Source organism: uncultured Roseibium sp. (assembly GCF_963675095.2).
Classification (GTDB): Bacteria; Pseudomonadota; Alphaproteobacteria; order Rhizobiales; family Stappiaceae; genus Roseibium.
This window is the reverse complement of the sequence record NZ_CAXXSJ010000056.1, coordinates 56,747-112,451: the sequence shown is the minus strand read 5'-3', so window position 1 is coordinate 112,451 and position 55,705 is coordinate 56,747. Positions and strand designations below refer to the sequence as shown.

Genomic DNA, 55,705 nt, shown 5'->3' with positions numbered 1-55,705 from the left:
GGATCGGCTGAGCAAGGACAAGGGCGGTAACGCCTGTCGCGATCATAAGCAGAACGATGGTCGTTCCCGTGATGATACCAACAAGGTAGCTGAGGCTGGGGCGGAAACCGAAGGCTGTGCCGAGGCCGGCCAGGCTCATGGTAGCCGGCCCGGGACTTCCCATGAGCGGAAACGCTGCAAGCCAAAGAAGAAGAAGTTCATTCGCCATAGGCCAAACCGGTGCGGGGAGCCGCACGCTCCTGAACGAGAAGATGCGCGAAGGCCGAGAGTGCACCGAGGACGATCGCCAGATACCAGACCTGATCGTAACTGGCGTAGTGATCGAAGAATACGCCTCCGAGCCACACCCCGGCGAACCCGCCGAGCTGGTGGCTCAGGAACACGAAGCCAAACAGGGTTCCCATCGCGCGCGGACCGAACATCGTCAAGACCAACGCGCTTGTCAGCGGCACGGTCGACAGCCAGAGCGCGCCCATGATGAGCGCGAAGATCATGACCGAAGCCGGTGTCACCGGTAGGGAAATGAAGATCAGGATCGCGAGCGCCCGCAGCGCGTATATTGCGGCAAGCACATAGGGTTTCGGAAATCTGGTTCCCAGATACGACGCGAAGAGAGTGCCGAAGATGTTGGCAAAACCGGCCAGCGCAAGCGCCTGAAGGCCCAGCGCGCGCAGCTCCGCCGCGGACGCTGTCGAGACACAGAAATTCTGGACGTAATTCGGAAGATGCGCCGTGATGAAAGCGAGATGAAAGCCGCAGACGAAGAACCCGGCGCTGAGCAGCGTATAGCTCGAGTGCCCGAATGCCTTTCTGACTGTCCGCGTGATTGAAATGCTCTCCGCACTTGCTGTCGTTTGGCTCAAATTCCTCACATTCGCGCGAAGAAAAGGAATGCACAGCGCCATGGGGGCGAGCGCAAAGGTGACGATCAACAGTGTCATCCGCCAGTCGAGCCATTCGATCAACCAGGATACCAGAAGCGGCAGGATGACTTGCCCGGTCGACCCCATGGCTGATGTGATGCCGAGATAGCGGCTCCGTTTGTCTTCCGGAGCCGCCCGTCCGACCACCGCCAGGACAACTCCGAACGCGGTCCCTGAAATCCCCATGCCGACAAGGACGCCAGCGCCGACATGCTGGGCCAACGGCGTGGTGCCGACAATGCAGATCAGCATGCCGGCGACATAGCAGCCAAATCCGAGCCACAAGGCGCGCCGGTCGCCGAACTTGTCGGCGATGATCCCGAAGCCCGGCTGCGCGAGGCCCCAGACCAGGTTTTGAATTGCGATCGAAAGCGAGAAGACTTCGATACTGCCGCCGAACAGGTCGCTTGAAAGGGGCTGGACAATGCCGCCGAAGACCGAGCGCACGCCGAAAGCCAAGGCGAGCACGACGCTACCGGCAAGCACGATAATAAAGCCGCCACGATGGTCACTGCTGATTGTCGTTACTTTCGTGGTCATCTCGCGCCACCTTCTTGAATCTCGTCATTGATCCGCTCAACGGGTTGACGTCGAAGCTAGCAGCGTCTTACACTTTCTAATAACAAATATAATTGAAATACGAGTTTCGTTTTCGTGAAGTTTAGGCGATCTAAAAAATTGACGCCAAGAACGTTGGAAAGCGGATTTTATGCGGTTGCTCAGCTTCACCACAACGCAATGCCGCTGAAGCCTCACCCGATACAAAAGACCATGTCATGATGATCGCCCACTACGCTCACCGCCTGCCCGCCCACTACGACATGAGTCTTATACGCTCCCGGGCGAATGAACGCGGTGGACGTTGGTCGGCCGTGCCGGAACTGTATTTCAAGGCCTTCCTGGTCCGGGAGATAGGCTGCCTCGGGGCCGTCGCTAACGAGTATTCCTCCCTCTATCTCTGGCGTCAGGAGGACGCCTTTCGCAAGTTTCTGTGCGATGGTGGCTTCGACGTCGTGACCCGGTCGTTCGGTCGTCCGTCAATACGGACCTACGTCGCAATAGAGGCCCGGCGCGGCACCGGTACGGCTCCGAAGTTTCTCTCGACGAAAGAGTGCGACATTCCGGTGGATGCCGATCTGACGGCAGCGCTGGCGAGCGAGGCGGCCTGGTGCCGCGACGTATCTTCGGCCCAAGGCACCGTGGCGGCTACGGTGGGGGGTGGACACTCGGTCCTGGCGGACGGTGAGGGTTCTGGTCACGGATGGTGAGTGCGCGGACCACTCAGCGACGCGCTACGAGATTTGTCACCTTGCCGACCCGTTGCTCTACACGCTGCCGAGCCTGACGCAGTCGTTAGGCGCCAATCGGCTATAGCTGGTTATTCCATATCGGCAACTGAGAAAACAGAAGTAATATGATATGATCAACGGCTTAATGATTGATGTGGATGGCGTCTTGATTTGTGGGCGCCCTTCGGACGGGAAGCCTTGGGCATCAACCATCGAACATGACCTCGGTGTCTCGGTGGAGATTCTGCAAAGAGAGTTCTTTGCGCCCTACTGGGGCGACATTGTCATTGGTCAGGCAGACTTGATCGATCATCTAGAGCCCATCTTGGCAAAGATAGCGCCGCATCTCTCCTGTGATGAATTTGTTGCTTACTGGTTCTCGAACGATGCGCGGCTGAATTTGCGCCTTCTTAGAGAAGTCGACCAGCAGCGCAAGTCCGGGAGAATGGTGTTTCTGGCAACCAATCAAGAACACATTCGGGCGAAGTACCTACTTGACGTGCTCGGCCTGAGAAATCACTGCGATGATATCTTTTATTCGGCAGCGCTGGGATGCCGAAAACCGGATAGAAGCTTCTTCGAGAAGGCCGGCGCGCTCTCGGGCTTTCCGCCAGATCAGTTGCTTTTGTTGGACGATACCCACGCCAATCTAACGACCGCCCTAGCTTCGGGTTGGCACGCTGCACATTGGTCCGAAGGAAGGTCCCTGTCGGCTATAGTCGCAAAGACCGGTCTTTGATGTCGGCTCCCGGGGACAGAGGCCATTGTGAAATCAGACCGATCCGACCGTCCGAGGGCGGAGCAAGTACTCGGCGAATGCCCGGACGCGTGGCACCATATCGGCCCGGCTCGGGAATGTGAGATTCAAGCGGGTCGTGGCCTGGATGGCGTGGTCGAGTACGGTCACGACCCGTCCTTCGGTGATGGCCTTGTCCAACATACCCTTCGGAAGCAAGGCTATGCCGGAACCTTTCAGAACAAGGTCGCGGGACAGGAGATGGTTGTCCACGGTAATGACGCCATCGGGCAGTTTCATACCACCGAGGACGCTCTGTTCCAGAAACGACCGCAACCCCGGCATCGGAGAAATGAAATTCCGGATGTCCGCGACAGCATCGGGCTCGCCCTTGCCTTGAATCCATTCGGCACCGGCGCAAAATTGCCAGGCGATATCCTGCAGGCGTCTCTCCACACGCTCAGAGCCGCCACGCTCCCCGATTCGGATTGCGATATCCACGTTGTCGCCGATCAGGTCCAATGCGGCATTTGTCAGCATGATCTCAAAGCGAACAGCCGGATGGAGGTCCTGGAATTGCGTCACCGCCGCGGCAAGGAACTCCGTCGGAAAATCAGCAGGGGCTGTCAATCGGATCAACCCGCTCAGCGTTCCGGGCTTGTGGCGAACCGCTTCCAAGGCAGATGTCAGAACGGTCAGCCCATCTCCGGCCTGATCGAACAGTTGCCGGCCCTCATCCGTCAATGAAAGGGATCGGGTCGAACGCTTGAGAAGGCGTGTCCCAAGAGACGCCTCCAGGTTTCTGACGTGTAGACTGACTGTCGAACGGGGCATTGCGAGGCGTTTGGCCGCGGACGAGAAGCTTCCGGCGCGAACGACCTCGATGAACGTCAGCAATGGATCAAGTTTGATCATTGTGCAGAATAATGTCCATAGTTGGCATAATATGACTACTAATCTGGATAATGGCTATCGTCTAGTCTTGGGGAAAAGGAAACAAGGAGATTGTCCATGACCCCCGATGTTGAAGCCAAGTCACTTGTCAGCGGCGCGTTGTCCCCCATAAGCAGGGCGAGCTTTTCAGGCATCGATGCCGATGTCCTGTTGGGCGGCGACAAGGCCCCTTTCACCGTCATGGACATGACGGTTGCACCGGGGACGGGCGCGCCGGCGCATATCTCCTTCCATGAAGAGAAAGTCTTTCACGTGGCCGAAGGTGCTTTTCTGTTTCTGGTCGGCGAAGACAGAATAACGGTCGAGCCTGGCCAGCATGTCTATGTCGCGCAAGGTGTCACGCATGGCTTCTCAGCTCTTGGCGCAAGCCCGGCCAGGATGACGCTCGTCTCCACACCCGCCCACCACGAACGCTTCTTCAAGGCGCTGTCGGACTTGAGCGTGCCGCATGATCCGCAAGAGGTCGCGGCGGTGTGTGCGGCGTTCGATCAGGCGATCGTGGGGCCGGTTATCACGCCTCAGGACGCTTCGCCATGACAGGCTGGGCCTCGGTCCCGGCAAAAGACGCCTCGCAGGCCTGCATCAGGGGATGGGCAATGCTTGTGACCGGGCAACCTGGGTCATGAGACGGGCATTTTCAACACGTCCGAGATTCCCGCCTGACGCAGGACGCCGCGTCGGGTCAGCTTGTTGATCTTCGCTAGGGCTACGTCGCTGGCTATGGGCCCCGCTTTCAGGATGTCCGCGCATCGTTGCAGGTCCAGATCGAGGCTGGCGGAGAAATGTCCGGCCCCAGCGCAACTTCGGGACGGCAACTCAGAAGAAGGGGAGCGGGCCGGGAAACCGGCCCACCGGCACCCAATGGCTGGTCAGTGCCTGCCCCGGCCGGAGGTGATGCAGCAGAAACGCCGGGGGTTCCAAGAACGATGCGGGCTCGGCCTCCCGCTCAAGGCGCAGCGCGATGGAGGTGGCGGTGCTGGGCGCGGTCATCAGCAGGCTGCCGCCAAACCGGGCCTGCATCGGCCGGTGGATATGTCCGCAGAGAACGCGTTCGATATTGTCGAAGCCGGTGAGCAGCCGGGCGAGGCGGTCGCCGCCCTCGCACCGATAGGCGTCGATGAAGCCCATGCCGCTCTCGACCGGCGGCTGATGCATCAGCAGCAGGGTCGGATGGCCGGGCGCTTCGCGCAGACGTGCGCCCAGCCAGTCCAGCGTCTCGTCGGTGATCTCTCCGTGATGCGCGCCCGGAACCGTGACGTCGAGGGCGATTACCCGCACTGGCCAGCGGTGACCCGTATCCTGATGCAGCGGGCCCGTCCGGGGTAGGGACAGCAGCCGTTCCCCCAGACATCGGCGGAAGTTCTCCCGGTCGTCATGGTTGCCGGGGATCGCCAGGACGGGCTTAGGCAGTCGGGCCAGCGCCTTTCTCACCGTCGCGTACTCTGCCTCGGTGCCCTCGTCGACCAGATCGCCGCCGATGATCACCAGGTCGGGTGCCGGGGTCAGGTCCAGAAGCGTGTCTAGGGCGAGATCGAAGAGTGCGTTCGAATCCACCAGCCCCTGATAAAGCTGGCCGGCGACTCTGAGGTGCAGGTCGGAGAGATGGACAATCAGCAAGAGGGTGGGCTCCTTCCAAGGGGGGCGGTACTGTGACAGAAGACGCCATCGCGGGCGCGTGATCAAGGGGCCGGGGCGCGGGCCTCGATCGCGCGGAGAACCGATATCATGTCGTCTTCCGCAAACCCAAGGTCTTCGGTCTCTCTGTAGAGGGACAGGCAGGCATCCATCAGGGGGGACGCGATACCGGCATCACGGGCGGCCTCTACCACGAGACGGTTGTTCTTGAGCACGTCTGATATCCCCGCTTGGCGGCTGAAGTCGTGCTGCGCGAGCTTTCCAATTTTGACCCGGGAGACGTCGCTTGCCATAGGGCCCGCATTCAGAATATCAGTGAAGCGACTCATGTCGAGGTCATGTCGCTCAGCGAAATGGGAAGCCTCGGCTAACCCCGTGACCATCGTGATCAGGAAGGTGTTGATCGCGAGTTTCATCTGGAGGGCGGCGGGCACCGGGCCGCAGTCAAAGATTTCTTTGCAGACCGGTGCGAGGATCGCCCGTAGACGTGCGCGATCCCGGGGGGCACCGGCTAGCATGCCGATCAGTTGCCCGGCTTCTGCCGGCTGGCGCGAGCCCGAGACCGGTGCTTCGACGTAGCGCCCCCCTGCGGAGCGGATGTCACCGGCCAGATGCTTCGAATAGTCAGCCGATACTGTGCCCATGGAGACGATGGTGTGGCCGGCGACGCGGGAGGTGAATTCCGGACCTAGGCGATCGAGCACGGCATCCGTCGCCGTGTCGTTCTCCAGCATAAGGATGACCGTTTCGCATCTCGCGAACAGCTCCTCAGCGTCAGAGGCAATCGTCGCGCCTGCCTTTTCCAGAGGCGCGCATCGATTCCTTGTGCGGTTCCAAACGACGAGCGGCGTTTCGGCCCGCACGAGGTTCAGGGCCATAGGCGTGCCCATCGTGCCAAGACCGATGAAACCAATTGGTGAATCTGGAGGCATGTTCGCAATTCCGATTGTCGCTATCGCGAGTCTACACGCCCCTTATTATTTAGAAAAATGAATATTATTTGAGTATCAGTTCAAGAAAACGGGTATATTATTTACCTCTTTCCAGCGGTTGACAAAGGCCTGATCGGGTCGCAGTGTTTACGCATTCACCCGGGGGGTCCCGTCAAGGGGCTGAGATTCTGATAGCCGGTCCGCCAGGTCCGCGCAGCGCAGTGACCCGATGAACCTGATCCAGTTCATACTGGCGTAGGGATGGTGTTCGGGCTGCGCGGCTTTGGCCGAGACTTCTACGGCGTGTTTCACGCGGCTATTCTCCATTCATTGCGGCGAACTGGGTCTCCAACGCTTCGAGCACCGGAGGCTCCGACCGATGAAAGACCTTTCCCCAATCGTTACCACGGGACCGTTGCCCGCCTCGTGCCGCGTCTGGCAGGCAGGCCTTCTCCACCCCGAGATCCGCGTTCCCATGCGCGAGATCGACCTGCACCCCACGGCGGGCGAACCACCCGTGACCGTCTATGACAGCTCGGGTCCTTATACGGATCCCGAAGCCGAAATCGCCATCGAGCGCGGTCTGCCGCGGCCGCGCGAGGGCTGGATCGCCGCTCGGGGCGATACGGAATCCTATGCAGGCCGCCATGTGAAGCCTGAGGATAACGGCTTTGCCCAGGGGGAGCGCCTGACGCCGGAGTTTCCGGTGCGACACCAACCGCGGCGCGCGAAGAGTGGCCGCGCCGTCACCCAGATGGCCTATGCCCGCGCGGGGATCGTGACACCGGAGATGGAGTTCGTCGCTATCCGCGAAAATCTTGGTCGGCAGGCGGCAAAGCAGGCGCAGATCCGTGACGGCGAAGCCTTCGGCGCGGAGATCCCCGATTTCATCACCCCGGAATTCGTCCGCGACGAGGTGGCGAAGGGCAGGGCGATCATCCCGGCCAACATCAACCATCCCGAGGTCGAGCCGATGGCGATTGGGCGCAATTTCCTCGTCAAAATCAATGCCAATATCGGTAATTCGGCGGTGACGTCCTCAATGGCCGAGGAGGTGGAAAAGATGGTTTGGGCCATCCGCTGGGGCGCCGATACGGTGATGGACCTCTCGACCGGCCGCAACATCCACAATATTCGCGACTGGATCATCCGCAACGCACCCGTGCCCATCGGCACGGTGCCGCTCTACCAGGCGCTGGAGAAGGTTGGCGGCATCGCCGAGGAGCTCTCCTGGGAGGTCTATCGCGACACGTTGATCGAGCAGGCCGAGCAGGGCGTCGACTATTTCACCATTCATGCGGGCTTGAGGCTGCACATGATCCCGATGACGGTGGATCGGGTGACCGGAATCGTCAGCCGCGGCGGTTCGATCATGGCCAAGTGGTGCCTACACCACCACAAGGAGAGCTTCCTCTACGAGCATTTTGATGAGATCTGCGACATCGCCCGCGCCTATGACGTGTCCTTTTCGCTGGGCGACGGCCTGCGCCCAGGTTCCATCGCAGATGCCAATGACCAGGCGCAGTTTGCTGAATTGGAAACGCTCGGGGAACTGACGCAGATCGCCTGGGCGAAGGACTGTCAGGTGATGATCGAGGGGCCGGGTCACGTGCCGATGCACAAGATCAAGGCCAACATGGACAAACAGCTCGAAGTCTGCGGCGAGGCGCCGTTCTATACGCTCGGACCGCTGACAACCGACATCGCGCCCGGCTACGACCACATCACGTCCGGCATAGGCGCGGCGATGATCGGCTGGTTCGGTACGGCGATGCTCTGCTACGTGACGCCCAAGGAGCATCTCGGCCTGCCGGACCGCGACGATGTGAAGACCGGGGTCATCACTTACAAGATCGCAGCACATGCCGCCGATCTTGCCAAAGGGCATCCGACGGCGCGGCTCCGTGACGACGCGCTCAGCCGCGCGCGGTTCGAATTCCGCTGGGAGGACCAGTTCAACCTTTCACTCGATCCCGAAACCGCGCGCTCGATGCATGACGAGACGCTGCCCAAGGAGGCGCACAAGGTGGCGCATTTTTGCTCCATGTGCGGGCCGAAATTCTGCTCGATGCGTATTTCCCATGACATCCGGGCCGAGGCCCAGAAGGAGGGCATGGCGGCGATGGCCGAAAAATTCCGCGAAGGTGGTGATCTCTATCTGCCGCTGGAGGACGCAATATGAACGAGACACCCGGAACCCTTCTGGCCGCGCTCAGGAGAGACTTGCCGCTGGTTCAGTGCATTACCAACTACGTCGCTATGAATATTGCAGCCAATGTGCTGCTGGCTGCTGGCGCAAGCCCCGCGATGGTGTCCGACCCCGAGGAAGCGGACGAGTTCGCGCGGATCGCGGGGGCACTGACTATCAATATAGGCACGCTTTCGCCGCGCTTCGTCGACGGCATGCGTGCCGCCATCGCCGGGGCCGGAGCGGCGGGGCGGGCCTGGGTGTTCGACCCGGTGGCCTGTCAGGCGACCGGCTTTCGCCGCCGGGTCTCGGCGGAACTTGTCGCCCTGCGCCCGACGATCATTCGCGGCAACGCATCGGAGATCCTGTCGCTGGCCGGCGAGGTCAGCCGGGGCCAGGGCGTTGACGGACGCGACCCGGTTGACGCCGCTGAGGACGGCACGCGCCGTTTGGCAAGGCAAAGCGGCAGCGTCGTCGCGGTCACGGGTGCCGTGGACTTCGTCACCGACGGCACCCGTTCGGTGCGGATCACTGGCGGATCGCCATGGATGCCGTTGAACACAGCCCTTGGCTGCTCGTTGACCTGCCTGTGCGGAGCTTATGCAGCGGTGGCCGATGATGCGTTCTATGCTGTCGTCGCGGCACTCGCCCATTTCGCCGTGGCGGGCAGCCTGGCGCACAAGGGTGCAGAGGGACCGGGAAGCTTTGCACCGAGGTTCCTCGACGCGCTTCATGCGGTGACGCCGGATATGCTCGATGGCGAAGCGGAGATTCACCGTGTGGAGGAGGCCGCCGCATGAAGGACTTCGACCTTTCTGTCTATCTCGTGCTGGATCCCGGCCTTTGCGCCGGGATCGGGATGATCGAAACCGCCCGCCGTGCGGTGGCGGGCGGGGCCACGATGGTGCAATTGCGCGACAAGCAGGCCGACACCCAACGCCTGATCGAGATTGGCCGTGCCCTGCAGGATGCACTCGCCGGCACGAACGCGAAACTGATCGTCAATGACGATGTGGCGGCCACTGTCGCCATCGGTGCGGATGGTCTCCATATCGGGCAGGGCGACATGTCTGTGGCCGAGGCGCGCGCCCGGATCGGCCGAAAGGCGATCCTTGGTCTTTCCGTCGAGACTCCCGAATTGGCCGCCGGGGCGGACCCCGCATTGGCGGACTATATCGGTGCAGGCCCTGTTTTTGCCACGCCAAGCAAGCTTGATCACAAGTTGCCAGTGGGATTCGACGGTCTCGCAGCGCTTATTGCCGCCAGCCCCATCCCGGCCGTCGCCATCGGTGGGCTCAAGGCTCGGCACGTTGCGCCCGCATTGTCAGCGGGAGCGCGGGGTGTTGCCGTGGTTTCGGCCATTTGCGGTCAGCCGGACCCGGAAACGGCAGCGCGAGCACTCGCAACTGAAATCAGTGCCTGTCGGAGCAAACCCGTTACCAGGTGTGTCGAGGCGTAGATGGCTTGTGAAAAGCTTGATGCCCTCGCAGAAGTCTGCAAGGCGCGCATTGTCTGAAATGTCGGCTATGTGGAGATAGTGTTGAAAAAGTCGGTTGTTTGCCTCATTCGCAGTATATCTTGAACCCCATGAGCTTGTTAGAGTTTCGATCCTCGGATGCGCTGACTCTCCGCTATACCTGCAACGGAAGCGGACCACTCGTCATCGCCTTACATGGCTTTCCCGATACGTTTCGGACATGGGATCAAATGGCATCGAGGCTGGTTGCAGAGGGCTATACGTTTGTCGCTTTGGCGATGCGGGGCTACGTACCGTCTGACGTCTCTGAAACAGGGGCCTATTCGATAGATCGTCTCGCTCTGGACGTACTGGAGCTGTTAGATCATCTTCAATGTGAAAAGGCGGTGATCATCGGCCATGACTGGGGTGCGTCAACGGCTTACGCCATTGCTGCAATGTACCCAGAGCGGGTGAGCCGGATCGTGACCTTTGCGATTGCGCCACTAGCCGTTGCACCAAGCGGTTGGCGAGAGCGATGGGCACGCCCTCATAACATTTACCTCGGCCTCGGTGCCCTGTCAGGTTGGTGGTTTCGTCGTGGGGATTTCCGAGAAATCAAGCGGCTCTACCGGCTATGGAGTCCAAATTGGGACGTACCTACATCCCACCTGACCAGAGTGCGCGACGCCTTGAGACCTCCGGAGCGCTCAAGAGCTGCGATTGAGTATTACCGACTTAGGAAGACTGCACAGAGCTCGAACAATTCAACTGCGCCCACGCGCATACCTGCATTGATCGTGTATGGCGAGGATGAACCTAACGTTCGCAAAGCCGCGTTTCGAAGCGCGCTCAATGCTGTTGGAGAGGATTCTAAACTGATTGAAATCGCCGATGCGGGACATTGGCCACATCTCGAAGCACCTGAGCAGTGTTTCGCAGAAGTGAGTGATTTTGTTTCGCCCCAACGGCAACCGTAACGTACGAATCGCTTGCCTGAGTATTCAGGATAGCGGACGTTCACGCATTGCGCAGCACTAGACTGTACCGGGCTCATAGCGGACTGAATCGCCCCGGGTTTGCCGGAGGCTCCAACTTCTGAGAAAGTGGAGCCGATATGAGCAAGACGACAAACAAGTTTTCAGCTGAAGTCCGCGAACGTGCCATCCGGATGGTGCTGGAGCATGAAGCCGAACATCCGTCCCGGTGGGCCGCAGTTTCTTCTATCGCAGCCAAGATCGGCTGCGCTCCAGCGACGCTGCATGAATGGCTGAAGAAAGCTGAGGTCGACAGCGGCAAGCGAGCCGGCCTGTATGGCCCATATCCTGCGCAAGTTAGTCGATGAGCACGCCTCCCAGGGATCAGCGATTGCCGCTGAGACCATCCAGCGGATCGCCAAGCTCTACGAAATCGAAAAGCGGGCACGCGGAAAACCGCCGCCGGAGCGCACCGCCGTCAGGCAAGCACACGCCAAACCTATCTTCGATGAGCTGGAAGACTGGCTCGGCTGTTTCTCTTCTACCTCAGCGGCATTGTCTGGAACACGCTCTCGATCTCTTATCGCCAGCGCGTCGTGCCAGACGAGATCAGAGGCAGGGTCAACTCTGTCTATCGCCTATTCGCTTGGGGCATGATGCCCCTCGGTCTGGTCGCATCCGGAGTGATTGTGAATTTGGCGAGCGGTTTCTCCGAGCGAGAGACGGCTTTGACTGTGCCGTTCATCGTCGCCGCAACTGGCGTCGCCATTCTTGCAACCTTCTCTTGGCGTCCCCTCGGCAAAGGCTTCCAGCGATCGCTTAAATTTGCGGCGCAAGCCAACATTCATCAAATGCGCAGCATCGGTGAGTCTGTGCTCCAGGCTGACATTTTTCGCGTAAACATGATGGTCAGGCAGGATCTCAAGACAATTGCACCCGCGCCCCGGCGCGATAATCAACACATCTGGTATGGACTTTGCTGTCGAAGGCGCGGCCTAGAATATGGATTTCAGTAGCGGCAACTTGATCGGTGCGTGAAATCCGCTGAATGAATGACACCAGAAGTCATCCTGCAGAGCCGCCGGAAAGACATGCCTCACAGGCAGCTCCTCCTGCCTGAACCAACCCGCCTCGGTAATCCGCGTCAGAAATGTCGGCTGTGCGGGACAACGCGCAATTTTGCTGCGTCCTCACAAATGGCCGCTTTAGCGCGCTTCAACTTTCCTGCTAATCTACCAGTATGTGGACCTATTTTCGCAGCGACGATGTTGAGTTTGGTGTTCCGGACGGTGTTCCGGGCACGCGGCTCAAGCCGCATTTGCACGATGTAGTGCAAGTGATGCTGCTCACCGAGGGGTCGCGCCAAGTCACTCTTGGAACCGCGACCGTCTGTATCGAAGCATCATGCGCGTTGATCATTCCAGCCGGTGTAGTTCATGTGGCACGTGAAGGGGCATGGGCGGGCTTCAATGCATATGTTGAACCAGATGGGCTTTCGAACTCAGCCGCCCGCCTCTTGCGAATTGAGAGCCTTCCTTCTTGGATAGGTGAAAAGGTTGAAGCGTGCTTGGGTCAACACTGCTATGCCCTTCTCGATCTCATTTCTGACGCGATACCTATTTGGGAAGACTCGCGCATCGAGCCATTCTCCTTTGCCGCTGCAGATACATCGGATTGGCCCGAGAGCCGGGAAGGGCAGATCAGGCGTTACCAAAGAGAAGCAGGTATTTCGCCTTATGCCCACATGAAGGCAGCGCAACTCAGTCAGGCACGGCGAAGGATTGCTGAGGGAGAGAGTATCGCTTCCGTGGCAGTTGACCTTGGCTTCACGGACCAGGCACATCTGGGACGTCAGTTCAAAGCAAGCTATGGCACGTCACCGGGGCGCTACGCTAAAGGCTGATCTTTTCGGATCACAAACATACAATACAGCCCATTCATCAGTCCCTAGGCTTCTGGCGACAAGCAACTATTTGGGCGTGGTATTCCTTTGGACCCTTTGATCCTCTTCTTTCTATTCTTCGCGGGCATTGTCGGCGGTGGCGTAAACGCCATCGCGGGCGGCGGGACATTTTTCACCTTTCCGGCCTTGATCGCTTCGGGCCTTGATCCGTTGACAGCCAACGCGTCGAATGCCGTTGCGATTTATCCGGGTCATGCTGCCGCCGTTCCGGCTTATCGGGATGAGCTCAGAGTGGCGGGGCGACCATTGCTGCTTCGGAGTGCTATCGTCGCCCTCGGTGGGCTGCTTGGAGCAGGTCTACTCCTTCAGACGGGAGCCGTTGCATTTGAAGGATTGGTGCCGTGGCTCCTTCTTGCAGCAACCTTGCTGTTCGCATTTGGTCCCGCACTCGCGTCCATTTCTGCGCGGTTGCAGTCTCAATCCCGCTGGATGACGAGCGGTGTCGAATTTCTGTTTGCCGTTTATGGTGGCTACTTTGGAGCTGGTCTGGGTGTTTTGCTGATGGCGGCTCTGACGATTATCGGCATCCGTGATGTGCAGATGGCCAACGCCCAAAAGAACTGGCTCGCAACGATTATCACGACAATCTCGGTGCTGGTGTTCGCTTTGGCGGGCGCTGTTGCCTGGCTTCAGACCATCGCAGTTCTGTTCGGGGCGCTCATTGGGGGCTACGGAGGGGCACGTTTAGCGAGGCGCATTCCTGCCGGCGCGCTGCGCATGGTGGTCATCATTGTCGGCCTCGTGCTGAGCGCGTATTACTTCACGATCTAATTGACGCAGAAGCTGCCATTTGAGCAAAGCGCAGCATCGGTGAGTCTGGGCTCCAGGCTGACATTTTTCGCGTAAACATGATGGTCAGGCAGGATCTCAAGACAATTGCACCCGCGCGCCCGGCACGATAATCAACACATCTGGCGCGGGCTTTGCTGTCGAAGGCGTGGCCTAGAATATGGATTTCAGTAGCGGCAACTTGATCGGTGCGGGAAATCCGCTGAATGAATGACACCAGAAGTCATCCCGCAGAGCTGCCGGAAAGACATGCCCCGCAGGCAACTCCTCCTGCCTGAACCAACCCGCCTCGGTAATCCGCTCTTCTGCCGCCGGATTGGAATGCACGTTGATCTCGCCCGACAGGTAATGCGAGAAAAACCAGAATTTTACCATCCGTCCGTCGCTATCGATCAACTCGTCGATATAGGCGATCCGCAACGCCTGAGCGCATATTCCGGTTTCCTCGAAGGTCTCACGCTCAGCTGCAGTCTGGAGTTCCTCGTCGCCCTCCACGCCACCACCAGGGGGCGCCCAGAAATCGTAGCGGCCGGGGCTGTAGTGTCGGGCGAGCAGAAGCCTGTTCTCATTAAGAACTAGCGTGCCGACGGATATGCGATGTTGCATGACCGGTTCCTCAGTGCGGTATCAGGCAGACGGCCACAGACGGTAAAAATGATGCACTGGGCCGTGACCGTGTCCGACGTCGAGTGCATCGCTTGCCGCCAGGGCGCCATGGAGGAATGCTTTGGCCTCGCGCACACTGTCTTGCATACCGCGTGACGGCAGCAGCGCGGCGATGGCAGAGGACAGCGTGCAGCCAGTGCCGTGATCGTTGCGGGTCGCGATGCGTGGGGCGGCAAAGGTGACGGTGCCTCTGGGATCGTGCAGGAGATCATTACTCTCGCCGCTATCCTGCAGGTGCCCGCCCTTCAGAAGCACCCATTCGGGACCTAAAGCGAGTAGATCAGGCAGCGCCATGCGCATTGCCTCGATCGTCCAATCGTCCTCGCGCTCCAGCAGCACGGCAGCTTCCGGCAGGTTGGGGGTGATCAACGTCGCAAGCGGGACAAGCAACTCGCGCACTGCGGTGATCGCATCCTCATCGAGCAGGGCGTGCCCGCTCTTGGCCACCATGACCGGGTCGAGCACGATGTTGCGCGCCGCATGGTGACGTAGACGATCCGCAACCGTTTCGGCGATCCGGGCATTGGCGATCATGCCGATCTTGACCGCGTCGATCCGCACATCGTCAAGCACGGCGTCGATCTGATCGGCGACGAATGCCGGTTCCAGGGCGACGTAGGAGCGGACACCTTGCGTATTCTGCGCAACCACCGCGGTGATCGCCGAAGTGGCATAGGTTCCAAGTGCCGAGAACGTCTTGATGTCAGCCTGTATCCCGGCGCCGCCGGACGGGTCGGTGCCGGCAATGGTCAGGATATTGGCGATCATGATTGACCGTCCTTTTGCTTAGCGATGTCGGCCGCCAGACGGGCAACATTGGCGACATCGAGACTGAGGGCGAGACGGGTATCGTCCAGTTCATCGAGACGAAACCATTGCGCCTCGAGGGCGTCGTCGCCTGCGACGGGATCCCCGGCAATCCAGTCGCAGAGGACCGCGATCAGGACGAAATGTCGGCGAAGCCGGCCGTTTTCGTCGCGATCGAAGGCGTCGACCGCCGTGAAGACGCGGTGCGCTTGCCCACGGATTCCGGTTTCCTCGAAGAGTTCCCGGACGGCGGCAGTTTCTATCGGTTCGCCGGCTTCGATCTTGCCGCCCGGAAAACCCCATCTACCGGCATCCGGCGGATTGGCCCGGCGCACCAGAAGAATCCGTTCTTCGTGGAAGACGGCAGCAATCGTGGCGGCGATTGGCAGAGTCTTGGAAATGTGCTGTGGTGTTGTAGTCATGGTGGCCTCTCAAGTGAGGCCGGCAAAGGCGTGAGGCGTTTAGACCTGTCCCTTCGCCGGCATGATCCGGATCAGGTTCAAAGGGTCACTGTGCTGCCGTTCGGCCAACAGTATCTCAGCCCCTTGGCGGGGCACCCCTCGGTAGTGCGGGTAATAGCAGAGGCAATCCGATGACGCTGCACCAAGCTCACCGGACCGCGCATTTCAATGCGGAGCAACCCGGTCGATCGTTTCCTTGCGCAGCGCCTCGCACAGATCATGCGCCGCGGGCGTCGCGTTTTGTGATCTGAGCAGCCTCAGTTCGATCGCCGGGAGGCTCGGCAGTCCGAGACCATCGTTGGCACAAACGATGTCGTCGGGCACACCGTGCCCAGTTCGCACCGCGATCCCCAACTTCGAACGCAACGCACCCCATATACCCGGCAGACTTGGTGTCGTCACCGCCATCCGCCAGCGTCTGTCCGCCTGGTCGAGTGTGGCAAGCGTTGCCTGCCGGAACAGACAGGGATGATCGAACATCACCAGCGGAACCCGGCTCTGCACCGTGGTGTCGGCCAAGGATTTGTGCGCAAGCCAATTCATCGGCAATTCAAAAAGAAGCTCTCCCTCGCCACCGGCCCCTTGGGGGAAGAAGACAATTGCGCCATCAAGGCGTCCAGCGCGGATTTCCTCACCCAGAGTGTGGTTTGGACCGGCGCGGACTTCCACATGAGCCTTGGGGTGTTCGGCCGCGAACGACGAGAGTGTGGCAGGCATCACATCGTCGAAGAAATCTTGCGGCAGACCCAAGCGTACGGTTTCCGAGGTCACGGCGGCACCCAGTGCGCGCGCGGCTTCATCGTTGAGCGCGATGATCTGTCGGGCGTAGGTGGCCAGAGCTTCGCCGGCTTCGGTCGGCACCAGGCCTCTGCCCTTGCGCACGAAAAGCTGCGTGCCGGCTTGCTGCTCGAGCTTTTTGAGTTGCATGCTGATGGCCGACTGTGATCGTCCGAGTTCCACCGCAGCCCGCGCGAAACTGCGCAAGTCTATTCCGACCACCACCGCACGCAGGGCATCGATATCAAAAACAGGATTCACTTCACGATTCCAGAAATCAGGCTTCAAAAATATTCGTTCTTCAAAAGTATAGGGTATCGCTAGAGTCGACGTCAACGCTGCTGCCCGGATGCTTCTGCGAGAACCCTGTGCGTTAGCACCCGTTTGCCGCAGGCAATGGAGGTGATGGTGCGGCGAGCATTTGGGATAGGTGGATGTGTTTTCGCATCCGTGCCTTCTTGCCCCGACTGAAGTAGAGAAACCGGCTTGGTTTATCACATTTAGGAGTGTTGAAAATGCGCCTGATAGGCATGCTCGATTCCCCATACGTCCGCCGTGTCGCAATCTCATTAAAGGTTCTGGGAGTGCCGTTCACGCATGAGCCTCTCTCGGTCTTCAGCGATTTTGAGACTTTTGCGGCAATCAATCCCGCGGTAAAAGCTCCAACCCTGGTAACGGATGAGGGGCTTGTTCTCATGGATTCAACTCTCATTCTCGATCATGTCGAACGGCTTGCGTCTTCTGTCAAACATCTCATGCCGGAAGATCTGGAAGCCCATGCCAATGCATCTCGTCTGTTGGGTATGGCACTGATTGCCTGTGAAAAGGCAGTCCAGATCATCTATGAACATAATCTGAGACCGGAAGAAAAGCAGCATCAACCTTGGATCGACAGGGTGAAGAGGCAGCTTCTGTCAGCCTGCTCAACCCTTGAGGAGGAGGTCGTTGCCGGACTCCCGGGGGATGTTGAGGGCCGGTCACAGGTTGTCATTACGATGGCTGTTGTCTGGAGCTTCATGCAAAGCATGGTGCCGGACGTGGTCGAGGGTAAGCGTTTTCCTGCCTGGGCAGCTTACGCCGTCCGTGCCGAGGCCTTGCCGGAGTTTGTCTCCACGCCTATGGCCTGAGCAGGTTGCCTTCCGGCCAGGCAGTTGATGTCATCAGCAATTATGCAGAAGTACAATGCTCTGTGGCTTCCACCCCACCCAAATGAATCAAATTGAGGGATTGAATGAGACGATTTCTAAAGGTTGCAGGTCTCTTTTTGAGCCTGCTGATCATTGGGGCTGTTCTATTTGGTGGAAGAGGATACTGGGATGCTCTGTCGGATGCTCCGCAATTACGTCATCGGGCAGATGAGTTGATTGCGCTTGGGAGAGGAGGTACCTCGCTTGGCCACTAGTCATCCGGTTTGTGCGCCGCCTATCGGGTCGATATCAGGGGGCTGGTATGCCGTCTGATTGTCCGTTGGCGCTTGTGAGGAATGCCCTGGACTTTGCTGGTCCGGGCGCCGTGATGGGCTTATTGGACGCTGGATACCGAGTGGTCGCCCAGGATGCGGGTTTTGTAGACCCTGTCATCGGCGAGAGGTTCCAAGCGGGCCGGGATGCGGTGTCGCTCGTTGCGACGATCGACCCAAAGAAGATCATTTCGGACATCTCGGCGCGGGAGGGTCGGCTGGATGCTGTCATCAGCAACGACCATTTTCCTGCGCCGGGCTGTCTGCCCGAGGATGCGGATGCGGAAGATCTGCAAGCCAATTTCCGATATCTGGTCGAGGCGCCATTCAAACTGGTTCAGGCCGCGCTGCCGCTACTGCGTCAAGCCCCTCGCGCCAACGTGGTGTTGATTACCTCGAACCGCACGCGATTGCCGCTCTCCGGCGGGGCGTTTCCCGACGCGGCGCGCGCGGCAGCGAATGCGCTGGTGCGCTCTCTGGCGGTGGATCTCGCCGGTGACGGGATCGTTGTGAACGCCGTGGCGCCGAATTTTCTCCATAGCGAGACCTATTACCCCAAGGCGATTTTCGAGAGGACTGAGGTCGGGCGGGCGCACGTTCGTCAGAGCGTTCCCGTCGGGCGGTTGGCCCGTCAGGATGAGATCGGCGAAGTCGTCGCCTTTCTCGCAAGCGTCAGGACACGGTTTCTCACCGGTGCGATCATCGACTTTTCGGGTGGCTGGCCGTTTGGAGCGCTGCGCCCCGCCGCCTCCGGTCGCGACCTAACGTCAGCGGACGCTCAGGAGATTGAGCCACGAACCTCAGTCTGATCCTGACGATGGCATCCGGCATGACGGCCAGCTCCTTTACTTGAGGCACGTCGGCGGCGCTCAGCCTTGGCGGTCTACTGGTGTCAACCAGGCCTCTCTAAACATCCTGCGCTTATGCCTTCATACACCCGGAATGGTATATGCAACGTTTGGAAACAGGACTGACAAGGATGCCTTTATCAGGCGCTGTTGACATAATTCGGCATCCATAGCTTTGCGGCGAGTGCCAGGAATAGCCGCCTTCATCGGCATTTGTGATTGAGGACGCCTAGTTTCTGCAGCAGTTCAATGCTCCGTGACTTCCGCCCTGCCCAAATGCATCATACTGAGAGATTGCATGAGACGAGTTTTGATATTTGCAGGTCTTTTCTTGAGCCTGATGATCATTGGGGCTTTTATATATGGTGGAAAAGGATACTGGGATGCACTGTCGGATGCTCCGCAACTGCGTCATCGTGCAGATGAGTTGATTGCGCATGGGAGAGGAGGAGCCTCGCTCGGCGCAGAGCATCTGGCGATATTGTTACAGGTGGAAGATCCGAACTTCGCCGATCACGCCGGAGTTGATTTCTCGACGGCTGGCGCAGGAGCGACAACGATCACGCAGTCGGCTTCCAAACGCCTCGCATTTAAGAAGTTCCGACCGGGAATAGGCAAGATTCGACAGACAGGATATGCGATGGGTCTGGAAGCTCGGCTCTCCAAGAACCAGATCCTTGCTCTCTGGCTCGACACATTAGAGATGGGTGAGGGGCCGGACGGATGGATAACGGGCTTTCACAATGCCAGCTCTGCGATTTACGGGCGATCGCCCATTGAATTGAGCAACGCAGAGTTCATTCGGCTAGTAGCCGTTCTTATCGCGCCGGGTTCATTCAAACTTGAGGAAAACGACACTGTCCTCGATGAGCGTGCCGGTAGGATTGAGCGTTTAGTGCAGGGCGTGTGCGAACCCAAAGGGCTGGGCGATGTCTGGCTTGAAGGGTGCAGACAGCCGGACGACGACTGACATTCGTCGTCTTTTGTTTGCTGCGAAGTCCCGATCCTCGGTAAGCGCCAACTGGTGCCCGCTTGGCGCCTACGCTTCTCCGTTGTTCAAGGGCAGCATTTTGCCCGAAGCCAGCGGCTACGCTGCTGAGCGAAACAGCAAGTGAAGATCCGTGCATGTCCCCGCAACCACCTTTACTTGCTTAGCAACTTCGCCAACATCGGCCTGCCCCATGGGTCGGCCGTCCGGGCGCAAGTTATGATGGGTGCGCCCTCCCGCAACCAAATAAAACAACCCGGCCTCGTGCCGGGTTTTTTGTTGGGTAACGGATACACATTTTAAACTGACCAAGGCACCTCAAGGAGGCCAAAGGCCGACACCAACAGGACAAAAAAACAACAAATCCTGACCACGAAAACAAATAAATAATGCACCGAAAAAGGCTTTTTGCGTTGGGTACGGAAGAGCTGAATACCGGCTTTTAACTGTCCATCAACACACGGATCAGCTCCGCCTGACGCTTGACGCCGGTCTTTTCGAAGATGCGCATCAGATGGGTCCTGGCCGTATTGATGGAGATACCGCACCGTGCAGCTGCGGCGGCACGGCCGTCGCCCTTGAGCATCTCAAGGGCAAGGGCGGCTTCCGCCGGCGTCAGGTCGAAACGAGCCCTTAGATCCTCTACATCCGCGACCTTGCCTCGGTCCGGATCCCGGATCAGAAGCATGGCGGCGGCAGGTGCTCCATGCGGATTGCTGGTATTTAAGCGATACGGCAGAACGTCAATCGTAAGCTCAGACTGTACGTGGCCACGCTGAACCTGAATGGGTTTGCCGCAAGGCCTGTGCGGCTCGATCCGGGCGCAGGACTGTATGGCGGACTTGAGACGGATATCGGTCTTGGCGTTTCGCAATTGAACGGCGCCGTTCTTCACGACGATCCCGGTTTCGCTCGCGAGCAGATCCTCCGCTTCATCGTCCAGATACAGGCACCGTTGTTTGGCGTCGACCAGAATCAGTCCCGCATGGTCCGACCGGAGGCTGCAATCGATCAGAGAGCGCTGGAGGTCCAGGCGATGGAGTTTGCGTGCAATGGAGACGGCGCGTTCGATATGGGGAACCATCAACCTGGTCTTCTGCAATGTTTGCGCCTCGAATTCATCCTTCTTAGGCGAGGTCTGCAGGACAAATGTGCTGAAGGCGTTCCGCTCCCGAAAGAGTGGGACGGTCACGCCGTAGTTTCCGTAGCCGGTAAACCGCCGGAATTCATTGTAGAACGCGCTGGAAAAATAGGTATCGCGATCGATGTCGGCGACCGAGATAAACCGGCCGGAAGGCGTTTTCGCTGCGAGCACGGAAAGGGGGTCGTGCCGCCACCAATGCCGGTTATAGGCGACAAGCGAGTCCGGGTTGGCGCCGGGCGTGAGCACCGAAGAATAGTTGATATCGGGATCGACAGTCACAAGGGCGGCGTTGGCTCCGCCACAAAATGCGGCAATCTTCGTCAGGAGTTCAGGCCACTGATCGGCCTCAAGGGCCGCGTCGTAGATTTCTCCGACTATGTCCAAGGCAGTGTCGTGTTTCATCTTTTAGCATCATCCAGGCCCCGACACCTGTCACAATAGGCAGGTATGGAGAATGGCGCCTACCCCACATGGGGTATTTCTTGCTGATTGCTGAAAATTGAGGCGTTGGCAGCCGGATTGCGGAAAAACGACCGCGTCGGTTTCTCATTCACAAAGTTCGGCCAGCAGGCCGACGATCCGGTCCGAGGCCTGGTAGAGAGCGAGCTGACCGGCTCCCTCAATCGGGATCAGGTCGATTTCCGGCCTCAAGTCGGCTATTTCGATGACTAGATCGAGCGGTGTCACAGGATCATGAACGCCGTGGATGAACATCATCTTCCGCGGCGCGAGCCTTGTCAGCCAGTCGGACCAGTCGGACGCCGCCAGCGCCGCGTCGATTTCATAAGCCGCGGTTCCTTGTTCGAAGGCCCTGCGGAAATCATTCAGAAAAAGGTCCCGGTTGGCGGCGGTGGAAATCAGCTCCGTATCCTCCGAGGCTCCGGCAAACAGGTTGTTGAACAGGACCTCGATCCGGTTTTCCACCAGAAGGCCGAATGTGCCGCGGACGAGAAGCGACAGGGCTTTGGGAAAATAACGCGCGGTATAGGCAAAAAGCCGAGGCCACGCCGGCAGATGGTCTATGTGCTTGCGGGCCAGGAACGGCGGAAAACCGGAAATGGCCGCGGCATTCTGAAACCGGTCCGGCAGCAGGGCGGCGGCCGCGGCTGCATAGATGGCCGAAGACATGTGGCCGACGACGACCGTTTTTCCGATACCAAGCACATCGAGCAGGTACGCAAGGTCCGATGCGAAGGCCTGTTCCGGTGAGGCCGGTTTTTCCGGATGTGCGGTCGACTTGGCAAAGCCGGCCCGCCAGGGGCAGATCAGCCTGATCCCGTGCCGGTGCAGGCTTTCGAGAACGACCGGCGGCATGATCGTGCCGGAAAACATGTTATGCAGGAAAACCACGGGGCGCCCGGCCGGCGGACCGTATATTTCCACCTGCATTTGCCGATTGTCCGGCAAGGTCAGGGTGAGGCTCCCGGGCGGGGCGCCCTCATCCGGCTTCCCGCGGACAGGGGTCGCCAGTTCGGGTGTGACCAGGGTGATCGCGGCGAAGAGGCGCACGAGGTCGAGCTGAGAACTGACGCCGGTCTTCGTCAGAAGCGACTTGGCCTGGGTCCGCACGGTCTCGATGGATCTCTGACGTTTCGTCGCCAGCTCGGTCAGGCTTAGGCCGCTCACCAGCGTTTTCAGGATTTCCTGTTCCGATTTCGACAGGCCAAAGGCCTCCGTTATCGCCTCGCCGGCCGCCCGGGACCAGTCGAAGTCGATCCGGCTGAGCCGTGCGGCCTTGTCGTTTTCACCGGTAACCGCCGGAGACAGAGCCCACAAGGTCCGTTGATTGTCAGCTTGGTAGAACGGAACGATGCAGAAGACGGTTTCCGGCTGAGGTCCGAAGATCTGCTTCAAACCGTCTTTGAGGAGGTGTTCGCCTTCCGGATCCATAGGTGCGGAAAAAACGTTTTGCCCCGCTGTGAAAGGTGCAATTCGATCATTTTCCGTATGGACAGAGAGGATCGCTCCGTTGCGGTCGAGAAGAACGAAGTCGCCTTCGCCGCGCAGGCTGGGAGCGGGTAAGTCATTGTGGCGCCACAGGCGCGTGAATGCGTTCGCTGCCTGCTCGAAATGAAGCTCGGCCTCGGCAAGATCGAGAGCCTTTTCCTTTTCCCCGTCTTGGCTTCCTGGAAGCGCAGACCGGGTCTGGGACGTGTCGTAGATCGTAGAGAGTTCCTTGATGAAACGCTCGATCTTGGCCGGATCCGAAACGGATTGATGGGCGAGATCGACAATCTGGCGTTTCTTTTCGAACTGCAAGAGACGCACTCCCGCGCGGATAAAAGGGGGCCGACGCAGCGATTTTTGCCGGTGGCTCGACTGACATCATACCGTTTTATTCTTAGGCAAGACGGGGCCATCACACAAATGTCGTATGCGGCAATACCTTTCGATCGATTGGAAAAAGGGAAATTTGATTGGAATCCGGTGAGGAGGCGCGTCAGTTGAGTGCGGGTTTGGTTGCAGAAAGCAGACGCCAACAGAATGGAAAAAGTCGGCGGAACCAGGTGGGTGGTCCCGCCGAAGTTGGGCAATTATGCGTTTCCGGCCTGATTGGACCGGATCATCTGCTTCGCGCCGGCAAAGGCAGGAACCGCTCCCTTGGTGAGTGAAGTCATTGCCGGAAAAATCAGACCTAAACGGGAGAGGCCGGCGATGAGGTGCTGGTGCTTGTGTTTCGTGCCGAGACCCGCGACTTGCCGATGTACAGGAACGCTGCGGAGATCAGTAGCCCGGCAAGCAGGATGGTTAGCCCGAGAACGGGCCGGTAGACGATCCACGCGATGCTCATCACCAGCGGTGCGAGGACAAAGGTCAAGGCCAGGGAGGCGAGACCGGTGGCGAAGCGGAACACGTCGCCGATGGCCGGAATGACATCACCGAGAACACCGACAATGGAGAACATCAACCGGAAGCCGATCAGGATCGCGAGCGTCCCGACCCCGCGTATGATCCATGTCTTGGTGACATTCGCCGACTTGACGGTTTCGAACATGTCCGCCGCAGTCTTGTTGCCGGCAGCCGTGAGGAATATCTCGTTTCCGTTGGAGGCATTGTAGGGAATGAGCCGGTCGTCCTGCTGCATGCCGACGACGCTGGCCTCATCAACCACAGAGGCGGTCAGGGTTATTTTCAAATCGCCGATCGCGGGAGCCGCCGGGTTGGCGCCAACATAGATCTTGCCGGCCGACGTCTGGACTTTAAAACTGTCGCCGAGAAATTGTTCCAGCCCGGCAAGAGGGATCTCGTTCGCCGGCAGGGTTTCCGCCGTTCCCACTCCCGCCAGGATGCGTCCAGGGAACTGGAACGCACCGACGGCTGCGCTTTTGGAAGTCGCACTGTTTTGAGAGACAGCGAGATCGGGATTTTCGTGTTCTTCCGGTTTCCTGAAGTTGGAACTGTCGATGGGGCCGGAAGACCAGTCCCTGGAATAGCTGTAGGTGGTCACCTTTTGCGTGCCGCCGCCGATCTTGTTTCTCGTTTCGCGCTTGCTCTCCTCTTTCCACTGGTACATTTCGACATGGCGCACGAGCCGGATCGTATTAATCGGCAGCGCCAGGCCGCTGAACAGGGGATCGGCCGGCGGCGCGCCGACCCTGACCGGTCCGCTGATGTGAACGAGCCGGCCATCGTTGGCGCTGTCCGGACGGGCGGCATCGACCGACACGACGGCCCCCGCGCCCTCGGTGAGCGTGCGCTCGAGTTTCACAGCACGGCCCTCGTTCCAGAAAAGGGCGCCGCAGGCGACGATAACGAGGAGAAAGCCGGTCACGATGCCGCCGAAGGCACCGGTAATGCGGCTGAACCAGGATCGGGACGTCGTCTCCGTAAACCGGGCGGACATGGGGCTGTTCCTTCGATCGGGGACGGGGCGTTTATTTGTAGATGTTCAGACGGTTGCCATCGCCGCGGATCTTCTTTGCTTCCTCGACCCCTTCGGCGGTGACGCCGGTCTTGCGCACATTGATGGCCGTGACGCTTTCAAGCCCGGCCAGATGCTTGAGGGCGGCATCCGTAATGGCGGTCTCGTCGATATTGACGCTTTTGAGATTTTTGCCCGCAAGTGCGGCGATCCCGGCGTCCGAGACCGTTGTTTTGGACAGGGTCAGGAAAGCCAGCGAGCCGTGCTCGGCGAAGGCTTTCAGCCCCTTGTCGGCAACGTCCGTGCCGGCCATGGACAAGTTGGTCAGGCTGATGATCTTCGCCGCTTCCGCGGCGGTCGGATCGCCGACGTGGTTTTCATTCAGGTTCAGTTCTTCAAGCTGGGCAAGCTTGCCGATATCGCCGGCCGTTTCATCGCTGAGGTTTGTCCGCTGCATGTACAGTCTTTTCAGATGGGGGGCGGCCGACAGCGCCTCGAACGAGGTGCCGGTAATGATCGTATCGTTCAGGAAGAGCTCGCTCAGGCCCGGAATGGTCGCGATGTGCCCGATACCCGCGTCGGTGATGGTGTCCACATTGTTCAGGTTCAAACGGCTGAGAGCGGGATGGTTTTCAAAGGCCTTCAGCGCCTCGTCGTCGATATAGATATTGCTCGCTTCGAAGTCGCGCAAGCGCGGCAGGCCGGCCAGCAACGCAACGCCTTTGGGGGTCACACCCTTGGTCCGCGCGATGTTGAGGCGTTCCAGCTGGCTCATGCCCGAAATCGCCTCCAGTCCGGCATCGCCGACCGACATGCTTGTCAGGGTGAGCTGCTCGATGCTTTTCGACGTGGCGAGCGCCTTGAACCCTTCCGGCGTGATGCCTTTCACTCTGGCCAGGGTGAGGGATTTCAGATTGGCCATGGCGGCAATAGCGCCGATGGCTTGGTCGGTAATCTGAAGATTGGTCAGAGACAGGTTGGTCAGGGACGATGAAGCGGCGATCGCAGCCAGTCCCGACGGTGTCAGGTCAAGCTGTTGGATAATTGTCAGGCTTTGAAGCTTGGGCAGGTCGACGACGGCATTGAGGTCGCTGTCGGAAAAATCGGTCGCGGTGCTTGTGACGGATAGGAACTTGAGCGTCGACAGAGAAGATTCGGTCGCGGGCTTGTTCAGAACCTTGATGTCCAGCGCCTGGAAACGGTCCGCCAGGGCTCCCAGGTCGACGGCCGATGCGGGCATGGGCAACAAGGTGATCGCCGCGTAAAAAAGTGCGGCTCCGGTGCATGTTTTCAATCTGAAATGAGACATCCAAAAACAGTCCTTTTCCTTCTGCCCGTCGGGAAGGCTAGGCAAAAGGGAACGGCGGCGCATGCGACGTTCGTGTGATGTGTGGCAGTTCCGGATCCTCTATCGTTCGCGTGGAGGCGTGGGTTGCGACCGGCCGGGATTTTCACAGGCCGAATAAAATCCGGGACAGTGCTATGACACTCTTTTCAAGTTCTGACGGACGCATTTTCCGGCTGGGATTTCTGGTAAGGGCGGTCTCGTTGTGGAGGGTCGCTGAACGCGGCTACTTCAAAGAGACGCCCGGCAAAAAACCGTTTGGGGCCCGATCCGCTGGCAGCAGCCAATGGCTGAGGCGGAAACCACCAGATCGACCGGAAAGGCGGCGCCGGGCGCCGCCAAAATACTGCGTATTTTCGCGTTTTCTCTCTACGGCGTAGCGCTGCTTGCCGGTCTGGCGCTGGTTTATCTGAGCGCAGGCGAAATCATGCTGAAGGTTGCCGGCGCAACCGGTCAGGCAACGGTGGTCGACCTGCGCGACAAGACGTACCGCGTGGGCCGCAGCTACTACGGCGCCGGCGGGACCGCCGTCCGGACCGAAATGCGGACGGACTATTTTGTGACCTTCAGCTTTGTGGTCGACGGTCAGGACTATCGGCAGGAGCGCCCGGTTTCGGAAGGTTTCTACCGGGGCCTCGCCAAGGGCAAGACGTTTCCGGTCCGCTACCTGGCGGGTGATCCCGAATTGAACCGGATCGACCCGGACCGCAGCTTCTGGGGCCTGCTCGTCTCCGGGCTGCTCGCGGCCTTTTTCGGGTCTTGTGGCTGGCTGTTCCACCGGGTTGGCAGGACGCTTGCCGCCGCTGAACGGCTCCGGCCGGAATAAACTCAAGGAGCCTGGGACATGCTGGTCTACATCCCGATGAACTCCAACCAATGGCTGTTGCGCACGCGTGACGGCAAGCGGGAAGCCTCATGGCGCATGTGGTTTCTGATCTTCCTCCTGCCGATCGGGTTCCTTTGCGCCACGGTCTGGCTGGTCTTCCAGAGCCTTTACCTCGATGCCACGGCCACACGGACGACGGGAGAAGTCGTGCGGGTCTATGAATGGGAGGATTGGACGCCCTGGGACGGGGAGACGATGGCCTATAGCCCCGTATTTCGATATCAATTCTCGGATGGCTCCATGACCGAGGCAAGTACGGGCCTGTCGTCTCCCAACTGGAATTTCCCGATCGGATCTGCCCATGAAATCCTGTTCAACCCGGGCCGGAAAGGCGACGTGAAGCTCAACAACTTCGAGACCCTGTGGGCCGCACCGCTCATCATCGCGCTGATCGCGTTGGCTGCTCTTGTGCCTGCCGGAATCGCCAGCTTGCTGTTGTTGCGCTGGTTGAAGGGCGGCCGGAAAGTGGCAAGTGGAAACAGGTGAACGGTGCCGATTACTTCTCTCCGGCGCGACACACGAAAAAACATTGGCCATCGCACAAACGTCGCATGCCGGGGTATCTCCGGCCTCCTATCTCTTCAGACAGTGGGCGAGAGATAAGGATTGTCCAGCATGCGTACTTATTCGATTGCGTTGTCTGTCGCTGCCGTTTTGGCGATTTCCATTCCCGGCCCGGTTTTCGCCTGGGACCTGATCGGCACCAGGGTCGTGACTGACCGGGTGGACCGGGACGTGGTTCATGCCTCCGGGCCAAAGCGTTTCAAGCAGATCAAGATCTGCGTCTTCCGCAACCCGGTGCGGTTTTATGATGTCGATGTCCGTTTCGCCAACGGCGGCCGTCAGGATGTGAAAATTGCCAGGCGGATCAATGCGGGGCGCTGCACGCGCGCGATCGATCTCAAGGGGCCGAAACGCGATATCGCCTATGTCAAATTCATCTACGAGGAAACGAGCCTCAAGCTGAGACGCGCCACCGTCCGCGTCTTCGGCCGCTAACCGGCCCGTTTTGGGAATCCGTACACTGAGGTGGCGTTCCGACGATCTCGGCCTTTTAAGGCGAAATCGAAGGTCCGCCACCTTAGGGCAATCGGCTTAATGCCGGAACAGATCCTGTTCGATACCGGCTGCCTTGAACAGGTAGTCGCGGCTTGCCTCCAGTTCCCGGCGCAGGCGGGCGAGGTCGAAGCCCATCAGCGTCCCGCGCCATTTCCTGATCTTGCCCGCAACGAAGACGGTGTCGACATTGGTCCGCTCCATCAGCGTGACCACGGCGCCGGGCACGTGGTTGAGCGGTGCCACATTCAGGGCCTCTGCATCGAGCAGGATGATGTCGGCTTCCTTGCCCGGGGTCAGCGAGCCGGTCTTCTTCTCCAGTTTCAGTCCGCGCGCGCCTTCGATGGTGGCGCTCCGGATCGCATCCATGGCCGTCAGCAGGGTCGGATAGTCCTGGCCGGCAAGAGCCAGTTCATTGGCGAACATCCGCTGCAGCGTCACCATGCTGCGCATCTGGGTGAAGGCGTCCGCCGTCATGGTGCATTCCACGTCAGTGGAAAGCGAGGGGCGGAGCCCATGGTCGATCGCCTTCTGGATCGGTGGAGCACCGTGGCGCATGTGCATTTCGATCGGCACCGACAGGGAGATATGCGCACCCGCGTCGGCTGCGTAGTTCCAGCCGGTGTCCGACATGCCGGTCATGTGGATGAAGATGTTGTCCGGGCCGAACTTGCCTGCGGCCCCCAGCGCGTCGAAGGTCTCCTGCATGCCGAAGGTGCCGACTACGTGGAGCGCGATCGGCAGACCCAGTTCGCGGCCGATGTCCCAGCTCTTCTCGTAGCCGGGCAGGTAGATCTCGCCGCCCATGACCATGGTGATCAGCTGGTCGTCGGAGGCGAAATGCTCCGCCTTGATGCGCCGGGCGTCTTCGGGATATTTCGCGTTGTCGCCCCAGCCCTCGAAATAGCCGAAGACCGAACGCCGGCCCGCGTCGCGCAGGCCCTCGATCGCCGCGTCCGAATGCTCCGGCGAATGATGGATCTGGCTGACGTCCATCACCGTGGTGACGCCGTCGTCGAGCTGGGCAATGGAGCCGAACAGCTCGTTGATGTAGACGTCCTCCGGCCGGTAGACCATGGAGAAGGTCTGCAGCATCTTTTCGTAATAATTGTATTCGCTTTCCGGGCGGCCGTCGTTGATCAGGATCGCGTCGGCCAGAACCCCGCGCAGCGCGGTCTCGAACTGGTGGTGGTGGGTGTCGATGAAGCCGGGCATGACGATTTTGCCGGATGCATCGATCACGACCGCGTCCGGCGCGTCGATGTTGGCGCCGACTTCAGCGATGAGGTTGCCGTCGATCAGGACGTCTCCGACGGCAAAATTGCCGACGCTGTCATCAACCGAAAGAACCGCTCCGCCCTTGATCAGCACCTTTCGGCCCGCTTCGCCGATGCCATTCGGCAGGGTCGCCGCCGCGGCGTCCTGGGCGGCCGTGGAGCCGCTGAATGTCGCTGCCGCGGCCTCCGCGCTGGCGGTGCCCGCAAGGCCCAGATAGTCGCGCCGCGTCGGGCATGAAGAAAGCGGCGCGCCGCTCCCGCAAAGTCTGCACATTGGAAGTCCTCCCTGGTCCGTCCCTGATCTTTCATGCGTGACCACGGCAGCAGACGACGGGAGTGACAGACATTCTGTCGCCGGGTCAGCTGCCGATAATCGATTCCGCCATCGGATAGCGCGCGATCGCGTGGGCAATGCGCGAAGCGGCGGCCTGCAGTTTCGGCAGGCGTTCCGCTACGAGTTGTTCCGGCGTCACCAGCCCGGTGTAGCCGGAGGAATTCAGGGCCGCGATGGTTCGGCCGTTGCTGCCGCGGATCGGCACCGCGATCGCTGTAATGCCGTAGTCGAGCTGGTCGACGGTCGTCGCGTAGTTCCGTTCGCGCGCGAGCTCCACCTCGCGGCGCAGTTTATCCTTGTCGGTCACCGTCTTGCCGGTGAGCGCTTTCGGCCGCAGATCGTGGAAATAGGCGCAGAGCGCGTCATCGCTCAGGCCCGCCAGAAGCACCCGGCCGAGCGACGTGGCATGGGCGGGATAGCGCGCGCCGACCACGGCCGTGGCACGACGGGCGCGCTGCACCGAGTAATGGGCGATATAGATGACATCCTCGCCGTCGAGCGTTCCCACGGAAGAGGCATCGCCGAAGTCCTCGACCACGTTGCGCAGCTCGGGCAGGAGCATTTCGTCGATCCGAGCGGAAAAATAGAACGCCGAGCCCAGACCCATCACCTTCGGGCGCAGGAAGAACCGCTTGTTTGCGTGGCCGGCATATCCGAGCTCCACCAGCGTGATCAGGCTGCGCCGGGCCGCAGCCGGCGTCAGGCCGGTCCTGCGGGCGATCTCGCTGAGGCTCATTTCCGGATTGCCGCTGTCGAAGCATTCGATGATGGCAAGGCCCTTTGCGAGCGCTTCCACGAATTCCGGTGGTCGGGTCGTCTCTTCCAAGTCGGCTTCCTTTCCGTTCCCGCTCAGCCTTGCGGAGCGAGAACGAAATCGAACTTGAACTTGGCGTCAGGTCTGATCTTCAAATCGAAGTCGAACGTGTCGGTCGGCTTCACCGGCTCCAGCTTGGCAATCAGCGACCTGCGTACGCCGAACACCGCGTCGTTGTCCAGATATTCGGTGTTTTCGAAGAAGACTTCGGTGGTGATCGCGTTCATGCCCGCGGCCCGGATGATGTAGTGCAGATGGGCCGCGCGCCAGGCGTGGCGGTTGCCCGCGCGCAGGAGATCGCCGACCGGACCGTCATAGGGTACCGTATAGGGCTTGGGCAGAACGGTGGTGTAGTAATACTCGCCCTTGTCGTTGGCGACGAACTTGCCGCGCAGATCGTATTTGTCCTGGCCCTCCTCCTGGATCGGATAGGTACCGCTGGAATCGGCCTGCCAGGTGTCGATGATTGCGCCGGCAAGCGGATTGCGCAGCGTGTCGGTCACCTTGCCGTAGGCCAGTACCGTGACCCCGCCGCGTCCGTCGGCAAGGTGGTCGCCAAGCTGCTTGTCCGGTGCGTTGTCCAGGTAGAACGGGCCGAGGTTGGAGCCTTCCGTGGCCCCTCCGCGGGTATTGATCATATCGACCAGCGCGGAAAAGCCGAGCACGTCGGACAACAGAATGAACTCGTGCCGTTCCGGCGTTGAGATCTTGCCGCAGTCATAGAGGAAGTTGAGCACGCCCATCCATTCCTCGTGGGTCAGGTTCACTTCGCGCGTGTAGTCGTGCAGGTGCTCGATCAGCTTGTTGAGCAGAAGCTGAATGCGGCTTCCGTCCTCGGTGTTGAATGATGCCTTGACCGCCTCGGTGATCGTGAACTCGTTCACGTCTTTCATCGTCTCCTCCCCTACGTCTGCCAAGCCGTTGTTTTTGCTGCGGTTGAGTCGCATTCGGCTTTGCACCCTTGACGAAACCCTAAAACAGACAATAATTTTCTACAAGCGTAAAAGTTTTCGCATACCGAAAAATAAAAGGAGCGGACATGCGTATCGGAAAGCAGGATCAGGCTTTCACGGCTATCGCGACATCGGACGCGGATAGCATCACTGTGCGGGGCTACGACTTGGTCGACGAGCTGATCGGTGAGATCGATTTCACCGACTATTTCTGGCTGCTGGTTCTGGGCGAAAAGCCGACGGACAAGCAGCGCCGCATGATGAATGCCTGCCTTGTCTCCATTGCCGAACACGGCCTTGTGCCGAGCGTGCAGGCGGCCCGCATGACGCTCGCCGCGGCACCGGAAGCCTGGCAGGGCGCGATGTCCGCCGGCCTCCTCGGCATGGGAACGGTGGTCGCCGGAAGTTCAGAGGTTGCCGGCCGCTATCTCGCCGAGGTAATCGCCAGGGCCAAAAGCGAAGACAAGGACATCGAGACCGCCGCGATCGAGAGCCTTCACGCTCTCAAGGCCTCCCGCAGCAAGGTACCCGGCCTCGGCCATCCCCAGCACAGTGCCGGCGACCCGCGCGCGAACCGGCTGCTCGACTATGCCGAAAAGAACGGCATTTCGGGCATCTACATGGAGACCCTTTACCTCTTGGCGAAACACGCGCCGGGCATCATCAACCGGCCGCTGCCGATCAACGTCTCCGGCGCCATTCCGGCCACCATTCTCGATGCCGGCTGGCCGCTCGAAGCATTGAAGGCGGTTCCCCTGGTGGCCCGCACGGCGGGCTTGGCCGCGCATCTTTACGAGGAGGCGCAACGCTCGATCGGTTTCATCATGTCGAACGAGGCCGACCTCTCCATCACCTATGACGGTCCGCCGTCCAAAAAGACAAAAGAAACAAAGGCGGCGCGGGACTGAGACATGGTCAAGATTCTCAGAAACATCCGTGTGATCGAACTGGGCACCTACATCACCGGCCCGGCGGCCGGTATGCATCTGGCCGACCTCGGCGCCGATGTCATCAAGGTCGAGCGGCCGGGCGAAGGCGATCCGTTCCGCGCCTTCAAGGGCGGTCTCTATTCGCCGCACTTTCAGACCTACAACCGCAACAAGCGCTCCATCGCGCTCGACACCAAGAAGCCGGAGGATCTTGAGGTCCTGCATGACCTGGTCGCCTCCGCGGATGTCTTCATCCAGAATTTCCGGCCGGGGGTTGCCGAAAAACTCGGCGCGGGGGAAGAGGATCTGCGCAAGGTCAATCCGGGGCTCATCTATTGCGCGATTTCGGGCTTCGGCCGCACCGGCCCGTCGAAGGACCGTCCGGCCTATGACACGGTCGCCCAGGCCGCCAGCGGCTATTTGCGCTTGCTGACCCCGCCGGTGAACCCGCGGGTGATCGGCCCGGCGATCGCCGATGCGGTCACGGGCCAATATGCCGCCCTCGGCATTCTCGCGGCCCTGCTGGAACGCACGCAGACCGGCGAAGGCCGCCGGCTGGACATCTCCATGCTGGAGGCCATGAGCCACTTCAACCTGGACAGCTTCACCCACTATTTTTCGGAAGGAGAGGTCATGGGACCGCTGTCGCGTCCGGTGGTCTCCCAGTCCTACACGTTCGAGTGCAGCGACGGGAAATGGATTGCGATCCACCTGTCCTCTCCGGCGAAGTTCTGGAACGGCCTCTTGCAGGCGACCGGGCAGGAACAGCTCAACGACGATCCGCGTTTCAGCGAGCGGCTGCAGCGGATTGAGCATCAGGACGACCTGATTGCCCATTTCACGCCGGTCTTCAAAACCGACACCCGTGCAAACTGGTGCGACAGGCTGCTGGCGGCCGAAGTGCCTCATTCACCGGCCTACGATTCCGACGAGGCGCTGGAAGACCCGCAGGCGAAGCACCTGCAGATCGCCGTTCACGCAGACCATCCGGTGATGGGGCCGTTCACCACCGTGCGCGCGCCCTATTCGTTCGACAGCGAGCCGGATCTCGACATCGTACCGCCGCCGGTGCTCGACGAGCACGGCGCGGAAATCCGCGAGGAACTGAGGCGGAAGAAGACCGGATAAGCGTTCAGGCGGGAGGGCCTCGAACGCAGTGAAACAAAGGGGGGAACAATGACCGGGAATCGGGAACTGACGGCGCTGCCGGTGCCGGACGTCATGGAAGCCAGCCGCGAGATGCTGCAGAAGCAGCTCTACGCGATCTTCACCGAGCCGGCGAACGGCATCGGACCGGTTCTGGAACAGATGGCCGACCACCTGGCCTTTCAGGTCCAGCTTGAAAAAGACGGCACCCTATTTGCGGCCGGCCCCATGTGGACCGACGACGAGGAGCGCTGGGAGGGCGAAGGTCTCGTCGTCGTGCGCGCCGCCTCGCGCGCGGATGCCATTGCCATTGCTGAACGCGATCCGATGCACCGGAGCGGCGCCCGGACCTTCCGGGTCCGCCCCTGGATGATCAACGAAGGCAGCGTCACCGTCCGGCTCGACTACTCGAGCCAGACATTCGAATTGCTGTGAACAGAGGGAGGGAGGAACCAATGAAAACCCTGTTCGGACTGCTGACTGCGGGCATGCTGACACTATCCGTGCCGGCCATGGCCCAGGAAACGATCAATCTCACCGTGGCGTCGAGCCATCCGACCGCGATCCCGTGGGTCGGCATGATCAAGACCCATTTCATGGCCCGGACCGACGAGATCCTGGCCAAGACCGGCAACTACAAGATCGACTGGAACGAGGCCTTCGGCGGCCAGCTGTACAAGGCGAACGCCACGCTGACCTCGGTGGAAGAAGGCATCACCGATATCGGCTGGGTGTTCTCCTTCCTGGAGGCGGCCAAGCTGCCGCTCAGCCAGGCGTCCAGCTATGCGCCGTTTTCCACCAACAACCCGGCGGTCCAGCTGTCGGTGATGGAAGAGCTTTTTGAGACCAACGATGCCTTCCGCAACGAGTGGGAACAGCACAATCTGAAGGTGCTCGGCTTCACGGGAACCGACGGCTATGACCTCTATACCAAGGAGCCTCTGGACAGCTTCGCTGCGCTCAATGGCATGAAACTGTCCGCCCCCGGCGTGCTCGGCAACTGGCTGCGCGGCACCGGGGCCAATGCGGTCGACGGGGCGCTCACCACCTTCTACACCGACATCCAGACCGGTGTGTCGGACGGGGTGCTGTCCCTTGCCCTCGGCATCCTGCCGACCAAGGTCTACGAGGTCGCGCCCTATATCACCCGCGTGGACATGGGCGTTGCCTACTCCGGTGCGGTTGCCATCAACCGGGACACCTGGGACGGTCTGCCAGAAGAAGTGCAGAACGCCATGATCGAGGCGGGCAAGTACTATACGGTCTCCCATGGCGAGGACCTGCTGAAGCGCCACGAATTCGCGCTCAACAAGATGCTCGAGGTCGGGGCCGACCAGAACCCGCCGGTCACAATGACGCCGATGACGCAAAGCGACCGCGGTGCCTGGGTGAACGCGATGCCCAATCTCGCCAAGGAATGGGCCGATTCCCTGGAAGAGCGGAACATTCCGGCGCGCGACTTCCTCAAGGCCTACATGGCCGGGCTCCGCAAGAAAGGCGAGACGCCCGTGCGTGCCTGGGACAACGATCTCTGATCGCGGTCCGGTAACGTGACGGGACATCCTGAAAACGCCGGCGTTTCCGAAGGGGAACGCCGGCTTCCAATCCTGCGCCGCTCGTGGGGCTTCCTCGTCGATGCGCTGGCGGCGTTGGGCACGCTGCTGATCGGGGTTCTGATGCTGGTCATTTGCGCCGATGCGGTCGCTCGCAACACCATGGGTGCGTCCCTGCCACTCGTCTCCGAACTGGGCGCCCTGATGCTGGTGATGATCGTCTATCTGCAGCTCGCCACCACCGTGCGCGCCGACCGCCTCGCCCGCACGGAAATCTTCTTCACCGGCTTCCGCGAATGCTATCCGCGCGCGGGCGCCCTGTTGTCCGCCGTTTTCGATGCCGTGGGAGCCGCCGCAATCGGCGGCATCGCCTGGTCGACGATCCGGATCCTGGAGAAGGACTGGAAGTCGGGCGAATATATCGGCGTGACCGGCATCGCCACCCTTCCGACCTGGCCGTTCCGGGTGCTTATCCTGCTGGGCGTGACCGTGGCCGCGATCGAATTTCTCATGCGTGTTGTTGCCGCCCTGCGCTATGCGGCCTCGGGAGGTGCCAAATGAGCCCGGTCGAAATCGGCATCGCGGCCATCACCGGCCTGATGGTCCTGATCTATCTCGGCATGCCCATCGGGGTCTCGATGCTGGCCGTTTCCTTCTTCGGTGTTGCCGCCATCCGCAGCGACGTCGTCGCCGTGCGCATGATCGGCGCCGTCGCCAACGACTCCTTGCGGGAGTATCTGTTCGCCGTGGTCCCGCTGTTCGTGCTGATGGGACTGCTCGTCACCGTTTCCGGCGTCGGTAAGGACACGTTCGACGTGTTCGAGCGGGCCATGAAGCGGATCCGCGCCGGTCTCGGCATGGCGACCGTCTTTTCCAATGCCATCTTCGCATCGATCACCGGCATTTCGATCGCGTCGGCCTCGGTCTTCAGCCGTGTCGCGGTTCCCGAAATGATCCGGCACGGCTATTCCCGGCGGTTCTCGACCGGGGTTGTCGCGGGCAGCTCGGTGCTGGGCATGCTGATCCCGCCGTCGCTCCTGATGATCGTCTATGCGGTCATTGCCGAGGAATCGGTCGGCCGCATGTTCCTCGCAGGGATCGGGCCGGGGATCCTGCTCTCCCTGATGTTCTGCCTGGCGATCTGGCTGATGGCCACGTTCCGCAAGGATTTCGTCTTTTCCACGGCGCATGACACAGGCGACATCGGCGATCTGAACCTGCGCGACGTCGTTTTCAAGGCGATCCCGATCCTGTGCCTGATGCTGCTCGTCCTCGGCGGGCTTTACGGAGGTTTTCTCAATCCGACCGAAGCCGGTGCGGCCGGTGCCTTCGGCGCCCTGGTGGTCGCGCTCTTGCGCCGGTCCCTCACCGGCCGCAGCTTCTGGCGGCTTTTGGTGGAAACCGGGCAGATCACCGTCTCTGTCCTGTTCCTGATCATGGCGGCAAGTTTCTTCAGCCGCATGCTGGCGCTGTCCGGCCTGCCGAACGCGCTGGCCGACCTGCTCCTGAGCAGTTCGCTCGGCGCCTACGGTTTCCTGCTGCTCTTCCTGGTGCTGGTGATCATGCTCGGCTGCCTGATCGATTCCATCTCGATCATGCTGATCCTGCTGCCGATCGCTTTACCCGTCGCGGAGGCCGCCGGGTTCGACCTGATCTGGTTCGGGGTCCTCACCGTGATCGGCGTGGAGGTCGGGCTGCTCACGCCGCCCTTCGGCCTGTCCGTCTACACGATCAAGTCGTCCATGGCCGATCCGGATCTGACCCTCGGGGACGTCTTCCGCGGCGCCATGCCCTTCGTCCTCACCATGATCCTGTGCATCGCAATCATCGTCGCCTTCCCGCCGATCGCGACCTACATCGCGCGGCTTTGAAGAAGAACTCCGGAGACCAGACCCATGAAGACCCTTCTCTTCATCTGCGGCAGCCTGCGGGCAGCCTCTTCCGCCCGCGGCACCCAAAGGGCGCTACAGGCAGCCCTCGCCGGGACTTGCGCGTTTGACGCGGCCGACATCGGCGCGCTGCCTCATTACAACGCGGACATAACCGACAACCCGGAAGTAGAGACCTTCAAGCGCCAGGTGGCGGCGGCCGACGGCGTCGTGTTCGTCACGCCGGAATACAATTACGGCATCCCCGGCGTCCTCAAGAACGCCATCGACTGGGCATCCCGGCCGGGCTACGCCTCCGTCTTCAAGGACAAGCCCGTCTTCGTCATCACCGTCTCCGGCGGCGCGCTCGGCGGTGCGCGTGCCCAAGCGCAGCTGAAATACGCCATGAGCGCCGTGCTGGCCCGGGTGTTTCCCTATCAGGAAGTCGTCGTCCCGACCGCCAATGACAAGATGAAGGATGGTGTGCTGGCCGACGAAGCGATCATCAGCTTCGCGAAGGAGGGGTTAAGGGCCTTCATCGCGGAACTCTGAACGGATTGCCTGAAAGGAGTCTTTCAGTGATCGCCTGCGGACAGCCCGTTCCCCAAACTTCGGGCTTGATGATCCGGTTGCGGCATCCTTCCATTCCGGCGAAAAGACCGCACCATCAATTTCCGGGATCAAAACACGTTCGGGTCGATGTCGGCCAGGAACCGCCGTCAAAGATTGCCAATGCCGCAAGCTCTGCTCCGTCTTTAATTGATTTTATTATAGCGGCGCGAAAGATATACGACATCTCCGGATTTCAGCCATTTATATATGGACGATCCTTTGGTTCCTGCGAACTCCAGGAAGAACTTGCTTAAGACCGGCACCTGTTTAATTCGCGTGGTCTTTTTCTCGTTCATTTGATCGAGTGCGCGTATGACGCCTGATGACAGCAGGGTTTCGCCCTGCAATTCCAGCCCGGAGCAGCTCTCAAAGCACTGGTTGGTACCTTCCACCATGTTCGAACCGCGCATATCGGCCCATGAGAACACGCCACCGGGTTTGAGAACGCGGGCTACTTCGGAAAGAAACCCGGACATGTTCGCATAACAGTGGGAGGATTCGATATTGATCACCACATCGAAACTCTCATCGGGGAAGGGAAGATCTTCTGCATCCCCCCATCGAAACGACAGGACATCCGATTCACCATTGAGTTCCTGAGCCCGCTTGACGGTGACATTCGAGTAGTCGATGCCAATGGCAGCTTTTGGCTGATGGTATTTCGCGACATACGCTGTGCCGCCGCCCCGGCCGCAACCAACTTCCAGAACCCATTTTCCAACGAGATCCAGTCCATCCACGGCTTGCTGGTAAAGCCCGATAAAAGCCCGCTCCGGCTCGTCCTCGGCATCGAGCTGAAACGGTTTGCTGCCCGCTGGTAGCAGATAGCCGTAGTTCATGAAGCGCCAGTCCTTGTCCGACCAAAAGCGCGACATGAGGTTGTAGAGTCGACGCCAACCCCACTTGCGCGCCCTGGGAAACAGACCCTTGTCGGCGGCTTCAAGAACCAGATTGAATGCTCGGCTTGTCACAGGTGTTGCTCTTTCTCAAAAAAGTCCGTTGCGATATGGAACGAGGCCGGATTTACGTCGCCTGCTCTGGCTTGACCAAGAGACCATCGGTTTCCCGCGCCACCCATTCCCGCCATGTCTCGATGAGCTTCTCGTCTCGCTCCTTGGCCGGATCGTAGCCGGGCAGGTAGTATTTCAGAAAGGCGAAAAGGCTGAGGCGCATGAACCCGGGCTTGACCAGCAGAAGCCACATAAGGCGCGACCAGAAGCGGACCCCGGTCTTCTCGCCGTCGGCTCGGCAATAGATCGAGATATTGCGGAAGCAGTTGACGGAAAAATGGACGGCGACGCCGTTGGCCGCGCCAGTCCGCAGAAGATACCTTTTCCAGGCAGGCATGCCACGCGTCGCATCGTTGAAGACATCGATAGCGACCGCCATATGCTCCAGTTCCTCCAGCGCGTGCCAGACCCAGAGTCTGCGGTAACGCATGTCCGCCCCTTCGAACAAGGCCGGATTGCGAAGCGTTGCGAAGGAAAACGTGGCGGTAAAATGCTCGATTGCGCAGGTCACCGCCAGACGGATCAGCGGATTTTTCATTTTTCGCAGGGGCCCACAGACGTTTTTTTCCATGGTGTCGACATCATATCCGAGCGCTGCCAGAGACTTGTTGTAATCCACATGCTCGCGCGTATGGAAAGCCTCCTGAACCGCATATCCTTTTATCTCCGCGCCGAGCTCCTTGTCGGAAACCCTGTCCGCATAGTGGTTCAGCGAGCGAATGAAAAAACGCTCTCCTTCCGGCAGGGCAATGGAAAAACAATCGACTATTGCCGTCTTTTGGAGATCTCCGTCGAACCAGTGACGTTTCGAATGTGTCGAAATCCCGAAATGAATATCGCGCGGAATGATGTCCGTGTGTGTAATCGACATTAAAAACTATCCGAACCAGACATTCATGTCTGGCAGTATTAATATTTGCGGGAGCGCATACCGGCGGAAGAAAGCAGTATATTTTTTAGGATGCGCTGGCTCGGTTCAGTCGTTCGCTGGCCATAAGAACGGCTGGCTAAAATGAATACAAAAACCATCGTTGCCTTGCGTGAGAGCAAGGCAGGCAAAAGGCCTCAAATCGTGGCTGTGGTGACACAGGCTTGCCATCTCAATCTCCTTGCCAGGTCATCCCGCCTGGTTGAGTTACATGAACGATGGCAGGTCTCCTTGCCGTTTACAGTTACGGGAGCAGTCATGGAATTGCCGGATCCGGCGCGCCGCATTCCCTATTCATTCCGGCCCGTTGGATGGGACCGGAAACCGACGATTCTCAAAAAAACAAGATTGAAAAAGAAAGTCAATTCGGAAACCCGCGGCTCCTGTACTGCGGGTGATAGAGCGTAACGACCCCCGAAGCGGGGGATCGCGTGGCTGACCGCCGATTGGGTCAGGCATCGCGATGACGGGGAGGTTCTGACCCCCGCCAATATCTTTTCCTGATGAACGTCGAAGCGCAGCCCGTTCCTCAAACTTCGGGCTTGATGATCCGGTTGCGCAGGATGCCGATACCTTCGACTTCCAGCTCGACGACATCGCCGGGTGCCAGAAAGCGCATGTGTTCGAGCCCGCATCCGTTGCCGACGGTTCCGGACCCGAGAAACTCGCCCGGGTACAGGGTTTCCGAGGCACTGATGTGCTCGATCAGGTCTTCGAAGGACCAGTACATGGTGGAGGTGGAGCCGCGCCCGATTTCCTCGCCGTTGATCCGGCAGATCATGGTGAGATTATAGGGGTCCGTCAGTTCGTCGGCGGTGACCAGGCAGGGTCCCATCGGATTGGATGTATCGAAGTCCTTGCCCTTGGCCGGGCCGAGCTGGCCGCCCATCTCGGCCGTCTGCGCATCCCGCGCGGTGACGTCGTTGAAGATCGTGTAGCCGAAGATGAAATCGCGGGCGTTTTCCTTTTTGACGTCCTTCGCGGCCTTGCCGATGTAGCAGCCGAATTCCAGTTCGAAGTCCATGAAATTGGAGTAGCCCGGCCAGATCACGTCGTGATCGTGGCCGGTGACCGCAAAGCGGTTCGCCTTGTAGTAGATCGGCTGGTCGTAGAAGGTCTGCGGAACCGATAGAATGCCTCTCGCTTCCATGTCCTTCATGGCCGCTTCGGGATCCGCGGCCTGTTGCGCGCGCAACTTGCGGGCATTGGTGAAGGCCTGGACCAGGTGGGTTTCGAAGCACAGGCAGTCGCGCATCTGGATCGGCGGCTGGATCGGGGCCTGCAGGCGAACCTCGGCACGGTCGACCGTGGAGGCTGCCGATGCCCTGGCGATGGCGTCGCGGGCGGCGGACAAGCCGTCTTCGCCGGCCTCGACGAGGCCTTGAATCGACAAGATGGCTCCGTCCGAAGCGCGCCCCAGGTCCACGATCCGGGTTTCGTCGGAAATCAGCGCGCCGGGACGGCCGATGCCGTCGCCCTTGTCATAGGTTACCAGTTTCACGGTTGCATCTCCCCAAAGGTCAGCTGTTTTTTGTCATTGTGCGATCGCGGTACTTCATGCCCGCGGTCAGGATGGCCACCATGTGCCTTGCGGCATCTTCATAGTCCTGAGAAGAGCACGCGCCGTCGGACAGCCGGGCGATCCGGCCGTTGTCCATCATGACCAGCATCATGGCGCCGAGCATGGTGTGATAGGCCCAATGCACCTCGGCCTTGGTCCAGTGCGGAAAACATTCGGCGATGGCTTCGATCATCATCTGCGCGACCGGATCGAACATGTCGCGGAAAATGCCACGCGTTTCCGCGCTCGGATCCGACAGTTCGCGCGCCATGATCTGCCCGAAGTAGGACGATTTCTCCGAGCCGCGCAGGTTGAACATCGGATAGATCAGGGCTTTCACGACCAGTTCGATCCGCCGGTCGAGGTCCGGTTCGCTGCGCGCAAGCTGCAGGCCGGTGACCCGCTGGTCGTAGATCGTCGGCACGCGCTTTTCGAACAGGGCGCGGTAAAGACCTTCCTTCGAACCGAAGTGATAATTGATCAACGCGACCGGGACGGAGGCCAGCGTCGCGATCTTCCGGACACTCGAACCGTCATAGCCAAGCTCGGCGAACACGCGCTCGGCCGCATCCATGATCCGCGCGCGTGTCGGTTCCAATTGCTCCGTCTCGGCCTTGGCTCTGCTCACGATAGGGTCCTTGAATGGCGGTTATTGAACAACATAATAAAAATCTTGAACACTTGTTCAAGTCAGCTTATCGTGAATCTACAAAAAATTAAGTTGGGTCGAAATCTGGGAGGAGATCATGAAGGCCTTATTGAAAACCGCAGGCATCTGCGGCGCGCTCTTGATGGGTTGGAACGCCACGGCATATGCGCAGGAAACCATCAGACTGACGGCGATCTCGGGTCACCCCGAAGTCTTTTTGTGGGTGAAGCACATCAAGGACACCTTCATCCCCACGGTGAATGCCGAGTTGGCCAAGACCGGCGACGTCAAGGTCGAGTGGACCGAAGCCTATGGCGGAACCCTGGTGAAGCTCGGTTCGGAAGCGGAGTCCATGCGCAGCGGCATCGCCGACGTCGCGATGGCCTCCGGCGTTTTCTCTCCAGCCGAACTCGGCATCCTCAATCTCACCTACGCCATGCCGTTCGGTCCGACGGATCCCGAAATGGTGACCAATGCGGTCGAGGGGGCGCTGAGCAGCACCGAAGGCCTTCTGGACCAGATCGCCGAGGAAACCGGCGTGGTCTATATCGGCGGCGGCGTCGCCATCGACGGCTACAACATCGCCGCGACCAAGCCGCTCAAGTCCCGGGCGGAGATGAAGGGCATGAAGATCGGCGGGGCCGGTCCGAACCTGGCATGGCTCGACAGCACCGGCGCCGTGGGCGTCCAGGGCAGCTATGTCACCTTCTACAACGACATCAAGACCGGCGTGTATGACGGCAATATCGGCTGGATGACGGCCAATGTCCCGGCCAAGATCTACGAAGTGGCACCTTACTACGCCAAGGTCGATTTCGGCGCGATGTACATTGGCGGCCTGGGAATTTCCAAGACCCGCTGGGACGACTTCTCCGACAGCACCAAGGCCGCGTTCCGGACCGCCGCGAAAGCCTATTCTCAGGCGTTCTTCGCGGAACAGAATGCGCGATACGAGGCGGCCAAGACGAAGATGCTGGAAAACGGCGGCCAGATTATCGAGTTCCCGGCAGCGGATCGTGACGCCTGGATCAAGGAAATGACCAATCCGGTCACGGCTTGGCGTAAGGCGGCCCTTGCCCGCAACGAACCGGTGGACGAATTGCTCGGCGCTTACGTCGGCAATCTGAAACAGGCCGGCTTCACCTTCACCCGCGACTATCTCTCCGAGTAACCCGCGTTCGAACAGACCCGGCCGGTTTCCGGCCGGGTCAAGGACTGACCGCACGGAGGACTGAATGCGCGGGAAACTTGACGGATCCGACGGGGCCCTCGGATCGATCGTGGCCGGACTGAATGCCGTCGGCTCCTTCTGGATCATCGGCCTCATGCTGCTGATTTGCGCCGACGTTGCCATGCGCAACCTGTTCAACGCGCCGATTGCAGGTGTTGCCGAAATGGTGGCGTTTTCCATCGTCGGCATCGTCTTCCTGCAACTGGCGCATACGCTCCGCACGGGGTCGTTGACCCGTACCGATCTCCTCCTGTCGGCGCTGGAACATCGTGCGCCGATGGCAAAGCGCCTGTTGCTGGTCCTTTTCAATCTGGTCGGCGCGTCCGCGATCGGGCTGACCTTCTGGTATTTCCTGCCGTCACTCGAGGTTGCCTGGACCAAGCCGGACCGCAACTTCATGGGCAACCCCGGCTTCTTCCAGATCCCGACCTGGCCGCTCTACGCCCTGATGGCCATCGGCATGCTGGCGACCGTCTTCCAGTTCCTGGCATCGGCACGCGATGCCTTGAGGGGAGGCAGGGCATGAGCGGGATCGAGATTGCGTTCGGATCGATCGCACTCATGCTGGTGCTGATCTATTCCGGCATGCATGTTGCCGTGGCGCTGATCGCGACCTCCTTCGGCGGCGTCTGGCTGTTGCGCGGCAACTTCGATCTGGCGGCCGACATGATGGTGGTCGCGTTCAAGGATTCCATCACCGACCAGCTCTTCGGCGTGGTGCCGCTGTTTGTCCTCATGGGTCTGGTCGTGTCCGTGTCGGGCATCGGCCGCGACACGTTCGACGTGGCACAACAGGGCTTGCGGCGTTTGCGCGGCGGTCTCGGCGTGGCGACCGTCGCCGCCAACGCCATCTTTGCCGCCATCACCGGCATTTCCATCGCCTCGGCGGCGGTCTTCACCAAGGTGGCCGTGCCGGAAATGCGCCGCCACGGCTATACACCCCATTTCTCGGTCGGCGTCGTCGCCGGGTCCTCCGTTCTCGGCATGCTGATCCCGCCGTCACTCCTGTTCATTCTCTACGGCATTCTGACGGAACAGTCGGTCGGTTCGCTGTTTATCGCCGGGGTCATCCCGGGCCTGCTGCTGGCAACGGTCTTTGCGGTCGGCATCGTCCTGATGGGCTACCTGACCCCGCAATTCATCGGCGGCATGCAGGATGACGGCGAAGAGGCCCTTTCCATGTCGGCGGCGGAGGCAACGGGCAAGTTGCTGCCGATCGTCGTTCTGGTCGCCCTTGTCTTGGGCGGCATCTACGGCGGCGTCTTCACCCCGACCGAAGCCGGTGCGGTCGGAGCCGCGGGCGCCCTGGTTCTGGCGATCGGCAAGCGCCGCCTGTCCTGGAACAATTTCTGGCAGGTCCTGGTGCAGACGGGTCATACGACGGCCGCCATCTGCTTCCTGATCATGGGGGCGAGCCTCTATTCGCGCATGCTGGCCTTTTCCGGCCTGCCCGGATGGCTCAGCAACGCCGCGATCGACGGCGGCTATTCGGCCAACGGGGTGGTTTTGGCGATGATCGCCGTGATGGTGATCCTCGGCACCATCCTCGACAGCTCGTCCATCCTCCTGCTCGTGCTGCCGATCGTCGTCCCGATCCTGACCGGCCTTCATGTGGATCTGATCTGGCTGGGCGTGATCACCATCCTTGCCGTCGAGGTCGGCTTGCTGACCCCGCCGTTCGGCATCGCCGTCTACGTCATCAAGTCGACCCTGGGGCCGGACACGGATGTGTCGCTGGGCCAGATCTTCCTGGGTGCAGCCCCCTTCGCCCTGATGATGTTCCTGGTTCTGGGCCTCGTCTTCCTGTTCCCAGCCCTCGCAACCGTACTGCTTTAAAGAGAGAGACCCCATGTCCAGATGGCAATTCACCAAAGGCCTTCACGATCTCGGTAACGGTTGCTGGGCCTATTTGCAGCCGGACGGGTCCTGGGGCTGGTCCAATGCGGGCATCATTGCCGACGGGGACGCCTCGCTTCTCGTCGACACCCTGTTCGACCTGAAATACACGAAGGAAATGCTGGACGCGATGCGGGCCTCGATCCCCGCGGCGGAAAAGATCGGCATTCTGGTAAACACCCACGCCGACGGCGACCACACATTCGGCAACCAGCTCGTCGAAGGCGCGCGCATCATTGCGACCGAAGGCACCGTCAGCGACTTCGCACGTTTCGACCCGGCCGTGCTCGACCAGATCATGAAGGATCCGGCAAAATACGGCCGCGCCGGAGATTTCATGGCGGAATGTTTCCGGCCGTTTGAGTTCTCCGATATCGTTCTGACCCCGCCGACGGAGACCTTCAAGGACCGGATGACCATCAAGGTCGGGGACAAGACGGTGGAGCTGATCGAGGTCGGTCCGTCCCATTCGTTGGGCGATGCGCTGATCCATGTGCCCGCCGACAAGGTGATCTACACCGGCGACATCCTGTTTTCGGAAGGCACGCCGATTGCCTGGTATGGCCCGATCGCCCGCTGGATCGACGTTTGCAATCTCGTTCTGGACATGGATGTGGAGACCATCGTGGCCGGTCATGGTCCGATTTCGACCAAGGAGGACGTGCGCCGTATGCGCGACTACCTCATGGACGTCACCGAAAAGGCGCGCCCGTTCTATGAGCAGGGCATCGATTTCCTCGATGCGGCCTACAAGATCGATCTCGGCGAGTACCGCGACTGGAACGATGCGGAACGGGTCATCGTGACCCTGCGCACTCTCTACGACGATTTCGATGGCGCCGCCGAGCGGCCGGTGCATCCGCCGATCCCGTTCTTCGAACACATGAAGGACATGCGCGAGCACCTCGGCAAGCCCCCGGTTCACTGCGACTTCTGCTGCCACGAACACTAGGCCACGGATTTATTGGGCTTTCAAAACGCCACGGCAATCAGGTTTGTGGCACTTGCCTTTGTCCTGAATCTCGGCAGGAACGATTTGTCCGCCGGTGTTTCCGGTTGCCGCATCCGGTCAATCTCTGCAAGGGTGTCTGCGTGGAAACGGACATCGGAGCAGTTCCATTACCAGAAGGAATATTCAGTCCCAGCTGAACCTCCGCCATTTGCGCGTGATCAAGGAGCTTGACGAACTCAAGCTCGTCGCGCGCGTGGCCGAAGCGCTGAATGTAACCCAGCCGGCGGTTTCCAAGCAGGTCGCGGAGCTTGAGAACATTGTCGGCGTTCCGATCGTGTCTCGGGACCGTAACCGGCTGTACCTTACGCCGATCGGCATGAGGCTGGCCGAACATGCCCGCCGGGTTCTCAATCAACTGGACCGGGCCGCTTTTGATATCGACGCAATGGCATCGGGCGTATCCGGCTCGGTTGCCATCGGAGCGGTCAGCTCGGTCGCACCGATCGTCTTGCCCGGCGCGATCGCCTTGTTCAAGTCCGGGGCTCCCGATGCGGAGGTATCGCTCTACGAAGGGCATTTCGTCTCGCTATTTCCGCAGCTTGAAGCCGGGACCATCGATTTGCTGATTGCCAGGGTCTGGCAGGCGAACGAGTTGCCGGGCGTCGAACAGATGGTCCTGTTGCGCGAACCGATTGTGGTTGTCGCGGGGCCGGATCACCCGCTTGCGCGCCATGCTTCGGTCGACTGGTCGGATGCGATCGACTGGCCCTGGATCTTGCCGCAGGCGAATTCGATCGCGCGGCGGGCAATGGATGCGCTTTTCGCCGAGCATGGCCTTCTCACGCCGACAAACACGATCGCGTCGCTGTCGCTTTCGGTCAATCTCGAGATCCTGCGGCTGATGCCGGCGCTCGGATTGTTTCCCCTCAGTTTGGCGCGTGCCCACTCCGCAAGGGGTGAGGTCGTTATCCTGCCGCTGGATACGCAAGGCTTTCTTTCGGAAGCCCATTGCTATTGGCGCCGCGATCAGACGGAATCCAACAGCACCCTGGGACTGTTCCTGAAATGCCTGAGGCAGACATCGGAACAGCGCAAAACCATTCCATTTGGTTAAGGTTGTAGGCGGAACAATCATTATTCGCCGCGGGTCTCTTCGGTTAGCTTTCGGCGTCCCGGCAAATCCCGGGACGGGAGGAGACAACGAGATGAGTGGTGGCACCACCGCACACCCGCCAGGGTCCCTGGTGGAACGATCCGCGTGCGACATTCTGAAGGCATTCGCCGACGGAACTGTTACGCCCAGCGACTACCTGTCGGCCTGTCTCGAACAGATCTCCAGATATAATGGCGCAATCAATGCGCTGACCGCCTTTGACACGGAACGGGCCATCGTCGAAGCCACCCAATCGACGAAGCGGTGGCGGCAGGGATGCCCGAAAGGTCCCCTGGACGGTTTGCCGATCGGCGTGAAGGACCTCCAGGATACCGAAGGGCTGTTGACCACATATGGCAGTCCGAGGATGCGGTCGTATGTGCCGGTCCGGGATATGCCGATGATCGCAAAGCTGCGGGCAGCCGGCGCCATCGTCCTTGCAAAAACCAATGTTCCCGAACTCGGTGCCGGCGGAAACTCCCGTAATCCCGTGTGGGGCGTGACGGGCAATCCATTCGATCCCCGCCTGATCGCCGGCGGGTCTTCCGGCGGATCGGCCGCGGCGCTGGCGGCCGACCTCGTGCCGCTTTGCACCGGGTCCGACACCGGCGGTTCGCAGCGCCTGCCGGCCGCGCTTTGCGGCATTGTCGGGTACCGCCCGTCCGTGGACGTAGTTGCCCATCCGACCCGTCCGCTTGGGTGGTCGGGCATTTCGGTCATCGGCCCGCTCGCACGGAATATGGACGATCTCGTTCTGATGCTGCGCACCGTCCAGGGCTATGACCCGCGCGATCCGTTGTCCTCGCCGCGCCCGGCTTCTCGCTTCGACTCCTTGCCGGACCTCCGACTGGAGAATTTGCGCGTTGGCGTAAGCGAAGATTTCGGCGGTGCGCCGGTGGATCCTGCGATCCGTAGCACCTTCCTCAAACGGGTCGAAACACTCGCTCCCCATGTCAAAACCTGCCGGCCGGTCGACCTCGATCTGGGGGATATGGACCGGGCCTTCGACATCCTGCGCGCCGAAAGCTTCGTGGCCGCCTACGGCAAGGCTGTGAGGGAGACGCCCGAGGATTTTGCCGAACACGTGCGCGGCAATGTCGAGATGGGCTTCGGCATGACGCTTGAAGATCGCGCCTGGGCTCATCTGGAGCAGACGCGAATCCTGCGGAATTTCCACGAACGCATGGATGACTTCGACATCGTCCTGCTGCCGACCGTACCCGTGTCGCCGTTCCCCTGGGAAGATCTGTATCCGAGCGCGATCGACGGGCAGAAAATGGACACCTATTACCGCTGGCTGGCGCTGACCTATCGCGGGTCATTGCCGGGCGGTCCGTCGATTACCATTCCCGCCGGCCTTGATCCCCATGGAATGCCGTTCGGCATCCAGATCCTGGGCCGGCTTCACGGAGATGAAAATCTGCTGGCGGCAGCAAGAGCAGTCGAAGCGCTCTTCGCCCAGAACCGCGAAACGGAACGTCCACGGCCGGATCTGGTCAAACTGGCCGGCTCTCACGTGGATTTGCGCGCAATGGTAACCCATCCGCCCGTTGGCGCCCATGCCGTCCAGCGGCCGGCGGCGGCGATCCGGACCGCGGTCTGAGGGAGGGCGGCACCATGTGGCTGATACCTCTGGTTTTCATTGTCCTTTTAATCAGCGGAACCGCGTTCGCCTACCTGATGGGAGCCGTGTCGGTTCTGTCGTTCATCGCCGTGGGCAAAGCGCAGTTTCTTTCCATTCTGCCGCAGCGGATTTTCGCCCAGCTCGACGTCTTCGCCTTTATGGCGATGCCGCTTTTCATCCTGACGGCCGAGATCATGGGCCGCGCCGGGGTGACCCGCAGCCTGATCGATTTCTCGCTGTCCGTCGTCGGACGTTTCCGGGGCGGACTGGGTCACGTGAACATCCTGACCAGCGTCTTTTTCGCAGGTATTTCCGGCTCGGCGATCGCCGACAGTGCGGCCTTGTCGCGGACATTCGTTCCAGAAATGCGCGCGCGCGGTTATGACGGCTATTACGCGGGCGCGATCACCGCGGCGTCTTCGATGATCGGTCCGATCATCCCGCCTTCGATCATCATGATTATCTACGGCGGCCTGACCGGGGCCTCGGTGGCAGCCCTGTTCGCCGCCGGAATCATTCCCGGCCTGCTGCTCGCGGCCGCGTTGATGGCGCTCAACAGCGGCATTGCGGTGGTCAGGAACCATCCGGGCGGCGCTTCGGATAACCTGCCCCCGCTTCTGGCCGAGTCTTGTGAAGGCCGCCCCCGCCCTGGGTCTTCCGGTCGTCATCCTGGGGTCTCTCGTTTTCGGTCTTGCAACACCGACCGAGGGATCGGCCCTGGCGGTCCTGTTCGCCTTGCTGGCCGGGCAGTTCTACACCGGGCTGAGCTGGAAGATGCTGTTCGATGCGGTCGAGGCAACGGCGCGGCTCACGGGTACGATCTTCATCATCCTGGCGGCGATCTCCGTGCTCGGTTATCTCGCCGGGCAGATGGGCTGGTCGCAGGCTCTGGCGGACTGGGTCGGGGGCATCGGCCTGACCGGGACCCGCTATCTCTTCTTTCTGGTCGCGATTTTCCTGATCGCCGGCATGTTCATGGACACACCGGTCGCCCTGAGCCTGCTGATACCGCTTTTCGTGCCCCAGGCGATCGAACAGGGGATCAACCCTGTCCACCTGGGCATCGTGTTGTGTTTCAACCTGTGTGTCGGCCTCATCACCCCGCCGCTCGGCAAATGCCTCGTCGTCGTTTCGGCGCTGACATCCCTCAATTACTGGCGTCTCGCCTACGCGACGCTGCCCTTCATCGCCGTTCAGGCGCTGCTCCTGCTGGCCCTGGCCTATTGGCCCGGGATCAGCCTCACGCTGCCGCACCTGCTCGGCTTCGCAGTCAACTGATGTTTCAATGGGAGGAAAATCATGAAACTCAAGGCGCTTACCCTGATAGCACTGATGGCCATGGCCGCTCCGGCATCGGCCGAGGTCAAGATCGCCCTCGACAGCAAACCGGATCTTGAAACCTCAGGATCCTACAATTGGGCGCATGCCTTCGGTGAGGTTCTCAGGGAAGCCGGCATGGATGTCCGCGAGATGCCGCGCGGATCCGTGGGAAACGAGTCCGAGAAATTCGACCAGCTCTCGACCGGCTTGCTGGAAGTCTCGCTATCGGATGTGCGCGCCGTCGCCCAGGTGGACCCGTTCATCTACGGTGTGCGCCTGCCCTATATCTTCGATGACATGGCGCACATGGACCGGGCCCTTGAAAAAGGGAAGGTCTTCGACCGGATAAACGAGGCCATCTCAAAGCAGGATGTCAAACTTCTGGCACTGGTTCCGCTCGGCCCATCTTCCGGTATCATCACGACGACCGCCGTCGTGCGCAAACCGGCGGATATGGCGGACTTGAGGATGCGTGCGCTGGATGACGCGCAGATCGCCATGTACAAGGCCTGGGGTTCCAGCGGCACGGTCGTTCCCTGGGGCGAGGTTCCCGCGGGCCTCCAGAACAGGCGTGATTGACGGCTATCTCAATTCGCCCTTCGTCCCGATCATGTTCGGCCAGACCGATTTCGTGAAGAACTTCTCCGATGCCGGCGTGATCATCCCGCTGCGTGCCGTGATCGTTTCCAAGCTCTGGTACGATGGCCTGTCGGATGCCGACCGGACGACGGTCGATGCGGCTGTGAAAAAGGCAAACATGGCCACCCGTGAATGGCTCGACGAGGCTGCGGTATCGTCCCTGACGGCTCTTGAAGCCAAGGGTGTGACCGTCCAGCGTCTGAGCAAGGACGAGCGGGCTGCCTTCCGCGATTTGTCCAAGGCCGTCTACAATTCCGGACTGATGCCCGAAGACGATGTCCAGGTCTGGTCGGAATTGTCGGACAGCACGCGCTGAATATGGACCGGGCGGGCTGCGCAAGCGGCTCGCCTCACCAGCCTGACGGAAACGCGACATGCGCCAAATTGTAATCTGTGTCAGCAACGGCATTCACCAGGCCGTTCGCCGTCTTGCGGTCCTGGCCGTCTGCGGAATGTTTGTCACCGTCATGGTTCAGGTCGTGGCGCGCTACGTCTTTTCAAGTCCGCCGACCTGGACCGAGGATGTCGCCCGCTACATGATGGTCTGGACCGGATTGCTGGGGGCAACCCTGTCCTTCAAGACCCGTTCGGACGCGATCCTCATGGAGAGTGTCTTCCCCCGGCGGCCGCATCTTCTCGGCCTGCTGGCGGAAGCCATACAGACAGCGGCGATACTGACCTTCACCCTGCCGGTGATCTATTATTGTTTTGTCGGATTGCGCGGCGGATTTGCCAAAGGCTATCTCGCCCGTCAGGCCGGACTGACGGCAGACACGCTCGGAATCCAGATGGTCTGGATCGCGGCCATCGTTCCGGCCGCGATGATCATCATCCTGCTTCACCTGGCCGCCCGCTGGGCGGAAGGGGATGCCAAAGCCGGGAATTAGACCGGCCTTCGCCGTGGCAAAGCCCGCTTTATTGCAGGGTTCTGAGTGATGCCGGGGTCGCGCTGGGCACGGCGGCCAGGAGCCGCTGGGTGTAGGCGTGTTCCGGGGCCGATAGCAGCCGGTCCGTCGGGCCGGTTTCGACGATCTCGCCCCGGTACATAACCGCGATGCGGTGGCTGACACGTTCCACCACGGCGATGTCGTGGGAAATGAACAGGAAGGACACGCCTTCGCGGGCCTGCAAGTCGAGCATCAGGTCGGTCACCTGCCGGGCAATCGACACGTCGAGGGCGGAGACCGCCTCGTCGGCGATGATCAGCTTCGGCGACACGGAGAGCGCCCGGGCGATGCACAGCCTCTGCCGCTGGCCGCCGGAAAACTGGTGCGGAAACCGGAAGATCGCGTCCCGTTCCAGACCGACCCGTTCGACGAGTTGCGCAGCCAGGTCCTTCTGCTCCTTCGTGGAAATCAGACCGTGGATCCGGGCCGGTTCGGTGATGAGTTCATGGACGGCAAGACGCGGGTTGAGGCTCGCGAACGGGTCCTGAAACACGATCTGCACGTCTTTACGCGTTTCCCGCAGGGTGTCCTTCGACACACCGGTCATCGGCTTGCCGTTCAGAAGGACGGTGCCTTCTTCCGGTTCGATCAGGCGCAGGATCGAGCGGGCGAGCGTGGACTTGCCACAGCCGGATTCGCCGACGAGCCCCAGCGTCTCGCCACGCGCCACCTGCAGGGACACCTGGTTGACGGCCGTGACCTTGTCGGACTTCCCGGAGAACAGCCCGGACTTGGACGAAAACCGGGTCGACAACCGATCCACCTGAAGCACGATCTCGCTTCCCGGTTTTGCGGCCTGGCTGCCTTCTCCCAGTTTCGGCGTCGCCGCCATGAGTTGCCTGGAATAGGCGGCCTTGGGGGCCTGGAACAGGTCGGCGACCGCCGCCTCTTCCTGCTTGATGCCGTTTTTCAGCACCACGACCCGGTCGGCGATTTCCGCCACCACGCCCATGTCGTGGGTGATGAACAGGACCCCCATGCCGATTTCGGCTTGAAGCGAGCGGATCAGGTCGAGGATTTCCGCCTGGGTCGTCACGTCGAGCGCCGTCGTCGGCTCATCCGCGATCAGAAGTTGCGGCCGGCAGGCGAGCGCCATGGCGATCATCACCCGCTGGCGCAGGCCGCCGGAAAGTTCGTGCGGGAATTGCTTCAGGCGCCGGGCCGGTTCGGGAATCCGCACCTCGTCCAGGGCCTCCACCGAGGCGGCTAGCGCCTCGCGCATGGACATGTTGCGGTGGCGGATGAACACCTCCGCAAGCTGGTTGCCCACGGTCAGCACCGGATTGAGCGAGGTCATCGGCTCCTGGAACACCATGGAGATCCGGTTGCCGCGGACATTGCTCAGCGCCGCATCGGGCAGCGCCGTCAGGTCGGTGACGTCCTCCCCGTCGCGCAGGCGAATGCTGCCGCCGGCGATCCGTCCGCCTTCCCGCTCGATCAGGCGCAGGATCGAAAGCGCCGTCGCCGATTTCCCAGACCCGGATTCACCGACGAGCGCCAGCGTTTCCTTGGGGCGGATCGCAAACGACAGCCCCTTGACCGCCTCATGGCTGCCGAAGGCGATGCGCAGGTCCTGAACTTCGACGACGGGATCGGTCATTTAAGTTGACCTCTGCGGCGCGCTGCAAATTCCGGATGGCTGTCGAAGCTGGGAAGCGGCGGCGTCCAGCGGGCCAGGCCCGGCTTGAACGAAAAGGCGATCGGGTCGTCGCCATGAACCTGCCAGTTCACCGTGTCGCCGAGTTCCAGCATGCCATAGGCACCGGCCGGTTCGCCGTTGGTGGTGAAGCTTTCCGTCAGAGACTGCTGGGTCAGGTGGGTGATGCCGTCGACCGTGGTGATCGTGTTCCAGTGCACGTGGCCGGCAATGCAGGTGACCGGCACCCGCGCCTGGGCAAGGGCCGCGCGGGCCCGTTCCGCCATCGGGTAGGTCGACGAGTCCGGGTTGCGTTCGAAGTAGTAGTTGCCTGTCTGGGCATGGCCGGAAATCGGTACATGGCTCATGACCAGAAGCGGCCGGTCGGCGGTCTGGGCGACCCGGGACAGCCAGACCAGGTCGGTCTCGCGCAGGATGAAACCGGAATGTTCCGGCGAGCGCATGATCTTAGCATCTGCGCGCCACAGCACGATCCGCCAGCCGCCGATATCGAACGTGCTGTTTTCCAGCGACTGGCCGAGGATTTCCTCGTTGTCGGAGACTTCGAGATAGTCCCGGTCGTGGTTGCCGTTGATGTGATGGATGGGGCTCGTGATCGGCTTGAACGCCTCGGCGACTTCGCGTTCGAGCCGAAGATCCGTGTCCCGGTCCATGTCGGAAATCCGGTCGCCGAGATCGACGACGAAATCCGGCTTTGCGTCGTTGGTAAAGCGCACGAACTCCTCCATCAGCCCAAGCGCCGTATCGCCGCGCTTGGTGGTGGTCGGAGTGCCATGATGAATGTCGGAAACGATGCAGATGCGGACGGACACGGGGGATGCCTTTGTTTATGTTTTCGGGAAGGAGGCACCGCCGGCCGGAACCGGCGGTGCTGAGAGCGTCAGGTGAGGGCTGATCTCAGTTGAAGGAGATCGAGCCGGCGCGGAAGTCGAGCACGTAAGGAATGTGACCCGGCTTCGGCGCCCAGTTGACGTTGGTCTTCATCGCCCAGCTTTCGTAAGGACGGTAGAGCGGCAGAACCGGCGGATCCTGCTTGATGCGTTCCATCAGCTCCGCATAGGCCGCACGGCGCAGTTCGACGTCGCCGGAGAAGCGGAATTTCTCCCAGGTCTTGGCGTAGTCTTCGTCGGTGTTGAACCGGCCTTCGGATTCAGACGGACCGTTCGGGGCCCACATCACGCCGAAGCAGCCGAACGGATCGGCGAAATACATCGGGTTGGACCAGTTGCGCACCATCAGGTCCGGGGAATTGCCGGTCCACTTGTCGCCGACGTTCACCTTGCCCTTGATGCCGACTTCCGCCCACATCTCCATGATCGCCTGAGCGGCGAGCAGGCCGTTGGTGTAGTAGCTCGGAGCGGTGTCGAAGGTGATCTCGGTGCCGTCATAGCCGGCTTCCTTCAGGAGTTCCTTCGCCTTTTCCGGGTTGTATTCGAAGGTCGTCAGCTCCGGCTGGTAAAGCTGGCCGAATTCCTTCAGCGTGTGGGTCGACGGCACCACGGCCTTGCCGAGCCACAGGGCTTCGTTGAGGGCGTCGCGGTCGATGGACAGCGACAGCGCCTGGCGGATGCGCGGATCCTTCAGCACCGGATGGTTCTGATTCATGATCATGACGTGGAACAGGGCGGTCGCGCTGCCTTCGGCCTTCATGTCCGGATCGTTTTCGATCAGGGACAGCTGGTCCGGGGCGATGTTGGTGATGATGTCGGCTTCGCCGGTCTTCAGAGCGGTGATGCGTGAAGCGGTTTCCGGCATATGCTTGACGGTGACCTTGTCGAGCGGCGCCTTTTCACCCCAGAAGTCGTCGAACTTTTCCCAGACGACCCGTTCGCCCGGAACGAAGTCTGCGACCTTGTACGGGCCCGTGCCGACCGGCTTCAGGGAAAAGGCTTCGTAGTCGTCGTCTTCGGCGACCTTCGGATCGCCGGCGAGCGCCTTGGTGTACTCTTCCGGGATGATCATGACCTGCTGCAGGTTCAGGAGCGTTTCCCACAGCGGCTCGGCACGCTTGGCATAGATGCGGACGGTGTAGTCGTCCACCTTTTCCGCCTTTTCGAAGTTGCCGAGACGGTCGCGGGCGCGCACCTGGTAGGGGGTGAAGGTCGCCTGGTACATGCGGTTCAGGGAGAACACCACGTCGTCGGCGGTCATGTCCTCGCCGTTGTGGAACTTCACGCCTTCGCGCAGTTTCAGTTCCATGATCGTCGGCTCGATCAGCTTCCATTCGGTCGCAAGTGCCGGAACCCATTCGGTGTCCGTGGTGTCGTGGTTCTTGTCGATCAGCGTGTCGAAGGCGTTGTAGTAGAACTGGGAGCCGACGTTGGAATGGTCGCGGCCCGGATCGAGGTAGCTGGAAACGTTGGCGGCGCCAACGGTAAGCTCTGCCGCGAATGCGCCCGATGCGAGCATCGAAGCGAGTGCGGTGGTTGCCAGAAGTTTCTTCATCATAAGCCTCCAGGGCTTCAAGGGGTTGCAGGCAGTGGCCGTTCCGGCTTCTGGTTTTTGGAAAGG

General features: G+C 60.5%; 57 protein-coding genes, 2 pseudogenes and 3 riboswitches (1 of these 62 only partly in view). Of the genes and pseudogenes, 36 read left to right on the top strand and 23 right to left on the bottom strand.

The genetic code is table 11. The features are described 5' to 3' along the window. Together ABIN98_RS21890 and ABIN98_RS21885 are read right to left on the bottom strand one after the other, a co-directional pair. A protein-coding gene (locus ABIN98_RS21890; RefSeq protein WP_346913326.1) for a LysE family transporter crosses the window boundary here: on the bottom strand, positions 1–163 show its 5' end (the start). Its footprint begins 392 nt before the window's first position; the window shows 163 of its 555 coding nt (coding positions 1–163); the start codon lies at positions 161–163; the stop codon falls past the left edge of the window. 34 nt (positions 164–197) lie between these two features. Next, on the bottom strand, positions 198–1,463 hold the full coding sequence (locus tag ABIN98_RS21885; protein WP_346913128.1) for an MFS transporter: 1,266 nt from the start codon (positions 1,461–1,463) through the stop codon (positions 198–200). A 236-nt stretch (positions 1,464–1,699) separates the two neighbouring features. Here ABIN98_RS21885 and ABIN98_RS21880 point away from each other — a divergent pair, with 236 nt between their 5' ends. Further along, a complete protein-coding gene (locus tag ABIN98_RS21880; RefSeq protein ID WP_346913126.1) occupies positions 1,700–2,191 on the top strand; it encodes a DUF4865 family protein in 492 nt (163 codons plus the stop codon). A gap of 151 nt (positions 2,192–2,342) precedes the next feature. Then, complete coding sequence (locus tag ABIN98_RS21875) at positions 2,343–2,951, top strand: HAD-IA family hydrolase (RefSeq protein ID WP_346913124.1); 609 nt, start codon at positions 2,343–2,345, stop codon at positions 2,949–2,951. 33 nt (positions 2,952–2,984) lie between these two features. Here ABIN98_RS21875 and ABIN98_RS21870 read toward each other — a convergent pair whose 3' ends face one another. Continuing rightward, the gene (locus tag ABIN98_RS21870; RefSeq protein WP_346913122.1) at positions 2,985–3,863 is read right to left on the bottom strand and encodes a LysR family transcriptional regulator; all 879 of its coding nucleotides are present in this window, start codon (positions 3,861–3,863) and stop codon (positions 2,985–2,987) included. 96 nt (positions 3,864–3,959) lie between these two features. Between ABIN98_RS21870 and ABIN98_RS21865 the strand changes: the two genes are divergently transcribed. After that, complete coding sequence (locus ABIN98_RS21865; protein ID WP_346913120.1) at positions 3,960–4,439, top strand: cupin domain-containing protein; 480 nt, start codon at positions 3,960–3,962, stop codon at positions 4,437–4,439. A gap of 279 nt (positions 4,440–4,718) precedes the next feature. Here the strand turns inward: ABIN98_RS21865 and ABIN98_RS21860 are convergent, their stop codons facing one another. Both ABIN98_RS21860 and ABIN98_RS21855 read right to left on the bottom strand, forming a co-directional pair. Continuing rightward, a complete protein-coding gene (locus ABIN98_RS21860; RefSeq protein ID WP_346913118.1) occupies positions 4,719–5,519 on the bottom strand; it encodes a phosphodiesterase in 801 nt (266 codons plus the stop codon). Positions 5,520–5,581: 62 nt separating this feature from the next. Beyond that, a complete protein-coding gene (locus tag ABIN98_RS21855) occupies positions 5,582–6,469 on the bottom strand; it encodes an NAD(P)-dependent oxidoreductase (protein WP_346913116.1) in 888 nt (295 codons plus the stop codon). A 150-nt stretch (positions 6,470–6,619) separates the two neighbouring features. Further along, a riboswitch (TPP riboswitch) is annotated at positions 6,620–6,749 on the top strand. Between the two features lie 99 nt (positions 6,750–6,848). Here ABIN98_RS21855 and thiC point away from each other — a divergent pair. From thiC to ABIN98_RS21810, 9 genes and pseudogenes are all read left to right on the top strand, one after another. Beyond that, positions 6,849–8,651, top strand: coding sequence for a phosphomethylpyrimidine synthase ThiC (gene thiC, locus ABIN98_RS21850; RefSeq protein ID WP_346913114.1), 1,803 nt, complete (start codon positions 6,849–6,851; stop codon positions 8,649–8,651). Beyond that, entirely contained in the window at positions 8,648–9,457 is an 810-nt protein-coding gene (gene thiM, locus ABIN98_RS21845; protein ID WP_346913112.1) for a hydroxyethylthiazole kinase, read from the top strand. Before thiC ends, thiM begins: the two co-directional genes overlap by 4 nt. After that, a complete protein-coding gene (gene thiE, locus ABIN98_RS21840; RefSeq protein ID WP_346913110.1) occupies positions 9,454–10,116 on the top strand; it encodes a thiamine phosphate synthase in 663 nt (220 codons plus the stop codon). Before thiM ends, thiE begins: the two co-directional genes overlap by 4 nt. A 128-nt stretch (positions 10,117–10,244) precedes the next feature. Next, on the top strand, positions 10,245–11,093 hold the full coding sequence (locus ABIN98_RS21835; RefSeq protein WP_346913324.1) for an alpha/beta hydrolase: 849 nt from the start codon (positions 10,245–10,247) through the stop codon (positions 11,091–11,093). A 137-nt stretch (positions 11,094–11,230) separates the two neighbouring features. Continuing rightward, positions 11,231–11,425: pseudogene (locus ABIN98_RS21830) on the top strand (transposase); the annotation flags it as partial. A 1-nt stretch (position 11,426) separates the two neighbouring features. Next, complete coding sequence (locus ABIN98_RS21825; protein WP_346913108.1) at positions 11,427–11,747, top strand: transposase; 321 nt, start codon at positions 11,427–11,429, stop codon at positions 11,745–11,747. 32 nt (positions 11,748–11,779) lie between these two features. Next, positions 11,780–12,106 carry a hypothetical protein gene (locus ABIN98_RS21820; protein ID WP_346913107.1) on the top strand — a complete coding sequence of 109 codons (327 nt, stop codon included), beginning with the start codon at positions 11,780–11,782 and terminating at the stop codon, positions 12,104–12,106. Between the two features lie 224 nt (positions 12,107–12,330). Then, the gene (locus ABIN98_RS21815; RefSeq protein WP_346913105.1) at positions 12,331–12,993 is read left to right on the top strand and encodes a helix-turn-helix transcriptional regulator; all 663 of its coding nucleotides are present in this window, start codon (positions 12,331–12,333) and stop codon (positions 12,991–12,993) included. 96 nt (positions 12,994–13,089) lie between these two features. Beyond that, positions 13,090–13,824: a sulfite exporter TauE/SafE family protein gene (locus ABIN98_RS21810; protein WP_346913103.1), complete on the top strand. Its 735-nt coding sequence runs from the start codon at positions 13,090–13,092 to the stop codon at positions 13,822–13,824. A 171-nt stretch (positions 13,825–13,995) separates the two neighbouring features. On the opposite strand, the gene ABIN98_RS21805 is transcribed toward ABIN98_RS21810, so the two are convergent. The 4 genes from ABIN98_RS21805 to ABIN98_RS21790 all read right to left on the bottom strand — a co-directional run bounded on the left by ABIN98_RS21805 (position 13,996) and on the right by ABIN98_RS21790 (position 16,889). Next, positions 13,996–14,448, bottom strand: a complete 453-nt coding sequence (locus ABIN98_RS21805; protein WP_346913101.1) for an NUDIX domain-containing protein — start codon at positions 14,446–14,448, stop codon at positions 13,996–13,998. A 21-nt stretch (positions 14,449–14,469) separates the two neighbouring features. Continuing rightward, a complete protein-coding gene (gene thiD / locus ABIN98_RS21800) occupies positions 14,470–15,276 on the bottom strand; it encodes a bifunctional hydroxymethylpyrimidine kinase/phosphomethylpyrimidine kinase (protein WP_346913099.1) in 807 nt (268 codons plus the stop codon). Continuing rightward, the gene (locus tag ABIN98_RS21795; RefSeq protein ID WP_346913097.1) at positions 15,273–15,737 is read right to left on the bottom strand and encodes an NUDIX hydrolase; all 465 of its coding nucleotides are present in this window, start codon (positions 15,735–15,737) and stop codon (positions 15,273–15,275) included. The genes thiD and ABIN98_RS21795 overlap by 4 nt, the downstream gene beginning before the upstream one ends. Before the next feature lie 30 nt (positions 15,738–15,767). Beyond that, a riboswitch (TPP riboswitch) is annotated at positions 15,768–15,886 on the bottom strand. 55 nt (positions 15,887–15,941) lie between these two features. Next, positions 15,942–16,889, bottom strand: a complete 948-nt coding sequence (locus tag ABIN98_RS21790) for a LysR substrate-binding domain-containing protein (protein ID WP_346913095.1) — start codon at positions 16,887–16,889, stop codon at positions 15,942–15,944. A gap of 179 nt (positions 16,890–17,068) precedes the next feature. Here ABIN98_RS21790 and ABIN98_RS21785 point away from each other — a divergent pair, with 179 nt between their 5' ends. The 3 genes from ABIN98_RS21785 (at position 17,069) to ABIN98_RS21775 (ending at position 19,830) form a co-directional block, all read left to right on the top strand. Further along, positions 17,069–17,680 (top strand): glutathione S-transferase, encoded by a 612-nt coding sequence (locus tag ABIN98_RS21785; RefSeq protein ID WP_346913093.1) that lies wholly within the window; start codon positions 17,069–17,071, stop codon positions 17,678–17,680. 415 nt (positions 17,681–18,095) lie between these two features. Continuing rightward, positions 18,096–18,821 carry an SDR family oxidoreductase gene (locus tag ABIN98_RS21780; RefSeq protein WP_346913091.1) on the top strand — a complete coding sequence of 242 codons (726 nt, stop codon included), beginning with the start codon at positions 18,096–18,098 and terminating at the stop codon, positions 18,819–18,821. 337 nt (positions 18,822–19,158) lie between these two features. Then, positions 19,159–19,830 carry a transglycosylase domain-containing protein gene (locus tag ABIN98_RS21775; protein ID WP_346913089.1) on the top strand — a complete coding sequence of 224 codons (672 nt, stop codon included), beginning with the start codon at positions 19,159–19,161 and terminating at the stop codon, positions 19,828–19,830. 460 nt (positions 19,831–20,290) lie between these two features. Here ABIN98_RS21775 and ABIN98_RS21770 read toward each other — a convergent pair whose 3' ends face one another. The 4 genes from ABIN98_RS21770 to ABIN98_RS21755 form a co-directional block, all read right to left on the bottom strand. Continuing rightward, entirely contained in the window at positions 20,291–21,394 is a 1,104-nt protein-coding gene (locus ABIN98_RS21770) for a helix-turn-helix transcriptional regulator (RefSeq protein WP_346913087.1), read from the bottom strand. Positions 21,395–21,538: 144 nt separating this feature from the next. Next, entirely contained in the window at positions 21,539–23,251 is a 1,713-nt protein-coding gene (locus ABIN98_RS21765) for an alpha/beta fold hydrolase (protein WP_346913085.1), read from the bottom strand. Positions 23,252–23,627: 376 nt separating this feature from the next. Further along, positions 23,628–24,836, bottom strand: a complete 1,209-nt coding sequence (locus tag ABIN98_RS21760; protein ID WP_346913083.1) for a TMEM43 family protein — start codon at positions 24,834–24,836, stop codon at positions 23,628–23,630. A gap of 31 nt (positions 24,837–24,867) precedes the next feature. Continuing rightward, the gene (locus tag ABIN98_RS21755; protein ID WP_346913081.1) at positions 24,868–26,163 is read right to left on the bottom strand and encodes a hypothetical protein; all 1,296 of its coding nucleotides are present in this window, start codon (positions 26,161–26,163) and stop codon (positions 24,868–24,870) included. A 322-nt stretch (positions 26,164–26,485) separates the two neighbouring features. On the opposite strand from ABIN98_RS21755, the gene ABIN98_RS21750 reads away from it, so the two are divergent. From ABIN98_RS21750 to ABIN98_RS21740, 3 genes are all read left to right on the top strand, one after another. Beyond that, a complete protein-coding gene (locus ABIN98_RS21750; RefSeq protein ID WP_346913079.1) occupies positions 26,486–27,025 on the top strand; it encodes a DUF3592 domain-containing protein in 540 nt (179 codons plus the stop codon). An 18-nt stretch (positions 27,026–27,043) separates the two neighbouring features. Then, on the top strand, positions 27,044–27,571 hold the full coding sequence (locus ABIN98_RS21745) for a DUF3592 domain-containing protein (protein ID WP_346913077.1): 528 nt from the start codon (positions 27,044–27,046) through the stop codon (positions 27,569–27,571). 129 nt (positions 27,572–27,700) lie between these two features. Continuing rightward, positions 27,701–28,084 (top strand): hypothetical protein, encoded by a 384-nt coding sequence (locus ABIN98_RS21740; protein WP_346913075.1) that lies wholly within the window; start codon positions 27,701–27,703, stop codon positions 28,082–28,084. A 96-nt stretch (positions 28,085–28,180) separates the two neighbouring features. On the opposite strand, the gene ABIN98_RS21735 is transcribed toward ABIN98_RS21740, so the two are convergent. From ABIN98_RS21735 to ABIN98_RS21725, 3 genes are all read right to left on the bottom strand, one after another. Beyond that, a complete protein-coding gene (locus tag ABIN98_RS21735) occupies positions 28,181–29,692 on the bottom strand; it encodes an amidohydrolase family protein (RefSeq protein WP_346913073.1) in 1,512 nt (503 codons plus the stop codon). An 85-nt stretch (positions 29,693–29,777) separates the two neighbouring features. Further along, positions 29,778–30,578, bottom strand: coding sequence for an IclR family transcriptional regulator C-terminal domain-containing protein (locus ABIN98_RS21730; RefSeq protein ID WP_346913071.1), 801 nt, complete (start codon positions 30,576–30,578; stop codon positions 29,778–29,780). A gap of 23 nt (positions 30,579–30,601) precedes the next feature. After that, a complete protein-coding gene (locus tag ABIN98_RS21725) occupies positions 30,602–31,459 on the bottom strand; it encodes a dioxygenase (RefSeq protein WP_346913069.1) in 858 nt (285 codons plus the stop codon). A 146-nt stretch (positions 31,460–31,605) separates the two neighbouring features. Between ABIN98_RS21725 and ABIN98_RS21720 the strand changes: the two genes are divergently transcribed. The 7 genes from ABIN98_RS21720 to ABIN98_RS21690 are packed head-to-tail and all read left to right on the top strand — an operon-like array spanning position 31,606 to position 37,567. After that, the gene (locus tag ABIN98_RS21720) at positions 31,606–32,427 is read left to right on the top strand and encodes a citryl-CoA lyase (RefSeq protein ID WP_346913067.1); all 822 of its coding nucleotides are present in this window, start codon (positions 31,606–31,608) and stop codon (positions 32,425–32,427) included. Positions 32,428–32,430: 3 nt separating this feature from the next. Then, the gene (locus ABIN98_RS21715) at positions 32,431–33,576 is read left to right on the top strand and encodes a CoA transferase (RefSeq protein ID WP_346913065.1); all 1,146 of its coding nucleotides are present in this window, start codon (positions 32,431–32,433) and stop codon (positions 33,574–33,576) included. Positions 33,577–33,624: 48 nt separating this feature from the next. Continuing rightward, on the top strand, positions 33,625–34,029 hold the full coding sequence (locus tag ABIN98_RS21710; protein WP_346913063.1) for a YciI family protein: 405 nt from the start codon (positions 33,625–33,627) through the stop codon (positions 34,027–34,029). A 20-nt stretch (positions 34,030–34,049) separates the two neighbouring features. After that, the gene (locus ABIN98_RS21705; RefSeq protein WP_346913061.1) at positions 34,050–35,129 is read left to right on the top strand and encodes a C4-dicarboxylate TRAP transporter substrate-binding protein; all 1,080 of its coding nucleotides are present in this window, start codon (positions 34,050–34,052) and stop codon (positions 35,127–35,129) included. Positions 35,130–35,144: 15 nt separating this feature from the next. Beyond that, on the top strand, positions 35,145–35,708 hold the full coding sequence (locus tag ABIN98_RS21700; protein WP_346913059.1) for a TRAP transporter small permease: 564 nt from the start codon (positions 35,145–35,147) through the stop codon (positions 35,706–35,708). After that, complete coding sequence (locus ABIN98_RS21695; RefSeq protein WP_346913057.1) at positions 35,705–37,018, top strand: TRAP transporter large permease; 1,314 nt, start codon at positions 35,705–35,707, stop codon at positions 37,016–37,018. The genes ABIN98_RS21700 and ABIN98_RS21695 overlap by 4 nt, the downstream gene beginning before the upstream one ends. Before the next feature lie 24 nt (positions 37,019–37,042). Continuing rightward, complete coding sequence (locus ABIN98_RS21690) at positions 37,043–37,567, top strand: NADPH-dependent FMN reductase (protein WP_346913055.1); 525 nt, start codon at positions 37,043–37,045, stop codon at positions 37,565–37,567. Positions 37,568–37,770: 203 nt separating this feature from the next. Here ABIN98_RS21690 and ABIN98_RS21685 read toward each other — a convergent pair whose 3' ends face one another. From ABIN98_RS21685 to ABIN98_RS21670, 4 genes are all read right to left on the bottom strand, one after another. Continuing rightward, positions 37,771–38,598 carry a class I SAM-dependent methyltransferase gene (locus tag ABIN98_RS21685; RefSeq protein WP_346913053.1) on the bottom strand — a complete coding sequence of 276 codons (828 nt, stop codon included), beginning with the start codon at positions 38,596–38,598 and terminating at the stop codon, positions 37,771–37,773. 52 nt (positions 38,599–38,650) lie between these two features. Then, entirely contained in the window at positions 38,651–39,508 is an 858-nt protein-coding gene (locus ABIN98_RS21680; RefSeq protein WP_346913051.1) for a metal-dependent hydrolase, read from the bottom strand. Positions 39,509–39,767: 259 nt separating this feature from the next. Then, positions 39,768–39,909, bottom strand: a riboswitch (cobalamin riboswitch). A gap of 185 nt (positions 39,910–40,094) precedes the next feature. Continuing rightward, positions 40,095–41,066, bottom strand: coding sequence for a fumarylacetoacetate hydrolase family protein (locus ABIN98_RS21675; protein ID WP_346913049.1), 972 nt, complete (start codon positions 41,064–41,066; stop codon positions 40,095–40,097). Between the two features lie 19 nt (positions 41,067–41,085). Then, positions 41,086–41,754 carry a CerR family C-terminal domain-containing protein gene (locus ABIN98_RS21670; protein WP_346913047.1) on the bottom strand — a complete coding sequence of 223 codons (669 nt, stop codon included), beginning with the start codon at positions 41,752–41,754 and terminating at the stop codon, positions 41,086–41,088. 118 nt (positions 41,755–41,872) lie between these two features. On the opposite strand from ABIN98_RS21670, the gene ABIN98_RS21665 reads away from it, so the two are divergent. The 11 genes and pseudogenes from ABIN98_RS21665 (at position 41,873) to ABIN98_RS21615 (ending at position 51,477) form a co-directional block, all read left to right on the top strand. After that, positions 41,873–42,946 (top strand): C4-dicarboxylate TRAP transporter substrate-binding protein, encoded by a 1,074-nt coding sequence (locus ABIN98_RS21665; RefSeq protein ID WP_346913045.1) that lies wholly within the window; start codon positions 41,873–41,875, stop codon positions 42,944–42,946. Between the two features lie 64 nt (positions 42,947–43,010). Continuing rightward, complete coding sequence (locus ABIN98_RS21660; RefSeq protein ID WP_346913043.1) at positions 43,011–43,532, top strand: TRAP transporter small permease; 522 nt, start codon at positions 43,011–43,013, stop codon at positions 43,530–43,532. Next, positions 43,529–44,842 (top strand): TRAP transporter large permease, encoded by a 1,314-nt coding sequence (locus ABIN98_RS21655; protein ID WP_346913041.1) that lies wholly within the window; start codon positions 43,529–43,531, stop codon positions 44,840–44,842. Before ABIN98_RS21660 ends, ABIN98_RS21655 begins: the two co-directional genes overlap by 4 nt. Positions 44,843–44,855: 13 nt before the next feature. Further along, positions 44,856–45,854: an MBL fold metallo-hydrolase gene (locus tag ABIN98_RS21650; protein WP_346913039.1), complete on the top strand. Its 999-nt coding sequence runs from the start codon at positions 44,856–44,858 to the stop codon at positions 45,852–45,854. Positions 45,855–46,020: 166 nt separating this feature from the next. Beyond that, the gene (locus ABIN98_RS21645) at positions 46,021–46,968 is read left to right on the top strand and encodes a LysR substrate-binding domain-containing protein (RefSeq protein WP_346913322.1); all 948 of its coding nucleotides are present in this window, start codon (positions 46,021–46,023) and stop codon (positions 46,966–46,968) included. A gap of 91 nt (positions 46,969–47,059) precedes the next feature. Further along, positions 47,060–48,610 carry an amidase gene (locus tag ABIN98_RS21640; RefSeq protein WP_346913037.1) on the top strand — a complete coding sequence of 517 codons (1,551 nt, stop codon included), beginning with the start codon at positions 47,060–47,062 and terminating at the stop codon, positions 48,608–48,610. Between the two features lie 14 nt (positions 48,611–48,624). Then, a pseudogene (locus tag ABIN98_RS21635) lies at positions 48,625–49,170 on the top strand (TRAP transporter large permease subunit); the annotation flags it as partial. A 91-nt stretch (positions 49,171–49,261) separates the two neighbouring features. Further along, complete coding sequence (locus tag ABIN98_RS21630) at positions 49,262–49,909, top strand: TRAP transporter large permease subunit (protein ID WP_346913035.1); 648 nt, start codon at positions 49,262–49,264, stop codon at positions 49,907–49,909. A 21-nt stretch (positions 49,910–49,930) separates the two neighbouring features. Beyond that, positions 49,931–50,530, top strand: a complete 600-nt coding sequence (locus tag ABIN98_RS21625) for a TRAP transporter substrate-binding protein DctP (protein WP_346913033.1) — start codon at positions 49,931–49,933, stop codon at positions 50,528–50,530. Continuing rightward, positions 50,523–50,906 carry a hypothetical protein gene (locus ABIN98_RS21620; protein ID WP_346913031.1) on the top strand — a complete coding sequence of 128 codons (384 nt, stop codon included), beginning with the start codon at positions 50,523–50,525 and terminating at the stop codon, positions 50,904–50,906. Before ABIN98_RS21625 ends, ABIN98_RS21620 begins: the two co-directional genes overlap by 8 nt. A gap of 58 nt (positions 50,907–50,964) precedes the next feature. Beyond that, positions 50,965–51,477 carry a TRAP transporter small permease subunit gene (locus ABIN98_RS21615; protein WP_346913029.1) on the top strand — a complete coding sequence of 171 codons (513 nt, stop codon included), beginning with the start codon at positions 50,965–50,967 and terminating at the stop codon, positions 51,475–51,477. A gap of 28 nt (positions 51,478–51,505) precedes the next feature. On the opposite strand, the gene ABIN98_RS21610 is transcribed toward ABIN98_RS21615, so the two are convergent. From ABIN98_RS21610 to ABIN98_RS21600, 3 genes are all read right to left on the bottom strand, one after another. Further along, entirely contained in the window at positions 51,506–53,137 is a 1,632-nt protein-coding gene (locus ABIN98_RS21610) for an ABC transporter ATP-binding protein (protein WP_346913027.1), read from the bottom strand. Next, the gene (locus tag ABIN98_RS21605) at positions 53,134–54,006 is read right to left on the bottom strand and encodes a metallophosphoesterase (RefSeq protein ID WP_346913025.1); all 873 of its coding nucleotides are present in this window, start codon (positions 54,004–54,006) and stop codon (positions 53,134–53,136) included. The genes ABIN98_RS21610 and ABIN98_RS21605 overlap by 4 nt, the downstream gene beginning before the upstream one ends. Positions 54,007–54,091: 85 nt before the next feature. Then, positions 54,092–55,642: an ABC transporter substrate-binding protein gene (locus ABIN98_RS21600; RefSeq protein ID WP_346913023.1), complete on the bottom strand. Its 1,551-nt coding sequence runs from the start codon at positions 55,640–55,642 to the stop codon at positions 54,092–54,094. Positions 55,643–55,705 lie beyond the last annotated feature (63 nt).

What these genes read in the sequence shown, in the direction of transcription:
- ABIN98_RS21885 (WP_346913128.1), bottom strand. Translation starts at nt 1,463, where the DNA reads ATGACCACGAAAGTAACGACAATCAGCAGTGACCATCGTGGCGGCTTT.
- ABIN98_RS21880 (WP_346913126.1), top strand. Translation starts at nt 1,700, where the DNA reads ATGATGATCGCCCACTACGCTCACCGCCTGCCCGCCCACTACGACATG.
- ABIN98_RS21875 (WP_346913124.1), top strand. Translation starts at nt 2,343, where the DNA reads ATGATCAACGGCTTAATGATTGATGTGGATGGCGTCTTGATTTGTGGG.
- ABIN98_RS21870 (WP_346913122.1), bottom strand. Translation starts at nt 3,863, where the DNA reads ATGATCAAACTTGATCCATTGCTGACGTTCATCGAGGTCGTTCGCGCC.
- ABIN98_RS21865 (WP_346913120.1), top strand. Translation starts at nt 3,960, where the DNA reads ATGACCCCCGATGTTGAAGCCAAGTCACTTGTCAGCGGCGCGTTGTCC.
- ABIN98_RS21855 (WP_346913116.1), bottom strand. Translation starts at nt 6,469, where the DNA reads ATGCCTCCAGATTCACCAATTGGTTTCATCGGTCTTGGCACGATGGGC.
- thiC (WP_346913114.1), top strand. Translation starts at nt 6,849, where the DNA reads ATGAAAGACCTTTCCCCAATCGTTACCACGGGACCGTTGCCCGCCTCG.
- thiM (WP_346913112.1), top strand. Translation starts at nt 8,648, where the DNA reads ATGAACGAGACACCCGGAACCCTTCTGGCCGCGCTCAGGAGAGACTTG.
- thiE (WP_346913110.1), top strand. Translation starts at nt 9,454, where the DNA reads ATGAAGGACTTCGACCTTTCTGTCTATCTCGTGCTGGATCCCGGCCTT.
- ABIN98_RS21835 (WP_346913324.1), top strand. Translation starts at nt 10,245, where the DNA reads ATGAGCTTGTTAGAGTTTCGATCCTCGGATGCGCTGACTCTCCGCTAT.
- ABIN98_RS21825 (WP_346913108.1), top strand. Translation starts at nt 11,427, where the DNA reads ATGGCCCATATCCTGCGCAAGTTAGTCGATGAGCACGCCTCCCAGGGA.
- ABIN98_RS21815 (WP_346913105.1), top strand. Translation starts at nt 12,331, where the DNA reads ATGTGGACCTATTTTCGCAGCGACGATGTTGAGTTTGGTGTTCCGGAC.
- ABIN98_RS21805 (WP_346913101.1), bottom strand. Translation starts at nt 14,448, where the DNA reads ATGCAACATCGCATATCCGTCGGCACGCTAGTTCTTAATGAGAACAGG.
- thiD (WP_346913099.1), bottom strand. Translation starts at nt 15,276, where the DNA reads ATGATCGCCAATATCCTGACCATTGCCGGCACCGACCCGTCCGGCGGC.
- ABIN98_RS21795 (WP_346913097.1), bottom strand. Translation starts at nt 15,737, where the DNA reads ATGACTACAACACCACAGCACATTTCCAAGACTCTGCCAATCGCCGCC.
- ABIN98_RS21785 (WP_346913093.1), top strand. Translation starts at nt 17,069, where the DNA reads ATGCGCCTGATAGGCATGCTCGATTCCCCATACGTCCGCCGTGTCGCA.
- ABIN98_RS21775 (WP_346913089.1), top strand. Translation starts at nt 19,159, where the DNA reads ATGAGACGAGTTTTGATATTTGCAGGTCTTTTCTTGAGCCTGATGATC.
- ABIN98_RS21770 (WP_346913087.1), bottom strand. Translation starts at nt 21,394, where the DNA reads ATGAAACACGACACTGCCTTGGACATAGTCGGAGAAATCTACGACGCG.
- ABIN98_RS21760 (WP_346913083.1), bottom strand. Translation starts at nt 24,836, where the DNA reads ATGTCCGCCCGGTTTACGGAGACGACGTCCCGATCCTGGTTCAGCCGC.
- ABIN98_RS21755 (WP_346913081.1), bottom strand. Translation starts at nt 26,163, where the DNA reads ATGTCTCATTTCAGATTGAAAACATGCACCGGAGCCGCACTTTTTTAC.
- ABIN98_RS21750 (WP_346913079.1), top strand. Translation starts at nt 26,486, where the DNA reads ATGGCTGAGGCGGAAACCACCAGATCGACCGGAAAGGCGGCGCCGGGC.
- ABIN98_RS21745 (WP_346913077.1), top strand. Translation starts at nt 27,044, where the DNA reads ATGCTGGTCTACATCCCGATGAACTCCAACCAATGGCTGTTGCGCACG.
- ABIN98_RS21740 (WP_346913075.1), top strand. Translation starts at nt 27,701, where the DNA reads ATGCGTACTTATTCGATTGCGTTGTCTGTCGCTGCCGTTTTGGCGATT.
- ABIN98_RS21735 (WP_346913073.1), bottom strand. Translation starts at nt 29,692, where the DNA reads ATGTGCAGACTTTGCGGGAGCGGCGCGCCGCTTTCTTCATGCCCGACG.
- ABIN98_RS21725 (WP_346913069.1), bottom strand. Translation starts at nt 31,459, where the DNA reads ATGAAAGACGTGAACGAGTTCACGATCACCGAGGCGGTCAAGGCATCA.
- ABIN98_RS21720 (WP_346913067.1), top strand. Translation starts at nt 31,606, where the DNA reads ATGCGTATCGGAAAGCAGGATCAGGCTTTCACGGCTATCGCGACATCG.
- ABIN98_RS21715 (WP_346913065.1), top strand. Translation starts at nt 32,431, where the DNA reads ATGGTCAAGATTCTCAGAAACATCCGTGTGATCGAACTGGGCACCTAC.
- ABIN98_RS21710 (WP_346913063.1), top strand. Translation starts at nt 33,625, where the DNA reads ATGACCGGGAATCGGGAACTGACGGCGCTGCCGGTGCCGGACGTCATG.
- ABIN98_RS21705 (WP_346913061.1), top strand. Translation starts at nt 34,050, where the DNA reads ATGAAAACCCTGTTCGGACTGCTGACTGCGGGCATGCTGACACTATCC.
- ABIN98_RS21695 (WP_346913057.1), top strand. Translation starts at nt 35,705, where the DNA reads ATGAGCCCGGTCGAAATCGGCATCGCGGCCATCACCGGCCTGATGGTC.
- ABIN98_RS21690 (WP_346913055.1), top strand. Translation starts at nt 37,043, where the DNA reads ATGAAGACCCTTCTCTTCATCTGCGGCAGCCTGCGGGCAGCCTCTTCC.
- ABIN98_RS21680 (WP_346913051.1), bottom strand. Translation starts at nt 39,508, where the DNA reads ATGTCGATTACACACACGGACATCATTCCGCGCGATATTCATTTCGGG.
- ABIN98_RS21665 (WP_346913045.1), top strand. Translation starts at nt 41,873, where the DNA reads ATGAAGGCCTTATTGAAAACCGCAGGCATCTGCGGCGCGCTCTTGATG.
- ABIN98_RS21660 (WP_346913043.1), top strand. Translation starts at nt 43,011, where the DNA reads ATGCGCGGGAAACTTGACGGATCCGACGGGGCCCTCGGATCGATCGTG.
- ABIN98_RS21655 (WP_346913041.1), top strand. Translation starts at nt 43,529, where the DNA reads ATGAGCGGGATCGAGATTGCGTTCGGATCGATCGCACTCATGCTGGTG.
- ABIN98_RS21650 (WP_346913039.1), top strand. Translation starts at nt 44,856, where the DNA reads ATGTCCAGATGGCAATTCACCAAAGGCCTTCACGATCTCGGTAACGGT.
- ABIN98_RS21640 (WP_346913037.1), top strand. Translation starts at nt 47,060, where the DNA reads ATGAGTGGTGGCACCACCGCACACCCGCCAGGGTCCCTGGTGGAACGA.
- ABIN98_RS21625 (WP_346913033.1), top strand. Translation starts at nt 49,931, where the DNA reads ATGAAACTCAAGGCGCTTACCCTGATAGCACTGATGGCCATGGCCGCT.
- ABIN98_RS21615 (WP_346913029.1), top strand. Translation starts at nt 50,965, where the DNA reads ATGCGCCAAATTGTAATCTGTGTCAGCAACGGCATTCACCAGGCCGTT.
- ABIN98_RS21610 (WP_346913027.1), bottom strand. Translation starts at nt 53,137, where the DNA reads ATGACCGATCCCGTCGTCGAAGTTCAGGACCTGCGCATCGCCTTCGGC.
- ABIN98_RS21600 (WP_346913023.1), bottom strand. Translation starts at nt 55,642, where the DNA reads ATGATGAAGAAACTTCTGGCAACCACCGCACTCGCTTCGATGCTCGCA.